The 57671-nt window shown below is 69.4% G+C and carries 52 protein-coding genes (2 of these 52 only partly in view); 12 read left to right on the forward strand and 40 right to left on the reverse strand.

Features of this window, described 5'->3' with window-relative positions:
• Positions 1-852, forward strand: partial view of a serine/threonine-protein kinase gene (locus GIY23_RS19770; RefSeq protein WP_154078026.1) — the 3' portion only. The gene continues 651 nt to the left of window position 1, outside the view; the window shows 852 of its 1503 coding nt (coding positions 652-1503); its start codon lies off the left edge, out of view; its stop codon occupies positions 850-852.
• 195 nt (positions 853-1047) lie between these two features.
• Here GIY23_RS19770 and GIY23_RS19775 read toward each other — a convergent pair whose 3' ends face one another.
• Positions 1048-1953 carry a LysR family transcriptional regulator gene (locus tag GIY23_RS19775; protein ID WP_154078027.1) on the reverse strand — a complete coding sequence of 302 codons (906 nt, stop codon included), beginning with the start codon at positions 1951-1953 and terminating at the stop codon, positions 1048-1050.
• Positions 1954-2074: 121 nt separating this feature from the next.
• Here GIY23_RS19775 and GIY23_RS19780 point away from each other — a divergent pair, with 121 nt between their 5' ends.
• Positions 2075-3160 carry a DMT family transporter gene (locus tag GIY23_RS19780; protein ID WP_154078028.1) on the forward strand — a complete coding sequence of 362 codons (1086 nt, stop codon included), beginning with the start codon at positions 2075-2077 and terminating at the stop codon, positions 3158-3160.
• Here the strand turns inward: GIY23_RS19780 and GIY23_RS19785 are convergent.
• The 4 genes from GIY23_RS19785 to GIY23_RS19800 form a co-directional block, all read right to left on the reverse strand.
• Positions 3090-3752 (reverse strand): hypothetical protein, encoded by a 663-nt coding sequence (locus GIY23_RS19785; protein ID WP_154078029.1) that lies wholly within the window; start codon positions 3750-3752, stop codon positions 3090-3092. The genes GIY23_RS19780 and GIY23_RS19785 overlap by 71 nt on opposite strands.
• A gap of 146 nt (positions 3753-3898) precedes the next feature.
• Complete coding sequence (cutA, locus tag GIY23_RS19790; protein ID WP_154078030.1) at positions 3899-4216, reverse strand: divalent-cation tolerance protein CutA; 318 nt, start codon at positions 4214-4216, stop codon at positions 3899-3901.
• A gap of 165 nt (positions 4217-4381) precedes the next feature.
• The gene (locus GIY23_RS19795; RefSeq protein WP_154078998.1) at positions 4382-5026 is read right to left on the reverse strand and encodes a response regulator; all 645 of its coding nucleotides are present in this window, start codon (positions 5024-5026) and stop codon (positions 4382-4384) included.
• 71 nt (positions 5027-5097) lie between these two features.
• Positions 5098-6333: an ATP-binding protein gene (locus GIY23_RS19800; protein WP_154078031.1), complete on the reverse strand. Its 1236-nt coding sequence runs from the start codon at positions 6331-6333 to the stop codon at positions 5098-5100.
• Between the two features lie 233 nt (positions 6334-6566).
• On the opposite strand from GIY23_RS19800, the gene GIY23_RS19805 reads away from it, so the two are divergent.
• Both GIY23_RS19805 and GIY23_RS19810 read left to right on the forward strand, forming a co-directional pair.
• A complete protein-coding gene (locus GIY23_RS19805) occupies positions 6567-7787 on the forward strand; it encodes a PspC domain-containing protein (protein ID WP_154078032.1) in 1221 nt (406 codons plus the stop codon).
• On the forward strand, positions 7780-7998 hold the full coding sequence (locus GIY23_RS19810; protein WP_228717408.1) for a hypothetical protein: 219 nt from the start codon (positions 7780-7782) through the stop codon (positions 7996-7998). Before GIY23_RS19805 ends, GIY23_RS19810 begins: the two co-directional genes overlap by 8 nt.
• 70 nt (positions 7999-8068) lie before the next feature.
• On the opposite strand, the gene guaA is transcribed toward GIY23_RS19810, so the two are convergent.
• The 4 genes from guaA to guaB all read right to left on the reverse strand — a co-directional run bounded on the left by guaA (position 8069) and on the right by guaB (position 14567).
• Positions 8069-9664, reverse strand: coding sequence for a glutamine-hydrolyzing GMP synthase (gene guaA, locus GIY23_RS19815; protein WP_154078033.1), 1596 nt, complete (start codon positions 9662-9664; stop codon positions 8069-8071).
• Positions 9665-9751: 87 nt separating this feature from the next.
• Entirely contained in the window at positions 9752-11443 is a 1692-nt protein-coding gene (locus GIY23_RS19820) for an FAD-dependent oxidoreductase (RefSeq protein ID WP_154078034.1), read from the reverse strand.
• Between the two features lie 304 nt (positions 11444-11747).
• Positions 11748-12878: a GuaB3 family IMP dehydrogenase-related protein gene (locus GIY23_RS19825; protein WP_154078035.1), complete on the reverse strand. Its 1131-nt coding sequence runs from the start codon at positions 12876-12878 to the stop codon at positions 11748-11750.
• 177 nt (positions 12879-13055) lie between these two features.
• Complete coding sequence (gene guaB / locus GIY23_RS19830; RefSeq protein WP_154078036.1) at positions 13056-14567, reverse strand: IMP dehydrogenase; 1512 nt, start codon at positions 14565-14567, stop codon at positions 13056-13058.
• A gap of 508 nt (positions 14568-15075) precedes the next feature.
• Between guaB and GIY23_RS19835 the strand changes: the two genes are divergently transcribed.
• The gene (locus GIY23_RS19835) at positions 15076-15468 is read left to right on the forward strand and encodes a DUF5319 domain-containing protein (protein WP_154078037.1); all 393 of its coding nucleotides are present in this window, start codon (positions 15076-15078) and stop codon (positions 15466-15468) included.
• A gap of 514 nt (positions 15469-15982) precedes the next feature.
• Here GIY23_RS19835 and GIY23_RS19840 read toward each other — a convergent pair.
• From GIY23_RS19840 to GIY23_RS19855, 4 genes are all read right to left on the reverse strand, one after another.
• Entirely contained in the window at positions 15983-17206 is a 1224-nt protein-coding gene (locus GIY23_RS19840) for an anti-sigma-D factor RsdA (protein ID WP_154078038.1), read from the reverse strand.
• Positions 17207-17779, reverse strand: coding sequence for a sigma-70 family RNA polymerase sigma factor (locus GIY23_RS19845; protein WP_154078039.1), 573 nt, complete (start codon positions 17777-17779; stop codon positions 17207-17209). It lies immediately after the preceding gene.
• An 826-nt stretch (positions 17780-18605) separates the two neighbouring features.
• A complete protein-coding gene (locus GIY23_RS19850; RefSeq protein WP_154078040.1) occupies positions 18606-19202 on the reverse strand; it encodes a response regulator transcription factor in 597 nt (198 codons plus the stop codon).
• 295 nt (positions 19203-19497) lie between these two features.
• Positions 19498-20478, reverse strand: a complete 981-nt coding sequence (locus tag GIY23_RS19855) for a MerR family transcriptional regulator (protein WP_407646880.1) — start codon at positions 20476-20478, stop codon at positions 19498-19500.
• Positions 20479-20800: 322 nt separating this feature from the next.
• Here GIY23_RS19855 and GIY23_RS19860 point away from each other — a divergent pair, with 322 nt between their 5' ends.
• Positions 20801-21103 (forward strand): WhiB family transcriptional regulator, encoded by a 303-nt coding sequence (locus GIY23_RS19860; RefSeq protein ID WP_154078041.1) that lies wholly within the window; start codon positions 20801-20803, stop codon positions 21101-21103.
• Positions 21104-21347: 244 nt separating this feature from the next.
• Here the strand turns inward: GIY23_RS19860 and groL are convergent, their stop codons facing one another.
• Both groL and groES read right to left on the reverse strand, forming a co-directional pair.
• Complete coding sequence (gene groL, locus GIY23_RS19865; protein ID WP_154078042.1) at positions 21348-22964, reverse strand: chaperonin GroEL; 1617 nt, start codon at positions 22962-22964, stop codon at positions 21348-21350.
• Between the two features lie 178 nt (positions 22965-23142).
• Complete coding sequence (gene groES, locus GIY23_RS19870) at positions 23143-23433, reverse strand: co-chaperone GroES (protein WP_125092980.1); 291 nt, start codon at positions 23431-23433, stop codon at positions 23143-23145.
• A gap of 304 nt (positions 23434-23737) precedes the next feature.
• On the opposite strand from groES, the gene GIY23_RS19875 reads away from it, so the two are divergent.
• The 4 genes from GIY23_RS19875 to GIY23_RS19890 all read left to right on the forward strand — a co-directional run bounded on the left by GIY23_RS19875 (position 23738) and on the right by GIY23_RS19890 (position 30683).
• Entirely contained in the window at positions 23738-25297 is a 1560-nt protein-coding gene (locus tag GIY23_RS19875) for an alkaline phosphatase D family protein (protein ID WP_154078043.1), read from the forward strand.
• Positions 25298-25472: 175 nt separating this feature from the next.
• Entirely contained in the window at positions 25473-27044 is a 1572-nt protein-coding gene (locus GIY23_RS19880) for an alkaline phosphatase D family protein (RefSeq protein ID WP_154078044.1), read from the forward strand.
• Between the two features lie 52 nt (positions 27045-27096).
• Positions 27097-27678, forward strand: a complete 582-nt coding sequence (locus tag GIY23_RS19885; protein ID WP_228717410.1) for a SanA/YdcF family protein — start codon at positions 27097-27099, stop codon at positions 27676-27678.
• A gap of 197 nt (positions 27679-27875) precedes the next feature.
• Complete coding sequence (locus GIY23_RS19890; RefSeq protein WP_154078045.1) at positions 27876-30683, forward strand: PQQ-dependent sugar dehydrogenase; 2808 nt, start codon at positions 27876-27878, stop codon at positions 30681-30683.
• 488 nt (positions 30684-31171) lie between these two features.
• Here GIY23_RS19890 and tsaD read toward each other — a convergent pair whose 3' ends face one another.
• The 10 genes from tsaD to aceB form a co-directional block, all read right to left on the reverse strand.
• Positions 31172-32224, reverse strand: coding sequence for a tRNA (adenosine(37)-N6)-threonylcarbamoyltransferase complex transferase subunit TsaD (gene tsaD / locus GIY23_RS19895; RefSeq protein WP_154078046.1), 1053 nt, complete (start codon positions 32222-32224; stop codon positions 31172-31174).
• A complete protein-coding gene (rimI, locus tag GIY23_RS19900; RefSeq protein WP_154079002.1) occupies positions 32217-32699 on the reverse strand; it encodes a ribosomal protein S18-alanine N-acetyltransferase in 483 nt (160 codons plus the stop codon). Before rimI ends, tsaD begins: the two co-directional genes overlap by 8 nt.
• A gap of 35 nt (positions 32700-32734) precedes the next feature.
• On the reverse strand, positions 32735-33427 hold the full coding sequence (tsaB, locus tag GIY23_RS19905; RefSeq protein WP_154078047.1) for a tRNA (adenosine(37)-N6)-threonylcarbamoyltransferase complex dimerization subunit type 1 TsaB: 693 nt from the start codon (positions 33425-33427) through the stop codon (positions 32735-32737).
• Positions 33428-33879: 452 nt separating this feature from the next.
• On the reverse strand, positions 33880-35001 hold the full coding sequence (locus tag GIY23_RS19910; RefSeq protein ID WP_228717411.1) for a glycerate kinase: 1122 nt from the start codon (positions 34999-35001) through the stop codon (positions 33880-33882).
• 94 nt (positions 35002-35095) lie between these two features.
• Positions 35096-36295 carry an L-2-hydroxyglutarate oxidase gene (gene lhgO, locus GIY23_RS19915; RefSeq protein WP_154078049.1) on the reverse strand — a complete coding sequence of 400 codons (1200 nt, stop codon included), beginning with the start codon at positions 36293-36295 and terminating at the stop codon, positions 35096-35098.
• Positions 36296-36465: 170 nt separating this feature from the next.
• A complete protein-coding gene (locus GIY23_RS19920; RefSeq protein ID WP_154078050.1) occupies positions 36466-37065 on the reverse strand; it encodes a hypothetical protein in 600 nt (199 codons plus the stop codon).
• A gap of 35 nt (positions 37066-37100) precedes the next feature.
• Positions 37101-38252 (reverse strand): hypothetical protein, encoded by a 1152-nt coding sequence (locus tag GIY23_RS19925; RefSeq protein ID WP_154078051.1) that lies wholly within the window; start codon positions 38250-38252, stop codon positions 37101-37103.
• A gap of 1 nt (position 38253) precedes the next feature.
• Entirely contained in the window at positions 38254-38544 is a 291-nt protein-coding gene (locus GIY23_RS19930) for a hypothetical protein (RefSeq protein ID WP_154078052.1), read from the reverse strand.
• Positions 38541-38888: an SAV_915 family protein gene (locus GIY23_RS19935; protein ID WP_154078053.1), complete on the reverse strand. Its 348-nt coding sequence runs from the start codon at positions 38886-38888 to the stop codon at positions 38541-38543. The genes GIY23_RS19930 and GIY23_RS19935 overlap by 4 nt, the downstream gene beginning before the upstream one ends.
• Before the next feature lie 363 nt (positions 38889-39251).
• Entirely contained in the window at positions 39252-40844 is a 1593-nt protein-coding gene (gene aceB, locus GIY23_RS19940; RefSeq protein ID WP_187351946.1) for a malate synthase A, read from the reverse strand.
• Between the two features lie 290 nt (positions 40845-41134).
• Here aceB and GIY23_RS19945 point away from each other — a divergent pair, with 290 nt between their 5' ends.
• Positions 41135-41899, forward strand: coding sequence for an IclR family transcriptional regulator (locus GIY23_RS19945; RefSeq protein ID WP_154078054.1), 765 nt, complete (start codon positions 41135-41137; stop codon positions 41897-41899).
• 130 nt (positions 41900-42029) lie between these two features.
• Here GIY23_RS19945 and tsaE read toward each other — a convergent pair whose 3' ends face one another.
• From tsaE to GIY23_RS19965, 4 genes are all read right to left on the reverse strand, one after another.
• Positions 42030-42512: a tRNA (adenosine(37)-N6)-threonylcarbamoyltransferase complex ATPase subunit type 1 TsaE gene (gene tsaE / locus GIY23_RS19950; RefSeq protein ID WP_154079004.1), complete on the reverse strand. Its 483-nt coding sequence runs from the start codon at positions 42510-42512 to the stop codon at positions 42030-42032.
• Entirely contained in the window at positions 42509-43630 is a 1122-nt protein-coding gene (locus GIY23_RS19955) for an alpha/beta fold hydrolase (protein ID WP_154078055.1), read from the reverse strand. Before GIY23_RS19955 ends, tsaE begins: the two co-directional genes overlap by 4 nt.
• Complete coding sequence (gene alr, locus GIY23_RS19960; protein ID WP_154078056.1) at positions 43627-44775, reverse strand: alanine racemase; 1149 nt, start codon at positions 44773-44775, stop codon at positions 43627-43629. Before alr ends, GIY23_RS19955 begins: the two co-directional genes overlap by 4 nt.
• A 95-nt stretch (positions 44776-44870) precedes the next feature.
• Positions 44871-46400, reverse strand: coding sequence for an NAD(P)H-hydrate dehydratase (locus GIY23_RS19965; RefSeq protein ID WP_154078057.1), 1530 nt, complete (start codon positions 46398-46400; stop codon positions 44871-44873).
• 249 nt (positions 46401-46649) lie between these two features.
• Here GIY23_RS19965 and GIY23_RS19970 point away from each other — a divergent pair, with 249 nt between their 5' ends.
• Complete coding sequence (locus GIY23_RS19970; RefSeq protein ID WP_154078058.1) at positions 46650-47465, forward strand: dienelactone hydrolase family protein; 816 nt, start codon at positions 46650-46652, stop codon at positions 47463-47465.
• Positions 47466-47645: 180 nt separating this feature from the next.
• Here the strand turns inward: GIY23_RS19970 and GIY23_RS19975 are convergent, their stop codons facing one another.
• From GIY23_RS19975 to GIY23_RS20020, 11 genes are all read right to left on the reverse strand, one after another.
• On the reverse strand, positions 47646-48059 hold the full coding sequence (locus tag GIY23_RS19975) for a hypothetical protein (RefSeq protein WP_154078059.1): 414 nt from the start codon (positions 48057-48059) through the stop codon (positions 47646-47648).
• Positions 48056-51076: a WXG100 family type VII secretion target gene (locus tag GIY23_RS19980; protein WP_154078060.1), complete on the reverse strand. Its 3021-nt coding sequence runs from the start codon at positions 51074-51076 to the stop codon at positions 48056-48058. Before GIY23_RS19980 ends, GIY23_RS19975 begins: the two co-directional genes overlap by 4 nt.
• Positions 51076-51378, reverse strand: coding sequence for a type VII secretion target (locus tag GIY23_RS19985; RefSeq protein WP_154078061.1), 303 nt, complete (start codon positions 51376-51378; stop codon positions 51076-51078). The genes GIY23_RS19980 and GIY23_RS19985 overlap by 1 nt, the downstream gene beginning before the upstream one ends.
• A gap of 169 nt (positions 51379-51547) precedes the next feature.
• Positions 51548-51766, reverse strand: coding sequence for a hypothetical protein (locus GIY23_RS19990; RefSeq protein ID WP_154078062.1), 219 nt, complete (start codon positions 51764-51766; stop codon positions 51548-51550).
• 198 nt (positions 51767-51964) lie between these two features.
• The gene (locus GIY23_RS22715) at positions 51965-52126 is read right to left on the reverse strand and encodes a hypothetical protein (protein ID WP_187351947.1); all 162 of its coding nucleotides are present in this window, start codon (positions 52124-52126) and stop codon (positions 51965-51967) included.
• 136 nt (positions 52127-52262) lie between these two features.
• Positions 52263-53594: a phosphoglucosamine mutase gene (gene glmM / locus GIY23_RS19995; protein WP_154078063.1), complete on the reverse strand. Its 1332-nt coding sequence runs from the start codon at positions 53592-53594 to the stop codon at positions 52263-52265.
• A 136-nt stretch (positions 53595-53730) separates the two neighbouring features.
• Positions 53731-54285, reverse strand: a complete 555-nt coding sequence (gene rpsI, locus GIY23_RS20000; protein WP_228717412.1) for a 30S ribosomal protein S9 — start codon at positions 54283-54285, stop codon at positions 53731-53733.
• Between the two features lie 14 nt (positions 54286-54299).
• Positions 54300-54743: a 50S ribosomal protein L13 gene (rplM, locus tag GIY23_RS20005; protein WP_154078064.1), complete on the reverse strand. Its 444-nt coding sequence runs from the start codon at positions 54741-54743 to the stop codon at positions 54300-54302.
• 375 nt (positions 54744-55118) lie between these two features.
• Positions 55119-55406, reverse strand: a complete 288-nt coding sequence (locus GIY23_RS20010; RefSeq protein WP_154078065.1) for a WXG100 family type VII secretion target — start codon at positions 55404-55406, stop codon at positions 55119-55121.
• A 60-nt stretch (positions 55407-55466) separates the two neighbouring features.
• Positions 55467-55775 (reverse strand): WXG100 family type VII secretion target, encoded by a 309-nt coding sequence (locus GIY23_RS20015; protein ID WP_154078066.1) that lies wholly within the window; start codon positions 55773-55775, stop codon positions 55467-55469.
• Between the two features lie 545 nt (positions 55776-56320).
• Positions 56321-57671 carry the 3' portion of a type VII secretion-associated protein gene (locus tag GIY23_RS20020; protein ID WP_154078067.1) on the reverse strand. 494 nt of this gene lie beyond the right edge of the window, so the window shows 1351 of its 1845 coding nt (coding positions 495-1845); its start codon lies off the right edge, out of view — the gene reads right to left on this strand; the stop codon is at positions 56321-56323.

The raw sequence follows: 57671 nt of genomic DNA on the forward strand, positions 1-57671 counted from the left end.
GACGAGAACGCGATCAGCCTGCTGCACCGGGTCGCGCGTGGCGACGTGGATCCGCCGCGCCAGGCGGGCCCGATGACGGCCGCGCTGATGCAGCTGCTGCGCGCCGATCCGGTGGACCGCCCGACGATGTCGCACGCGAAGACGCTGCTGCAGTCCGTGGCGGACGGCCGTCCGGTTCCGGCTGCGGCTCCAGCGCCGGGGTGGCGTCCTCCCCCACCCGCACGTCCGGCGCCCGAAGCGGGAGGCACGCGGGTCGACATGCCCGCGAGTCGGGCCGAGTCGAGCCCGACGGACTCGCGCCGGTCGTCCCGCAAGGGGTTGCTGTTGTGGGCCGCGGCGCTGGTGGTCGCCGTGCTGATCGGGATTCTCGGTGCGAACGCCATGCGCCCGAGCGGCGCCGAGGAACAGAACGCCGCGCCGCCTCCCACGTCCGAGCCGGCGCCGCCACCTCCACCACCACCGGCACCGCCGCCGACCACCACGACCACCACGTCGCCGCCCACGACCACCACGACGACCACGGCACCGTCGTCCAGGTCGACGAGCAACAAGCTCAGCGACAAGGACCGGGAGAAGGCCGTCAAGAAGTACTTCAGCGCGGTTCCCGACGACCTCGACGCATCGTGGTCGATGCTCGGGCCCGGCCTCAAACAACAGGGCAAGAAGCGCTACGAGTCGTTCTGGGACTCCATCGACGACGTGGAGATCACCAGCGGGCCCAAGGCGAACGGCTCGAAGGTCACCGTGGGGCTGCGGTACGAGAAGGACGGCAAGAAGATTAACGAGAAGCACGTCATCGGCATGATCGAGAAGGACGGCAAGGCGCTGCTCAATTCGGACTCGCAGGCCTGAGGGGGCGCCGGGGAACTGGGGTCGGTCCTCCGGTACCTCGTGCCCGGTTGCGGGATCGCCGACATCGAGTAGCCATCTGCACCACGTCGACGCTGCCCTCACCAGCCACGGGGTGAGAACCTGCCGACGGGCCCGCGCAGTCGGCGGAAAGACCCTCGGTGCACCTGCTCCCAAACGCGCGCTGAGCCGCGGTGTTCAGCTCCGATCCTGCGTCGGCGCTGCTTCGAACAGCAGCGTGATCAAGTTCTGCACGGCGGGCTGCTCGGCGACCGTGTCGCGGACGGCGACGTAGAGCCGTCGCACCGGCTCCGGCCTGCGCACCGGGCGGACCACGACTCCGGGGTGCACCACGTCGAGTCCCAGCTCCGGCAGCAGTGACACCCCGAATCCGGCGGCGACGAAGCCCTGCGCGGCGTAGGGACTGTGCGCCTCCAGCGCGACCCGGGGACTGATTCCCGCGCAGGCGAAGGCGTCGGCGAGCGACTCGGCGCACGGCCCGTTCGTGAGGCCGCCGTGCACCCACGGCTCGTCGGCCAGCCGGGCGAGATCCACGCACGTCTCGTCCGCGCACGGGTGTCCGAGCGGCAGCACGACCCGGTAGGGCTCGTCGACGAGAGGCAGGACGCGCACACCGGGGGCGGCGGGCACGTCCCTGCCGACCACGAAGATCGCGACGTCGACTGCCGCGCTGGCCAGGTGACCGAGCACGTCGTCCTCGACGACGCTGAGGTCGAGCTGCACCTCCGGTCGGGCGGCGCGGAACTTCGCCACCGCAGGCGGCACCAGCGCCACGCTCGCGGTCTGGAAGAAGCAGACCCGCAGGGTGCCGGTGCGCCCGGCGCGGAGATCGGCGAGCTCGGTCTCTGTGGTGGTGAGCAGATCCGCGAGGTCGCTCGCCCGCTCGGCGAGCAACGTACCGGCAGCGGTGGGCCGGACTCCGCGTCCGGCCTTCTCCAGCAGCGGGATGCGCGCTTCCTTCTCGAGCGTGGCGAGCTGCTGGCTGACGGCCGACGGGGTGTAGCCGAGGTTCGTGGCGGCCGCGCTGAGCGAACCGCTGCTCACCACCGCGCGGAGAACCTGGAGACGCCGGACGTCCAACATGCGCGACACCTTACAGAGTTACTGAAACGTACGTCCACATATCATCACTTGTCCTAATCTTCGGCGGGAGGCACCGTGAGTCAGGACGCGCCACCACACCCCGCCCGAGCCTCGGAGAGCCATGAACAACCCCGCGAACTACCTCCGGTTGAGCACCCTCGCCGTGTTGTGGGGCGGCAGTTTCCTGTTCATCAAGCTCGCGCTGGAGGCGCTGTCCCCGGTGCAGATCGCCTTCACCCGCATCGCGCTCGGAGCGCTCGTACTCGTCGGGTTCTGTCTCGTCGCCCGGGTGAAGCTCGGGGGGCTGCGCACGCCCGGCGAACGCAAGGTGTGGGGCTACATCGTGCTCGCGGGACTGTTCGGCAACAGCCTCCCGTGGTTTCTGTTCGCGGAGGGCGAGCAGACCATCAGTTCCGGACTCACCGGCGTCATCAACGCCACAACTCCACTGTGGACGATTCTTTTCGGGGTGCTGGCCGGAACCGAGCGGGGACTGACCCCGGCACGCGTCACCGGGCTGTTCGTGGGATTCCTCGGCGTCCTCGTGATTCTCGCGCCGTGGCAGAGCGGCGGAGCGCTGGGCTGGGGCGCGTTGGCCTGCCTGGGCGGCGCCGCGTGTTACGGCATCTCGTTCGTCTACATCGGACGCGCGATGCGCACCGCACGGGACAACGGCACCACCCACCCGCCGATGGCGTTCGCCACCATGCAGATGCTCGCGGCGACCATGCTGTCGACGTTGACGCTGCCGGTCGGCGGACTCACCCCGGTCGGGCTCGACCCGGTCGCGCTGATCTCGGTGGCGGTGCTCGGCATCCTCGGCACCGGCTTCGCCTTCTCCGTGCAGTACCGCATCATCAGCGACGAAGGCGCGACGACGGCGTCCACGGTCACCTACCTCATTCCGATCGTGTCCGTGCTGCTCGGCTGGACGGTGCTCGGCGAACAGGTCGGCCTCCGGGTCATCGCCGGGATGGGCATCATCCTGCTCGGGGTGGCACTCGGCCGGAGCCGCCCCCCGAAGCGAGACAAGCGCAGCCGGCCCGACCCGGAGTCGGGCGCGGAGCGGACGGACACGGGGCCGTCCGACCGCGCCCGACCGGAGACCGACGGGGACACCGGCAGATGCGTCACGGTCAGCTCACCGACACACCACAGCTCTCGGGATTCGTCTCCATCACCGGGTCCTCACGAGGAACGTCGTTGAACTCCGCGCGGTGCGTCTCGGTCGCCACACCGTTGTCGACGAGGTAGGACACGCGTTCGCCACTGAACAGCGGCGTGTCGTCCGGGGTCGAGGTGACGTGCGCGGTCACGCTGACCAGCTCGCGGGTGCCGGTGTGGTCGTCCAGGCAGCTGTAGCCGGAGTTCCCGGAGACGCCCCCGCCCTCGAAGAGCTTCAGCGGCGCACCATCCTCAGTGGACACTGATCGGATCCCGGACGCCGGGTCGTAGTCCCGGACGTTGAACGTGAGTGTGTTGGCGCCGACGTACTCGGTGACGATCACCTCGTGACTGCCGTCGAGGTTCACGTCCGTGGGACGCGGCTTCTGCAACGGGAACGAAGCGTTGCCCGGGTACGTCGTGTCGATCTGCTCGCCGGCCAGGCCGAAGATCAACGCGTGGGTGTCCTCGCTGACTTCACGCAGCGTCACCCCGTCCGCCCTGCCGTCCCCGTCGACATCGGCCTTGACGGTGTGTTCTTCGAACTCGTCGCCCTGCGCGGCGGCGATCCCCGGCGTGATCAGCAACGTCCCGGCGAACCCGACGGCTACGAGCTTTCCAGCCTTCCCCAGCATCGGCACCCCCCTGGTGTTCGTCGGGCGGGAGGGCTTTCCTCCTGCCCGGAGCCCTCTCGGACTCACAGGGAAGACGCCTCCGGGAGAAGCGGGGTTGCCACTCGGCCGTGGGTAGCCGTTCGACGAGCGGCCACCGCGCGTGGCGTTCAGGCCCGAGTCTCCTCGGCCACCCACGACAGGTAGGCGGGATTACCGCCCTCGACGGGCAGGACGATGATCTCCGGCACGTCGTACTCGTGCTGCTCGTTGAGGTGTGCGACGAGTTCGTCCACCCGTGCGGCCGAGGTCTTGATCTGCAACTGCCACTCCGGGTCGTCCTGTACCGCGCCGTCCCACCGGTAGAAGCTCCGGATCGGCACGACCTGCACGCACGCTCCGCCGCGCACCTCCACGATGCTGCGGGCCAGCGCAGCGGCGGACTCCTCGGAATCGGTGGTCGTGACCACCTGCACGAATTCACCCATACCACCGACCATATCCACAGGCGCCGCAGGCGCTGTCACCCACGCACGTGGTCGGCAGCGTGAGCCTTTTTGGTGGCTCTGGGCACCAAAAAGGCTCACGCCACGCACGCGCCCAGCCACCCCGAGCCGAGCAGTCGCACCCGAGCCGAGCAGTCGCGCCGGGGGTCAGACGAGGCGGCGGTCGGAGGCCCAGCGGGAGAGTTCGTAGCGGTTCGACAGCTGCGTCTTGCGCAGCACGCTCGACACGTGCGTCTCGACGGTCTTCACCGAGATGAACAGCTCGGAGGCGATCTCCTTGTAGGCGTAGCCGCGCGCGAGCAGTCGCAACACGTCGCGTTCGCGCGGCGTGAGCAGGTCGAGTTCGGGGTCGCCGACCGGTGCCGCGTCGGGCCCTTCGGAGAACGCGTCGAGAACGAATCCAGCCAGCCGCGGCGAGAACACCGGGTCACCAGCGGAGACGCGGACGATAGCGTCGGCGAGTTCACGTCCGGAGATCGTCTTGGTGACGTAGCCCCTGGCGCCGCCGCGGATGACCGCGATGACGTCCTCGGCCGCGTCGGAGACCGACAGGGCGAGGAACACGACGTCGGGTTGCTCGGGCCGCACCCGGCGGAGCACTTCGGCTCCACCGCCGTCGGGCATGTGCACGTCCAGGAGCACGACGGTCGGCCGGTAGTGGTGGATGCCGGCGACCGCTTCGCCGACGGAGCCGGCCTCGCCGACGATCTCGACGTCGTCGGAGGCACCGGCCAGTTCGGCGCGCACGCCGGTCCGGAACAGCGCGTGGTCGTCGACGAGGAACACCCGCACCGGGTGTTCGGCCGCGTCCCCGTCGGTCTCCTCGCCGCTCGTGGTGTTCTGGTCGTTCGAGTCGTCGCTGGTCACCGAACGCCTCCCTCACGCTTGCCCGCGTCGCGGGGCATCTCCAACTGCACTTCGGTTCCGGCTCCGGGCGACGTCCGCACCCGAACCTGCCCCCCGTTGCGTTCCATCCTGCCTCGGATCGAGTCCGCGAGCCCGTGCCGGTCGTCGGGCACCTCGTCCTGGTCGAAACCGGCGCCCCGGTCGCGGACGAAGACGCACACCCGCTCGGCCTCGACTTCGGCGTAGACGCTGACGTCGCCGACCCCGGCGTGTTTGGCCGCGTTGACGAGGGCTTCCCTGGTCGCGGCGAGTTGGGCCGCGAGGCGCTCGTCGAGCTCGCAGTCGCCGACGACGACCTGCTGCACCTTGATCGCGAAGCTGTCCTCGACCTCGCCGCACAGGCTGCCCAGCCGGGCGGCGAGTGTCTCGGACAGAGCCTCGCGGGACGCGGCGTCGAGGGAACCGCTGCGCCCGTAGCCGTCGGGCCCGTACAGCCACGTCCGTAACTCCCGTTCCTGGCCACGGGCGAGCCTGCCGACCTCACGCGGTGAGTCGGACTGCTTCTGGATGAGTGCGAGCGTCTGCAGCACCGAGTCGTGCAGGTGTGCGGCGATCTCCGCACGTTCCTGCGTCCGGATGCGGGCGGAGCGTTCCACGTTGAGGTCGCGGACGAGCCGCATCCACCACGGCACGGTGAGCACCATCAGGCCGACGAGGCTCGCCAGCAGCGCCACGACGGTGAACTGCAGGTCACCGAGGGTGGCGTTGCCCACAAGGAACGCCACGATGCCCGCGATCACCAGCGCCGCACCGGCCAGCACCCGCACGAGCGGTCCGCGTCCGGCGCCGCCGAAGAGCGCGTCGGCCATGCCGGTGCGGGCGCCGCGCCGCCACCGCACCCGCTGTGACTCGTCGGCCTCGCGCCACACCACGGCGCCGCCGACGAGCACGACCGCGACGGGTGCGGTCAGCCATGCCGGAAGGGCACTGATCGTGAACACCGCGACCGCGAGCCCGATGCCGAGCACGAGCAGCCCGAACCCCTGCTGCCGTTCCTTCTCGCTGGCGGGTGTGCGCGGCTCGGCGGCCTGCGGGACGAACATCCACAGCAGCGCGTAGGCGATGACACCGACGCCCCCGAAGGACGCCAGGACCGCGAACATCGCACGCACCCACAACACCGGCACCGACAGGTGGTCGGCGATGCCGACGGAGACCCCCGCGACGACATGGCCGGACCGCTGCCGGTACATCTTCGGCTCGTCCGGCCGCGCCGTCGCGGGGTGCGACGGCCGTGGCGGAGCCGCGGAAGCAGGTGCCGACCGAGGCGACGTGCGCCTGCTCTCGCGTTTCACCCGTGCACTCACAGCATCGATACTCACACTCTGCCACGGATCACGACATCGGGGACCGACCCCGGCGTTTCCGGGCGGACTCAGGGACGACCCTGATGTTCCGGCTGCCGCGCACTCGGATAGTAGGAGTCATGAACGAGAGCTCCAAGTCCTCCGCCCTGGGCGGCATCGAGGACACGGCACGAGACTTCTGGGCGACGCGCCCGGTCCGGCCCCGCGAGGGCGGCAAGATCGGTGGCGTCTGTGTCGCCCTCGGGCGCCGGTACGGCGTGGACCCGGTCCTGTTGCGGGTCGCGTTCGCCGTCGGCGCATTCTATGGCGGCGCGGGTCTGCTGCTGTACCTGCTGGGATGGCTGGTGCTGCCGAAGGAGGCCGAGGCGTCCGACGGCAGGGCGCACCGCCCGACGTCCACGCCGGTCGTGGTGTTCATCCTGTGCATGCTGCTTCCGCTGTCGTTCATCGTGTGGGACTTCGCGGGCCTTCTCGGCCTGCTCGCCGGCGTCACGGGCCTCTACCTGCTGCACCGGCACCGGAGCGAGAAGCAGGCGGCGGTCGACACGTCGAGCCCACAGGCGACGACGACCGACGCCCCCACCGGACACACCTGGGTCTATCCGGGAACCCGGACGGCGGAACCGGAGCCGGAGGAACAGTTCGAGCGCCGTGATCCGCCGGCGTGGGACCCGCTCGGTGCCGCACCGTTCGCCTGGGACCTGCCGGAACCCGGCGCACCGGAACCGGAGCCCGAACCCGAGCCGCCGGTACGGCGTTCGGTGACGCTGGTGACGGTCGGTCTCGCGATGCTCGCAGGCGGCGTGGGTTTCGCCGTCGGCATGGCGCCCGCCGCCGCACTCGCCACCGCGCTCGGCGTCCTGGGGCTCGGCATGGTCGCCGGGGCGTTCCTGCGCGGAGGACGCGGGCTCATCGGATTCGCGGTTCCGGTCGCCGTACTGGCCGTGGCGTTCAGCCTGCTGCCGACCGGCCCGTGGCGCGGCGTCAGCGACACCGTGGTGGAACCGACGACCGTGCAGGAGGTGCGGCCGAGCTACGAGGCCTCCGTCGGCAACATCGAGCTGCACCTCGACGGACTGCCACTCTCGCCGGACGGGGCCCCATTGCGCACGAGCGCGAACGTGGGCCTGGGCAACATCAGCGTCTACGTGCCCGAGAACGTCGACTTGCAGGTCACCTGCTCCGCCGACCGTGGCCACGTGGACTGCCTCGGCAGCGAACGCGGCGGCCGGGACCTCCGGGAGTCCGCCGAGGACCTCGGCGCGGACGGCCCGGGTGGCGGGCGCATGAACCTCGAGCTGGAAGTCGGCACCGGCAACGTGGAGGTGCATCGTGTCTGACGAGACCACCGTGTCCGACGGGGCGAGGACGAGCCGGTCGGCCCCGAAACGCAGGACCGACATACCGCTGCTGGTGGCCGGGCTGTGCACGCTGACGGTCTCGGCCTACGTCTTCGTCGACGGCAGCTGGGACGTGCAGTGGTTGCTGGCGCTGGCAGCGGTCGTGCTCGGCGTCGGCATGCTCGTCGCGTCGCTACGGCCCCGCCGGTAAGAGGGCATTCGAGAACCGGGGCGGCGGTACTGGACGACCTACCCCAGTTCCACCATGCGTTCCGACCGCCTCACTCCCACTCGATGGTGCCCGGCGGCTTCGACGTCACGTCGAGCGTGACCCGGTTGATCTCCGAGACCTCGTTGGTGATGCGGGTGGAGATGCGCTCCAGCACGTCGTAGGGCAACCGGGTCCAGTCGGCGGTCATCGCGTCCTCGCTCGACACCGGCCGCAGCACCACCGGGTGGCCGTAGGTACGCCCGTCACCCTGCACCCCCACCGAACGGACGTCGGCGAGCAGCACCACGGGGCACTGCCAGATGTCGCGATCGAGGCCGGCGGCGGTGAGCTCCTCCCGCGCGATGGCGTCGGCCGCGCGCAGGGTGTCCAGCCGCTGCTGGGTGACCTCGCCGATGACGCGGATGCCGAGACCGGGGCCGGGGAACGGCTGGCGGTGCACGATCGTCTCCGGCAGCCCGAGTTCCAGCCCGACCCGGCGCACCTCGTCCTTGAACAGTGCGCGGAGCGGTTCGACCAGCTGGAACTGCAGGTCTTCCGGCAAGCCGCCGACGTTGTGGTGGCTCTTGATGTTCGCCGTCCCGGTGCCGCCGCCGGACTCCACGACGTCGGGATACAGCGTGCCCTGCACCAGGAAGTCGATGTGTTCGCCGGCGGCGCCCGCCTCCTCCTGGAGGTCGCGCGCGGCCTGCTCGAACACGCGGATGAACTCGCGTCCGATGATTTTGCGCTTCTCCTCGGGGTCGGTGACCCCGCTGAGCGCGTCGACGAACCGGTCGACGGCGTCCACCGTCACCAGCCGGACCCCGGTGGCGGCGACGAAATCACGCTCGACCTGGGCGCGTTCGCCCGCACGCAGCAGGCCGTGATCGACGAACACGCAGGTGAGCTGCGTACCGACGGCCTTGTTCACCAGTGCCGCCGCGACCGCCGAGTCGACCCCTCCGGACAGACCGCAGATCGCTCGGCCCGAACCGATCTGCTCGCGCAGCGCCGCGACGGTGTCGTCCACGATCGACGCGGTGGTCCACTGCGGACGGATACCGGCGATGTCGTGCAGGAACCGCCGCAGCACCTCTTGGCCGTGCGGGGAGTGCGCCACCTCGGGGTGGTACTGCACCCCTGCGAGCCTGCGGTCGACGTCCTCGATCGCCGCGACCGGAGTGTCCGTGCTGCCCGCCGTCACGGCGAAACCCTCGGGAGCCTTGCTGACCGAGTCTCCGTGGCTCATCCACACCGGGTGGTGGCCGGGCATGTCCTCGTGCAGCACCCCGCCGTCACCGGCGATCCCGAGTTCGGTGCGCCCGTACTCGCGGGTGCCGGTGTTCTCGACCGTGCCACCGAGCGAGCGCACCATCGCCTGGAAGCCGTAGCAGATGCCGAACGTCGGCACGCCCGTCTCGAACAGCGCCGGGTCCGTCTGCGGCGCACCGTCGGCGTACACGCTCGACGGGCCGCCGGAGAGGATCAGCGCCGCCGGATCCCGCTCCAGCAGCTGCTCGACCGGCGTGTCGTGCGGCACCACCTCGGAGTACACCTGCGTCTCCCGCACCCGGCGGGCGATGAGCTGCGCGTACTGGGCGCCGTAGTCGAGCACCAGGACGGGCCCCTGGCCGGGCCGGGTCGTGCGGTCAGCGGTACCGGACACGGTGACGAAACCTCCAGGCTCGAACGGTCACCGCATTGTCCCAGGTAACCGAGCCCACACCGGCGCTACCCCTCGGCGCGGGCGTCGTCAGCCCAATGCGGCCGGCGCGTCGGACGGAACCGCGGGGGCGCTCGGGCGGACCGGTTCGACGCGCCGGTAGTCCTGCGATTGCGCGGCGCGCGGGTCCGGCTCGCCCTTGTTCGGCCACAGCGCGAAGGCGCGTTCCGCCTGCGCGGTGATCGTCAGCGACGGGTTCACGCCGAGGTTCGCCGTGATCGCCGAACCATCCACAATGGACAGATTCGGGTGCCCCCACGCCCGGTGGTACGGGTCGATGACTCCGGCATCCGAGGTGCTGCTGATGGGACAGCCGCCGATGAAATGGGCCGTCATCGGCATGTCGAACAGTTCGCTCCAGCTCCCGCCCGCGGTACCGTCGATCTTGTCCGCGACCCGGCGAGCGGCTTCCTCCCCCGGCGGGATCCACGTCGGGTTCGGCGACCCGTGGCCCTGCTCGGAGGTCAGGCGCTTGCCGAACGGACCCTTGCGCAGCTTCGTGTTCAGGGAGTTGTCGAGGCTCTGCATCACCAGCAGGATCACGGTGCGCTCGCTCCACTTCCGCACCGAGAGCATCTTCAGGAACGTCACCGGCTGCTGCCGGAACAGCGTGAGCAGCTGTTTCCAGCGCGGCGTGTCCGTTCCGCCCTGCGTCTGCAAGGTCTGCAACAGCCCCATCGCGTTCGAGCCCCTGCCGTAGCGGACCGGTTCGATGTGGGTGTCCTCGTCCGGGTGGAACGAGGACGTGATCGCGACACCCTCGCTGAAGTTGCGGTCCGGGTCGACCTTCATGGCCTGCGCGCCGATGATCGCCTCGGAGTTCGTGCGCGTCAGCTGACCGAGTTTCGGCGACAACCGCGGCAGGTCACCGTTGTCCCGGGCACGGTGCAGCAGGTTCTGCGTTCCCCACGTACCCGCCGCGACGACCACGTGGTCGGCGGTGAACGTGCGCGCGCCCTTCCGGAACTTCGCCCCGGTGCGCTTCGTGCGCACCCGCCAACGCGCGCCGGAGTCCTCGGACATGCCGGTCACCGTCGTCATCGGAAAGACTTCCGCGCCCTGCTGCTCGGCGAGATACAAATAGTTCTTGACCAGCGTGTTCTTCGCGCCGACCCGGCAGCCCGTCATGCACGCGCCGCACTCGGTGCAGCCGGTACGCGACGGCCCGGCACCACCGAAGTACGGGTCTGCGACGTCCTCACCCGGCTTGCCGAAGTACACCCCGACCGGCGTCGGGTGGTAGCTCTCGCCGACACCCATGTCCTCGGCGACGCTCTTCATCGCGACGTCGGAGGGGGTGACCAGCGGGTTCGTCACCACCCCGAGCATCCGGCTCGCCTGGTCGTAGTGCGGACCGAGTTCGTCCTCCCAGTCGGTGATGTGCGCCCACTGCCGATCGGTGTAGAACGGCTTGAGCGGCCGGTACAGCGTGTTCGCGTACACCAGCGACCCGCCGCCGACACCCGACCCGGCCAGGATCAGGCAGTCGCGGAGCAGGTGGATCCGCTGGATCCCGTAGCAACCGGCGTGCGGTGCCCACAGGAACCGGCGCAGATCCCACGAGGTCTTCGCGAACTCGTCGTCCTCGAACCGCCTGCCCGCTTCGAGCACGGCCACGCGGTACCCCTTCTCCGTGAGCCGGAGCGCGGCGACGCTGCCTCCGAAACCGGATCCGATCACCACGACGTCGTAGTCCGCGACCTTGCCCTGCCCAAGCGCCATGCGCGCCACGGTAGCCGCAACTACTCGCCAGTAGCTAGTCCCTGTATCCGAGCGATCCTGCCTCCGCGCGGCACGCGTTCATTCTCGGGCGGCGAGGGCTGTGGTCGGGAACACGGAGCCGACACTTGTCGCCGCCACGTACGCAGCCTGACCACCCGCGGGTTCTCAGCGCCCTCCTCGCGAGGACAGCGAGTTCGCCGCGTAGGTCGCTACTCAAGAAATCGATCCCGCAGCGAGGAGGGCGCTGAGGTTCCGTCACCCGACCACCCACGCAAAGCACCCCGCACACCCTCCTATCCACGGGTCAGCTGCGGAGCATGAGACCGACCTTCTGGAACTCCTTGAGCTCCGAATACCCGGTCTTCGCCATCGCCCGGCGCAGCGCGCCGAACAGGTTCAACGTGCCGTACGGGTCGCTGGACGGCCCGAACAGCAACTGCCGCAGGTCCGCACCGGAACTCGCGAAGCCGACGATCTCGCTGCGCGGGAGGTTCGGGTGCGCCGCCGCGGAAGTCCAGTAGTAACCCTGCGCCGGCGCTTCCGAGGTTTCCGTCAAAGCCTCGCCGAGCATCACCGCGTCCGCCCCACAGGCGATCGCCTTCGCGATGTCACCCGAGTACGACAGGCCACCGTCGGCGAGGACGTGCACGTACCGGCCGCCGGTCTCGTCGAGGTAGTCGCGGCGCGCGGCAGCGGCGTCGGCGATCGCGGTCGCCATCGGCACGCCGATGCCGAGGACCTGCGTCGTCGTCGCGGAGCGGGACTGGCCGAACCCGACGATCACCCCGGCCGCGCCGGTGCGCATGAGGTGCATCGCGGTGCGGTAGTCCCCGACACCGCCCGCGATGACGGGCGTGTCGAGCTCGTTGATGAAGTTCTTCAGGTTCAGCGGCTCACCGTCGCGCGCCACGTGCTCGGCGGAGATGATGGTGCCCTGCACGACGAGAACCTCGACGCCCGCGGCCAGTAGGTCCGGGGTGAGCTCCTCGGCGTGCTGCGGGCTGACCCGTGCGGCGACCGTGACTCCGGAATCCTTGATCTGCCCGACGGCTTTCGCCATCAGGTCCTTGCGCAGCGGAGCCGCGTGCAGCTCCTGCAGCAGTTTCAGCGCTGCCTCGCCGTCGGGCTCGTCCTCGGCGGTGCGCACGACGCGCAGCAGCTGCTCCTCGACGTTCTCGTGGCGGGCCCACAGCCCCTCGGCGTTGAGCACGCCCAGACCCCCGAGCTGGCCGACCCGCACCGCCGTACTCGGCGAGACCACGGCGTCGGTCGGGTGCGTCACGAGCGGAATGTCGAAGCGGTAGGCGTCGATCTGCCACGACAACGACACGTCCTGCGACGACCGGGTGCGCCGGGACGGCACGATCTCGACGTCGTCCAGGTCGTAGCCCCGCATCGCGGTCCGACCCATGCCGATCTCCACCAGGTCGCGCACGTCCGCAGTCCTCTCTCGCACCGTTCACAGCTCGGTCGGCCGCACCGCGGTCGCCCGACACGACATTGTCGCCACCCTCGCTCGCCCGCGGACACTCGGGGTCGACGAGGCGAGCGGCACGTTCACCTCGTCTCGTGAGGCGAGAGTGCCGTTCGCCTCATTCGTCGTGGGGCGGTGTCACCGGGACGTGTAGTTCGGGGCCTCGACGGTCATCGTGATGTCGTGCGGGTGCGACTCCTTGAGGCCCGCCGCCGTGACCCGCACCAGGTGCGCGTTCTGCAGTTCGGCGATGGTGCGCGAGCCGGTGTAGCCCATGCCGGAGCGCAGCCCGCCGACGAGCTGATCGACGACCTGTGACAGCGGCCCTCGATACGGGACCCGTCCCTCGATGCCCTCGGGAACCAGCTTGTCCTCGGAGAGGACGTCGTCCTGGAAGTAGCGGTCCTTGGAGTACGAATGCCCCTGGCCGCGCGTCTGCATCGCGCCGAGGGAACCCATTCCGCGGTAGACCTTGAACTGCTTGCCGTTGACGAAGACGAGGTCTCCGGGGGACTCGGCGGTACCCGCGAGCAGGCTGCCGAGCATCACGGTGCTGGCGCCCGCGGCGATGGCCTTGCCGATGTCGCCGGAGTACTGGATGCCGCCGTCACCGATGATCGGCACCCCGGCGGGCCTGCAGGCCTGATCCGCCTCGTAGATCGCGCTGATCTGCGGCACACCGACGCCCGCGACGACACGAGTGGTGCAGATGGAACCGGGACCGACTCCGACCTTCACCGCGTCGGCGCCCGCGTCGACGAGAGCCTGCGCGCCCGCATTGGTGGCGACGTTGCCTCCGACCACGTCGACCGAGTGGCCGAGTTCCTTCTTCAGGGTGGCGACCGTGTCGGCGACGCCCTGCGAGTGTCCGTGCGCGGTGTCGACGACGAGCACGTCCACCCCGGCGTCGACGAGCGCCATGGCTCGCTCGTGCGAGTCGGCTCCGACACCGACCGCGGCGCCGCAGAGCAGCCTGCCGTCGGGGTCCTTGCTGGCGTTGGGGTACTGCTCGGTCTTGACGAAGTCCTTGACCGTGATGAGCCCGCGCAGTTTGCCCGCGCCGTCCACGATCGGCAGCTTCTCGATCTTGTGCCTGCGCAGCAGCCCCAGCGCCGCGTCGGCGGTCACTCCGACCTGGGCCGTCACCAACGGAGTGGGCGTCATGACCTCCCGCACCCGCTTGGTGTGGTCGACCTCGAACCGCATGTCGCGGTTGGTGATGATGCCGGCCAAGCTGCCGTCCGGAGCGGTCACCGGGACACCGGAGATCCGGAACCGGGCACACAAGGCGTCGGCTTCGGCGAGAGTGTCCTCCGGCGCACACGTCACCGGATCGGTGACCATGCCCGCCTCGGACCGTTTGACGACCTCGACCTGCGAGGCCTGTTCCTCCACCGGGAGGTTGCGTTGCAGGATCCCGACCCCACCCATGCGGGCCATGGCGATGGCCATGCGCGCCTCGGTGACGGTGTCCATGGCCGCCGAGAGCAAGGGCGAACCGACTCGGACATTCCGCGAGAGCATCGTGGACGTGTCGACGCCACTGGGAATGACGTCGGAGGCGTCCGGCAGCAGCAGGACGTCGTCGAAGGTGAGTCCGAGGGTCGCGAACTTGGCTGGGAGGTTGGGTGCGGTGAGTTCGCTGGTCATGAGGAGCGAAAGTGCCTTTCCTTCACGCTTCGGGAACCGAAGGGCGGAATCGGCCGGACCGGCCGTCGACGAGGCACTCCACGTCCGGGCGCGACCGCTGGGGTGGGGGTTGCCCACATGATACGGGCTCGACGGCCGCCCCCTCCGGCTCCCTGAACAACGGGTCTGCGCGGGTTGAACTGCGTGGGTAGCCCGGTAGCGGAACAACACACCGGCCTGATGCGTCAGAGAGTGCGGATTGAGGCGGTGGCCAGCCAGAATGCACCGACGTTCTTCTCCCCACGTACGCAGCTCGACCACCCGCGGGTTCTCACGCCCTCCTCGCTGCGGGAGTCGATCGTTTTCCGTCGCGTACGTAGACCGGCCGACAGCGGGTTCTCAGCCGCGAGCTGAGGTTCCGCCACGCAACCACCCACGCAGACCAACCCGCGTACCCACCAAGTCGGTTCGGACACACCGAGACGCCCCGCACCATGACTGCGCCACGTCACACCGGTACCGTGCTGGCGTGCCGCACGATCGACTGCCCCCGGACCCGTTCGCGGGCGACCCGGACGACCCGAGCATGGCGCTCGGCGACACCGAGCCCGAGCACGACGCTCCGCTCGGCGACGACGAACGCGCCGAACTGCTCGCGGACCTCACTGATCTGGCCGTCTACCAGGCGTTGCTGGAACCGCGTGGGGTGCGCGGCATCGTCGTCGACTGCGGCGACTGCCAGGAACCGCACTACCACGACTGGGAGCTGTTGCGGTCCAGCCTGGAACAGCTGCTCCAGAACGGCAGCATGCGACCGCACGAACCCGCGTTCGCCCCGGAACCCGGCGACTACGTCACGTGGGAGTACTGCCGCGGGTTCGCGGACGCCGTCACCGAGTTCGAAAACCACAGCAGCCGCTAAACGCCCGCGGCGCAGTCTGCTCCGATCGGCGCATCACCTCGGACAAGAGTTCGCCCCGGCCGCTGACGGCCGGGGCGAACTTTCTCTGTCACGGTCACCGGTGCTGTCAGCGTGCGTGCTTCGCTGTTCACACGGAGGATGCGCCGAGCGGTTTCTCAGCGCCTCCGCAGACCAGCCCCACGGGCGGGTTCTCACCCTGCGACCGGCGAGGACAGCGTCGACGTGGTGGAGGTGGCTCCATGACGTCGACGATCCCGCAGCCGGCCGCCGGATGAGGTTCCGCGCGCGCCCTCTGCGAGGGCATTGTGGAACTGAGGTCGGTGGTCCGGTACCGGCGCCCCAGTTCCCGCCTCGCGGCGTTGGGGTCCTCGTGAGTACCAGGCCGTACGCGGCGAGAACCCCTGCCTTGCGAGGCACGAACTCCGAACGACGGAGCCCCTCACTTTTCTGCGGCTGGGCACGTATGAGGCGTGCCCTATGGGCACCAAGAACAGTTCCCCAATGCCCTCTGATGTCAGCGGGACGACGTCTCGTTCTGCGGGAACAGACCCGATCCCGGATCACTCCAGGTCGTGCCTTCCTCGGTCGACTCGTCCGGACTCGGCGAGGGCTCGTCGCTCGGCGACGTCGTCGTCTCCGTCGGCGGGTTCGTCGTACCGGGCGAGGTCGTCGGCGCGTCCGACGGCGGCTCCGGCGGCATCGACGGCGACGGTTGCGAGCTCGGCGGCAGATTCGGCCGCTCCTGCTCGGTCGTCGACGAGGTCGTGGAGCTGTCGACACCGCTTCCGGGGTGCCGGTCGAACTTCGCGGACAGCGACTCGTGCGCGGCCCGCAGATCCGAGAATCCGTGGTCGGGGTCGACGTTCTGGATCCGGTCGTTGGCGCGGCTGAGCGCGGCCGCGGCTTCCTGCCGCTGGCCGTTGTCCCAGGCCGCGCTCGCCTCGTCCAGCTGCATCTGGGCCAGGTTCGCGGCCTGCGCGGCGCGGGCGTGATCGGTGTAGAGGACCTTCGCCACCCCCCACAGCATGTCGCCGGGCAGTGCGTCCTTGGCGGCCAGGCCGACGCCGGTGAAGGCGATCATGAGCACGGCGGCGGCACTGGCGACCGGCACGAGGTGCCAGTGCCTGCGGCGACGCCGGGCCGGGCGCTTGGCCTGCTCGATGGTCGAGGCCGCGGTGTCGACGTCCACGAGTTCGCCGATCGGCGTGGCATCGACATCGCGCCGCCAGGACACCAGCAACGCTTCCAGGGTCGGACCCGACCGTTGCGCCGACTCGGAGGCGTCGACATCCGGGTCGGTGCCACCGAGTGCGGTGAGCAACGCGTCATCGGACTGCAACGCGGCGAGGTCCACGTGCTCGGCGTCCTCGTCGGAGTCGTCGAGGTCCAAGTCGTCGAGGTCGGAGTCGTCGTCGACGTCGGTGTTCCGCGCAGCCCGATCCGGAAACGGGACGACGTCGGCGTGCGTCGCGTCGGCCGCGTCCGCCGTTTCACCGTGCTGTGCGGCGTCGGTTCCGGCAGAATCGGAACCCGGTTCGGTTTCCACGTCGGCGGGTCCCTCGTCGGCACCCGTTCCGGCGTGATCGTTGTCAGCCCGGTCGTTGTCGCTCAGCTCGGATCCCTCGCCTGCCGTGGCGGGGTCGACCCGCTCTCCGTCACCGCGCGAAGGGTCGCCCGCACGGTCGGACCCGACGGGGTCGCGTTCGGACCCCTCGCCGGGGCCGCGTTGCTCGACCATTCAGACCACCTCCTCCGCGGACAGCGTCTTGCGCAGCCGGGCAAGCGCGCGGTGTTGTGCCACGCGCACCGCCCCCGGGGTCGACCCGACCGCTTCGGCCGTTTCTTCCGCGGACAGCCCGACGACCACCCGGAGCAGCAGGATTTCCCGCTGCTTGGCCGGGAGAACGCGCAACAGCTGCGCCATCCTGCCCGATAGCTCACCCTGCAACGCCCGCTGCTCAGGACCGGCGTCGGATTCCGGAGTGTCCGGAAGGTCCGCCGTCGGCTCGGAGCGGTTACGGGCGGATGCACGATGCGCATCAGCCACCTTGTGTGCCGCGATGCCGTACACGAACGCCAAGAAGGGGCGACCCTGATCCCGGTAGTTGGGCAACGCCGTGAGTACAGCGAGGCACACTTCCTGGGCCACGTCGTCCGCCGAAGCGAACGAACGCTCGTGTCGTCCCACCCTGGCGCGGCAGTACCGCACCACCAAAGGACGGATTTCCGCCAGCAAGCGCTCGATCGACTGGCGGTCGCCGTCGACGGCGGCGCTCACTAAAGCGTCCAGCCCGTCCCCCGCATCGGTCATCGCAGACAACAGCCCTGGTGTTACGCGTTCACGCGACTCGGACAAGCCCGGCACGCGCCGCGTGCATGACCGCACGCCGGACCGCGCCCACAGTACCGGGGCGAGACGGGTCATCGAACGGGGACTGGAGTCGGTGGCCGGGGATCCTCACCCATCCACACTTACCAGACACCGGCCGCGGCTCCCTTTTTCGAGGCCAGGGCACGAAAACGAGCGCGACTCCTGACACGAAGACGATCATGCGCGGGTGCGTGCGAGACCAGGACGAAGGCCGCGGATGCTCGTCGGCCGGAGCCGGAAACGTGGTCGCGAGAGCGGAGGAACCGGACGAAAACTGGGTGACGTGTCGCTCGTCACGCCCCTTGATCGCGGACGCGACCGTCGCGGAAATCACCTCAGCGCGGATGGTGGAACTTGGGTAAGTGGTCCATGACCGGCGTCCCCGTTCGCGTCTCGCTGCGTTGGACCCCTCTTGAGTGCCAGGAGTACGCGGCGAGAACCCCTGCCTTGCGAGGTACGAGCTCCGAACGCCGGAGCCCCTCACCCTGCGCACGCTGAGCACGGGAGAGGCGCGCCCTACGGGCACACATGACAGTTCCGAAACGCTCTGTCACGGTGCGCGTCGGACGCTCGCGCGGGAAACGCCACTCGTGCGGCGCTCGACGAGTTCCTCGCACCGGCCGCATCCACGAACAGCCGACGCGCACCCACGGTGGAAGTGACCGGGCTCGCGTTGACCGCATCCGCATGGGACCGGGCAACGCGAGACAGAGCCCCCACGCCGGGGGCTCGATCGTCACCGCACCGGAAGGTTCATCGTGCGCCCTCAGGCGACCAGGCCGCGCCGGAACCCGTGCGCCACCGCCTGCGCCCGGTCCCGGACGCCGAGCTTGCGGAACAGCCGCCGCGCGTGGGTCTTCACGGTGTCCTCGGGGAGATAGAGCTCGCGGCCGATCTGACCGTTGCTCTTGCCCTGGGCCATGCCGCGCAGCACCTGCAGCTCGCGCTCGGTGAGCTGGACACCCGGGTCGGACGGTTGCCGCGGGGCAGGGACCGAGGTGCTCGCCAGCGTGTGTGCCAGTGCGGCGACCAGTTCCGGCCGCGAGGCGTCCCACCGCAAGTAGCCGCGAGCGCCGCCCGCGATGGCAGCCGCGATACTGCCCGCGTCGTCGGGCGCGCCGAAGACGATCACGTTCGCCTGGGGATGCGCCGAGACGAGACGCCGCGTCGCCTCGACACCGTTGGGCACCGCTCGCTGGGTGCCGACCAGCACGACATCGACCGCCTGCCGTGAGTAACGGGCGAGCAACTCATCACCGTGGGCGACACAGTCGATCCGGCTCACTCCGGGGACCGCTGACATCACACGGGTGAGACCTTCCCGGACGCTGCGTCGGTCGTCGCAGATCAAGACCGTCGTCACGGGAACTCCTTTCCTACAGGTGAGTGACGTTCCACTTCCCCTATCGGACGCCGCGCGCAGAACCTTGACACGATCCGGTGGCAAATCCCTGCTGAACACTCGACTCGCCCGAGTAGTTCCAGATTCACCGGAACGGAGCAAGCTGCCGAATCCGATGTCACCTACTGGGTGGTAGCTCTCCGTTGAAGCTGTTACCAGCGAACTTCACCCGTTCGCGCCAGTTTCAACAACGAACCGTGGGACGGAACGAGGAGCCGAAGTGATCGAGAAAACCCGTAGTGTGATGTCGGTCACATCAGCTGGGCCGTTGCTCCCCGAGCGCGACCGTCGAGAGGCGTTCCACCGCACGATCGAGTGGGCCGAGCAGCTCCACCTGAGCGGGCAACGACTCGGCAGCCCAGCCGCCGCCCGCGGCGAACGCCCGGACCCGGCGACGCGTGCTGTGTACGCCGGCGACCAACTGCGGCGAGGCGTAGCTGGCCTGCTCCGACCACACCACCACGGCGACCGGCACGCAGCGGCGGACAGCCGCGTCCAGACCTTCGGGCTGCAGCGCCGGCCCGAACAGTCGGTGCCCGACCCCCTGCGTCGCCAACGCCGCCGCGAGTGCGATCAACTCGAGCTCCTGCACTTCACCGGGAACGGAGGCGAGCAGCACCGGACGTGAGTTGCTCGGCGCGGGCGCCGACGCGAGCACCGCGCGCAACGCCGTCGAGACGCTGTCCACGAGTAGCTGGACCACTTCGGCCCCGGAACCCGTGCGCTGCCGGCGCTCGACGACGGCCCGCAGCACCGGCTGCACCACCTCGAGCCACGTGGTCGCGACTCCCTCCGCCTCGATCGACTCGATCATGAGGTGCTGCGCCGACCACGAATCCAGCCCGAGCACCGCACTGCCGAGTCCTCGCGCACGGGGACCGGCGCCTGCGAGGCGGAGACCGCGACCGCCGCGGGACCCGGCGACCTCGATCGGCCGGTCGGAGCCCGACAGCACACCGGACTGCAGCACCGGTTCGGCATCCCCGCCTGCCGGGACGGCGGGTTCCGGCGCGCTCGACGCGGGCGGAGCAGTCGTACTCCGCGCGTAGCGAGCCGCTTCGGCAGGCGAGGCACCGCGCAACAGCGCCCGCTGCATGTGTTCCAGCCTCGCGATGTCCTCGGACCCGTACCGGCGGTGACGCCCCGTGGTGTGGTCGCTGGGCCCGAGGCCGTAGCGGCGGTCCCAGGTGCGCAGCGTCGCCGGGGCGACGCCGAGGCGGCGAGCGACCGCAGCCACGGTGAGTTTCGGCTCATCCGCCTGGGGGTAGTCGACCGCCTCGGAACCCTGCTCGTCGGCCTTCCCCAGTGGTGCGCCGGTGGCTGCGGAGTCGTCCTGGCTCTGCACAGGTTCCGGCCGTGTCGTCACGCAACCATGTTCCGGCTCTGATCGTGAACCGGCAACCCGATCGGCGAGTGACGACACGGATCACCCCATGGTGGACAACGAGTGACGCGAAAGGGGTTGAACAAGGTCTGACTCGGTTCTACCGTGGATCATGCGAGGCCACGACGATCGTCGTGGCAGGAGGGGATCCACCGCGTGGGAGGTGGTTGTCGCAATGGCTGACACTCGACGTCTACCGGGACCGAACGCCGATATCTGGGATTGGCAGATACGGGGCTCCTGTCGGGGAATGGACAGCACCTACTTCTTCCATCCGGACGGCGAACGGGGACCTGCCCGCGCCCGGCGGGAGATGAAGGCGAAAGAGGTGTGTCAGCGCTGCCCGGTGCTCGACCAATGCCGACGGCACGCCCTGGCTGTTCAGGAGCCGTACGGAATTTGGGGCGGACTCTCCGAGTCCGAACGGGAAATGCTGATCAAGTCTCGTAAGCGCAGGGTGGCGACGGTCGCTGTCTGAGGAGCCACCGGCTCTCGCAGGGATCACGAGCAACAGGCGCCGCCGGTCCGGCGAGCGGGTGGAATGACTACGAGGGGCGTCATTCGACCGGCACGGATCACCGGCGGAGAGAAGAATTCGGGGCGGCACCGTCGACGGTGCCGCCCCGAATTCGTGTCCTGCTCACTGACCGCGCGGATGAGGGTCTGGTCGGGCACGGCGTGCCGACGGGCTGCAGTCCACGCGCCCTGCTTCGGGCCGAAGGTCAGTGCCCGTGGCCGTGGCCTTGCCCGGACTCGTCGTCCTCTTCCTCCGGCTTCTCGACCACGGCGCTCTCGGTGGTGAGCACCATGCGCGCGATCGAGGCCGCGTTGGCGACCGCGGACCGGGTCACCTTCAGCGGGTCGACCACACCGGGCCGCTGCAAGTCGCCGAACTCGAGAGTCGAGGCGTTGAAGCCCGACCCCCACTCAAGGTCACGAACCTTCGAGACCACGACCGCACCTTCCTGGCCCGCGTTGGACGCGATCCAGAACAGCGGAGCCTCCAGTGCCTTGCGGACCAGCCGCACGCCGGTCGCCTCGTCGCCGGTGCTGCCGAGGTCGCCGTCGAGCACCTTCGCCGCGTGGATCAAGCTCGAGCCACCGCCGGGCACACTGCCCTCCTCGGCCGCGGCCTTCGACGCGGCGACCGCGTCCTCGATCCGGGACTTGCGCTCCTTGAGCTCGGTCTCGGTGGCGGCACCGACCTTGATCACCGCAACGCCGCCGGCGAGCTTGGCGAGCCGCTCGTTGAGCTTCTCGCGGTCCCAGTCGGAGTCGCTGGCCTCGGCCTCCTTGCGGATCTGCTCCGCACGGGCGCGCACCTCGGACTGGTCACCCTTACCGTCCACGAGGGTGGTGTCGTCCTTGGTGACCGTGACGCGGCGGACGCCGCCGAGCACCTCGGGCCCGACCTCGGAGAGCTTGAGGCCGACCTCCTCGGCGATGACCTGACCGCCGGTGACGACCGCGAGGTCGTCCATGAAGGCCTTGCGGCGGTCGCCGAAGAACGGCGCCTTGACGACGACGACCCGCAGCGTCTTGCGGATGGCGTTGACGACCAGCGTCGACAGCGCCTCCCCTTCGACGTCCTCGGCGACGATCAGCAGCGGCTTGCCGTTGTTGGCGATCTTCTCCAACAGCGGCAGCAGTTCCTGCACAGCGGAGATCTTCTCGCGGTGCAGCAGGACCTGCGCGTCCTCCAGGACGGCTTCCTGGCGCTCGGCGTCGGTGACGAAGTACGGCGAGACGAAGCCCTTGTCGAACTGGACACCCTCGGTGACCTCGAGTTCGGTAGCCAGCGTCGAGGACTCCTCGATGGAGACGACGCCGTCGTCGCCAACCCGCTCCATCGCCTCACCGACGAGGGCGCCGATCGAGTCGTCCCGGGAGGAGACGGTCGCGATCTGCGCGATGCCGTCCTTGCCCTTGACCGGGGTGGACTTCGACTTCAGCTCCTCGACGACCGCGTCGGTGGCCTTCTGGATGCCCGCGCCCAGCGAAGCCGGGTTCGCACCGGCGGCGAGGTTGCGCAAGCCCTCCTTGACCAAGGATTGCGCGAGCACGGTGGCCGTGGTGGTGCCGTCGCCCGCGACGTCGTTGGTCTTGGTCGCGACGTTCTTCGCGAGCTGGGCGCCCAGGTTCTCGTACGGGTCGTCCAGCTCGATGTCGCGCGCGATGGTCACACCGTCGTTGGTGATGTTCGGGCCGCCGAACTGCTTGTCCAGTACGACGTGCCGCCCCCGCGGCCCGAGGGTGACCTTCACCGCGTCGGCGAGTTGGTTGACGCCGCGCTCGAGTGCGCGACGAGCCTCCTCGTCGAAAGTGATCTGCTTAGCCATGTTTCAACAGCCCTTCAGCATGGATGCGAGGAACCGGGTGTGCTCACCGGTTCCACAGCGAAACGCCCCGGGGTCCCGGTGTGGGACCGCCGGGGCGGTTGAGCTCACGGCCCGCCGGAAAACGGGCCGGTCACACACGAGCCCGTCCCCGACGGGCCGGTGAAGCGGGTGCTCGTCCTCAGTTGACGACGGCGAGCACGTCGCGGGCGGAGAGGATCAGGTACTCCTCGCCGTTGTACTTGACCTCGGTGCCGCCGTACTTGGAGTAGATGACCACGTCACCCTCCTTGACATCCACCGGGATGCGGTTGCCCTTCTCGTCGACACGGCCGGGGCCGACCGCCAGGACCTTGCCCTCCTGGGGCTTTTCCTTGGCGGTGTCCGGGATCACGATGCCCGACGCAGTCGTCGTCTCGGCCTCGCTCGCCTGGACGACGATCTTGTCCTCAAGCGGCTTGATGCTCGCCACGGTCTGACCTCCACCTTCTGGGGCCTTCGAAGCGTTGGCTGGTTGATGAAGACTCCGCGTGGGTGCCTCCCGTCGTCGCGGGTGCCGGGCGGCTGCGGGGCCGTTCGTTTGGCACTCTACCGAGGCGAGTGCCAACGCTCAACCGGGCCCCACCCATCGGCGCGTCACCCGAATGTCTGCTGTTCAGGACGGCCATGTGGTGTTCACTGGACGATCACCAGGCACGCGAGTGCGTTTCACATTATTCGGCCACCGTGTGCCGGAACGCAGGCGACCGGCGCCACCGTGAACGAAGGAGCGCACCGTGCCCGAAGGCCTCACTCGACACATCACCGGGCGACGCACCGTGCTGGCGGCAGGATTCGGCGCCGCGCTCGGGTTCGGACTCCACGCACCGGCTCGCGCCTCCGGCGGACCCGACCCGTTCACGCTCGGCGTGGCCTCCGGGGACCCGACGGCCGACGGCGTCGTTCTCTGGACCCGCCTCGCCGTGGACCCGCTCGCCGACGACGGCCACGGCGGGATGCCGAACCGCGCGATCGACGTCGAGTGGGAGGTCGCCGACGACGAACGGTTCGCCCGCGTGGTGCAGCGCGGCCTCGGCACCGCGGTCGGCGAGCTCGGACACTCCGTCCACGCCGAGGTCCACGGCCTGGAGCCCGGCCGCGAGTACTTCTACCGGTTCCGCACCGGCCGGCACATCAGCGTCGCCGGACGGACCAGGACCGCGCCCGCCCCCGGCACGGTCACCTCGGCACTCACGTTCTGCATGAGCTCCTGCGCACAGTGGGAACACGGGCACTTCACTACCTACCGCCGCCTCGCCGAGGACGACCCGGACCTCGTGCTGCACCTCGGCGACTACATCTACGAGCACGGTCCCGGCGGCTACCCGGTCGAGTCCGGCATCGCGCGACCCATGCACGGCGGCGAGACACGCGACCTCGCCGACTACCGCGTCCGGCACGCCCTCTACAAGAGCGACCCGGACCTTCAGTTCGCGCACGCCGCCGCGCCCTGGCTGATCGTGTGGGACGACCACGAGGTCGACAACAACTGGGCGGGCTATCACCACGAGGTCTTCGGCGACACACCGAAGTTCCGTGAACGCCGCCGCGCCGCGTTCCGCGCCTACTACGAGAACATGCCGCTGCGCAGGACCTCGTTGCCGCGCGGCGACGACCTGCGGTTGCACCGCAGGGTCGAGTGGGGCGGGCTCGCGAACTTCCATCTTCTCGACACCCGCCAGTACCGCGACGACCAAGCGTGCGGCGGGCTCATCGGGCCGTGCGGGCAGGAGTCCCGGCCGGAACGGACGATCACCGGCGACGAACAGGAAGCCTGGCTGCTCGACGGCTTCCGCCAGTCCCGCGCGCGCTGGGACTTCCTCGGCCAGCAGGTGATGATGGCCCAGCTGGACAGTGCGAAGGGGCCGCTGAAGGTCACGAGTATGGACACCTGGGACGGCTACACCGCCTCCCGGGACCGCGTGGCACGCGGCTGGCTGGACGCCGGAGTGCGCAACCCCGTGGTGCTCACCGGCGACATCCACGAGCACTACGCCAACGACCTCTCACTGAACTACGACGACCCGGACTCGCCGGTGATCGGCTCGGAGCTGGTCACGAGCTCGGTGACCTCCGGCGGCGACGCCGAGGGCGGGGAGTTCACCGGGGATCCGGAGAACCCACACATCCGCTTCCACGACGACATGCGCGGCTACGTACGGGCGCGGGTGACGGAATCGCAGCTCACCGCCGACTTCCGGGTGCTGCCGTACGTGCGGCAACCCGGCGCACCCGCAGGCACGAAGACCTCACTCCACCTCGCCGACGGCATCCCCGGGTGGGAAAAGAGCGCGTGAGCCTTTTTGGTGGCTATAGCAACCAAAAAGGCTCACGCGTGCGTGGGCGGGGTGGCGGTTAGCCGAGAATTCACTCGATGCCAACCGCACATCGGTACTGATCAACACTCTTACGGGTGAAGGTATCGGCGGACGACGTTCCCGAGCCGCGATCGATGTCTGGAGGACACCCACCATGTCCGAGTCCACACCGTCCCGTCCCGCGTCCCCGGTGTCCCGCCGCTCCGTCCTGCTCGGCGGAGCCGCAGCGCTGGGCGCCACCGCGCTCGGCGGCTCGACACTCGCGCACGCCCTCCCCGGAGCGGGTGCCGGTCGGCTCGCCGAGCCGTTCACCCTCGGCGTCGCCTCCGGCGATCCGCTGCCGGACGGCGTCGTGCTCTGGACCCGGCTCGCGCCGACGCCGACCGCCGACGACGGCAAGGGCGGTATGCCGGACAAGGTCGTACCGGTGCAGTGGGAGATCGCCGAGGACGAGCGGTTCAGCAAGATCGTCCAGAAGGGCACCGCCGACGCCGCACCCGAGATGGGCCACAGCGTGCACGTCGAACCGGAAGGGCTCCGGGCCGGGGCGGAGTACTTCTACCGCTTCAAGGCCGGGAATGCCGTCTCCCCCGTCGGCCGCACCCGGACCGCACCCGCGCCGGACGCGATGGACGAGCTGACGATGTGCTTCACCTCGTGCTCGCACTTCGGCCAGGGCTACTTCACCGCCTACCGGCGGATGGCCGAGGACCAGCCGGGGCTGATCCTGCACCTCGGCGATTACCAGTACGAGTACGCCGCGCAGGACGACGACGTCCGCAAGGTCCTCGGCCCGGAAACGAGGACGCTGGCCAACTACCGGCAACGCCACGCGCAGTACAAGACGGACGAGGATCTCCAGCTCGCGCACGCGACCGCGCCCTGGCTCGTGGTCTGGGACGACCACGAACTCGAGAACAATTGGGCGGACGAGACTCCGGAAGACCCGGACGAAGGATTCCGCAAGCGCCGCGAAGCCGCGTTCCAGGCCTACTACGAGAACATGCCGCTGCGGGTCGGCTCGAAGCCCGCTGGGATCGACCTGCAGCTCTACCGCCGCATCCGGTGGGGCGCGCTGGCGAACTTCCACATGCTCGATACCCGCCAGTACCGCGACGATCAGGCCTGCGGTGACGGCGTGCAGGACGGCTGCGACGCGCGTCTCGACGAGGGCCGGTCGATCACCGGGCCCGAGCAGGAGAAGTGGATCACCGACGGGTTCGGCTCGTCGGAGGCCAAGTGGGACGTCCTCGGCCAGCAGGTGATCTTCTCGAAGATCGACCTCACTCCCGGCAAGGAGGAGGGCTACAACATGGACGCCTGGGACGGCTATGTCGCCAACCGCGACCGGATCGCCTCGGCGATGGCCGACAGCAACGTGCAGAACGGCGTGGTTCTCACCGGTGACGTGCACCGGCACTGGGCGGCGGAGATCCTGCGCACCCACGACGACGCCGAGTCCACTCCGGCCGGTGTCGAGTTCGTCTCGACCTCCGTCAGCAGCGGCGGCGACGGGGACGACGACGGCAAGGAAGACGTGCTCAAGGAGAACCCGCACGTCAAGTTCCACCGCAACCGTCGCGGCTACATCCGGACGAAGTTCACCGCGTCGGAACTGCGCGCCGACTACCGGGTGCTGCCCTCGGTGACGAAGAAGGACGCGAAGGCGTCGACGGCGGCGTCGTTCGTCGTCGAGGACGGCACGCCCCGGCTGAACGAGGCGTGACTCCGGTGTGCCTGGTGCGTCCTCCTCGGCCGCACCAGGCACACTGGCGCCCGTGATCGTCCTCGCACTCGCCGTCGTGCTCGCCATCGGCACCGTCGCTCTCGGGCTCCCCGCACTGTGGGTCCGCCGAGCCGAGGCGTCGCGGCTCCGGACCGTCGGCGACGTGCCCGCGGCGGACGTCGCGCTGGTCCTCGGTGCCGGAGTGCGGTTCAACGGCTTCCCGACTCCGATCCTGCAGGGTCGCCTGGATGTCGCACGCCGGTTGTACTCGGCGGGCAAGGTGCAGCGCATTCTCGTCAGCGGCAGCCCGGAATCACGCGGGCACAGCGAGCCGGTCTCGATGAGGAACTATCTGCTCTCCCACGCGGTACCGGACGAATGCATCATTGTGGACGAAACGGGCCGGGACACGTGGCTGTCCTGCCGGGCGGCCGTGGACATGGGGCTCAGGGAAGTCACCGTCGTCACCAGCGATTTCCACCTTCCGCGCGCCGTGCTGCTGTGCCTGCGAGCCGGCCTGGACGCCTACGGCGTGGGCCACGACTCGCGAGCGGCCGGGCTGCCACGAGCGACCGCTCGCGGCAGCCGCCGCGAAGTTCTCGCCACCGCCAAGGCCTTCTGGTGGCGCCGCTGACCACTGTCAGCGTGGTGCGAACGGCACTCTCGCCTCACCAGACGAGGCGAAGGTGCCGTTCGCCTCGGACAGGGTCGGTTCGTCGCGACTCGGCGGAGATTCGGGAGCGGGTATCAAACTGAACACGACTCGTATTCAGGGCAACGTTCTCTGCATTTCGAGCGATAACCTCACATCTCCCTTGGGATGTGATGACGATGACCACATCGACACGACGGCGCGCCTACGCCGTACTCTTCTCGTTCGCGCTCGCGATTGGTCTCGCGACCGCACCCTCGCCCGCTGCCGACGCGGCCCCGGCGCTGCCCCCGGGCTTCATACTCCGCGACCAGCCGAGCGGCCAAGCCGCCTACGACCTCACCGACTTCACGTTCCTGCCCGACGACAGCGTGCTCAGCACCGGCAAACAGGGAAACGTCGCCTGGGTCTCCCCCGACGGGCAGAGTCGCTCTCTGGCACGGCTCCCGGTCGAGGCGGTGCAGGACCTCGGCCTCGTCGGGGTCGCCGCCGCACCGGACTACGAGACCTCGCGGCACATCTACCTCGCGCGGTCAGTGCCGGACGGCGCACCCGGCTATCGGCTCCGCCTCGCCCGGTGGACCGTGACCGGCTCTCCCGAACCGACCGGGATCACCAGCGAACGGGTGCTCTTCGACGTCATCAGCCCCAGCATCGTGCACGGCATCACCAGCATCGTTCCGGATCAGGACGGGAGTCTCTGGGTCTCGATCGGTGACCTCGCCGACTACACGCGCACCGACCGGACCGCGTTGCGCGCCTACGACCTCGACTCGCCCGCGGGCAAGATCGTGCACATCACCCCGGACGGACAAGGCGTGGCGAGCAACCCGTACTTCGATCCGTCGGACCCGTCGTCCTGGCGCAGCCGCGTCTATGCCTCCGGGTTCCGCAGCCCGTTCCGCCTGTCATTGGACCCCACCACCGGCACGCCGATCGTCGGCGACGTCGGCTACTTCACGTGGGAGGAGATCGACGTGATCCGGCCGGGACAGAACTACAAATGGCCGTGTTGGGAAGGCAACCACCCGACTCCGGGCTACGCGGACCTGCCGGAGTGCGCCGGGGTCATCAATACGCCACCGGTGTGGGAGTACCGGCACGGTTCCGGCGTCGACCAAGGAAACAGCGTCACCGGCGGCATCGTCTACCAGGGCACGAGCTACCCGGAGCCGTACCAGGGCGCGTACTTCTTCGGCGACTACAGCACGAAGAAGCTGTGGTCGATGCGGATCGACGGACAGGGCCAAGTGGTCGCTCCGCCGCAGAGCCCGCCGCTGGGAGCCGACATCGGAGGGCCGGTGAAGTTCGAGGCGGCGCCGAACGGGGACATCGTCTACGCCGACATCTACTCCGGCATGCTGCGACGCCTCAGTTACGTGGAGGGAAACAGCCCGCCGATCGCGAAGGCGTCCACCACCACCGACCCGGCCACGCGCACCGTCACTTTCGACGGCAGCGGCTCCACCGATTTCGATGGTGACACGCTTCGCTACGAATGGGACTTCGGCGACGGCACCACCGGTACGGGCGTCGAGACGAGCCATACCTACGCCCCGGGCACCGACGAGTTCACCGCCACGCTAACCGTGCGAGACCCGCTCGACGCCACCGGCACCGTGGAGGTCACGGTGGCACCGTCGAACCACACCCCGGAACTGACGCTGACCCCGCCCGCAGGTCCCGACTTCGCCGTCGGCGATCCGATCTCACTGTCGGCCACCGCGACGGACACCGAGGACGGACCGTTGCCAGTGACGTGGACGAGCAGTGTCGTGCACTGTCCGGAGGAAGCGACCTGCCACAACCACCCGGGGCCGAGCGGTGGGGATTCGACGTACGAGACCACGTTCACCGATCACCCCGACTCGCGGATGGAGTTCACCGCGGTCGCCACGGACTCTCGGGGCGTTCGCGCCACCCAGACCTACGTTGCGCAGCCCCGGGAACACCTGCTGACGCTCGAGAGCAACCTGCCCGCCGTCCTGCAGATTCCGGCCGAAGGGGGCAAGAGCAGTACATACGTCACCGAGAACGCCACCACCGACGTCGTCGCCGCCGCGACCGCCGCAGACGGCTCGTCCGAGTTCCTGCGTTGGAAAGACAGCACGACTTCCCGGTCGCGACTGATCACGATGCCCGCCACTGACCTGACGCTGCGCGCCGAGTACGCCTCGGCGATCGGGGCACGCTACGCCGCCGAGCCGGAGCTGCGCACACTACTCGGACCGCCGACCGGCCCCGAGGTCGTGGACGGACCGGTCCACCATCGCTCCTACACCAACGGCCGGTTGTACTGGTCGGTCGCGACCGGTGTGCACGAGATCCACGGCTCGAACCTCGCGAAGTACCTGGAACTCGGCGGGCACGGGAGGTTCGGACCGCCGACGACCGACGAGAGTCGGACTCCGGACGGAGCCGGGCGTTTCAACCACTTCGAACTCGATGCCTCGGTCTACTGGACCTCGCGAACCGGGGCACACGGGGTGTGGGGCGGCATCCGTGCCAAGTGGGCGGCGCTCGGCTGGGAGACCGGACCGATGGGGTACCCGACGACCGACGAAACCGTGACACCCGACCGAATCGGCCGCTACAACCACTTCACCAAAGCCTCCTCGATCTACTGGACTCCGGGGACCGGCGCACACGGGATCTGGGGCGGCATCCGAGCCACGTGGTCCCGCCTCGGTTGGGAGGCCGGGCCGATGGGGTACCCGACGACCGACGAAACCGTGACACCGGACCGAATCGGCCGCTACAACCACTTCACCAAAGCCGCCTCGATCTACTGGTCGCCGCGGACCGGCGCACACGAGATCTACGGGCGCATCCGGGAGCGCTGGTCGGCGCGCGGCTGGGAGAACTCGTACCTCGGATACCCCACGACCGGCGAGTTCGGAGTGTCCGGCGGACGGCAGAACAATTTCCAGTACGGCTACATCCGCTGGTACGCCTGGAACAACTCCGTGATCGACCGCCGGTACTGAGCAAGCGAACGGCACTCTCGCCGCACCAGACGAGGCGAAAGTGCCGTTCGTTCGCCCACGGGTTAGTGCTCGACGCATTGAGGGCAGCGGTCAGGCACCCTGCGCGAACCGTTTGCCGCACGCTGGCAAACCGACCACCAGCGGGTTCTCACCTCGCGGCCGGCGAGGACAGCGTCGACGTGATGTAGATCCCTACCTGATGTCGACGATCCCGCAGCCGGCCGCGAGGTGAGGTTCCGCCACGGAACCACCCAGGCAGATCAATCCACTCACTCTCCTAGCTTGTCTGTGATGTTGTTCTGATGCCCGTCAGGGCATGGTCTCGCGTGCTCAGCCCGAGCACGGTGAGAAGCTCCGGTGTTCCAGGTTGTCGCTCGCAAGGCCGGGGCCGCCGCTGCGTACGTGCTGGTACTCGAGGCGACCCCAACGCCGCGAGCGGCAAGCTGGGACGCCGGTAGGTGACCACCACCGCAGACCACAGACAGCTCCTAAGAGACGAGGACGGTGGAGACGGGCAGGCCGGGGTCGGCGCCGAGTGTGAGGGGCGAGGGCTTGCCTTCGGCGGCGACGACGTGCGCGCCGAGTGCTGCGATCATCGCGCCGTTGTCCGTGCACAGTCGCGGCCTCGGCACGCGCAACGTGATCCCCGCTGCCTCGCATCGTTCGGCGGCGAGCGCGGACAGCCGCGAGTTCGCCGCCACACCACCCGAAATCACGAGCGTGTCGATCTCGTGATCCTGTGCCGCGCGGACGGCCTTCGCCGTCAGCACGTCGGCGACGGCTTCCTGGAACGAGGCGCACACGTCGTTGACCGGCACCGCACGATCCTCCCGTCGGGCCTGCTCGACCCAGCGCGCGACCGCGGTTTTCACGCCGGAGAACGAGAAGTCGTGCCGGGAGTCGCGGGGGCCGGTCAGCCCTCGGGGGAAGTCGATGGCGGACGGGTCGCCCCGCTCGGCGTGCTTGTCGATGGGCGGACCGCCCGGATACGGCAGCTCGAGCAGCCGCGCGACCTTGTCGTAGGCCTCGCCCGCGGCGTCGTCGATCGTCGAACCGATCTGGGTGAGGCTCTTCGCGACACCCTCGACAAGTAGCAACTGGCTGTGTCCTCCGGAGACGAGCAGCGCCAGGCACCGTTCGGGGAGCGGACCGTGTTCGAGGGTGTCGACCGCGACGTGCCCGGCGAGGTGGTTCACCCCGTACAGCGGCACGTCGAGCGCGGCGGCATAGGACTTCGCCGCGGCGACGCCGACCATGAGTGCACCGGCGAGGCCCGGTCCCGCCGTGACGGCAACCCCGTCCACATCGGACAGTCGCAGGCCGGAATCGTCCAGTGCGCGGCGCATCGTCGGCACCATCGCCTCGAGATGCGCGCGGCTGGCGATCTCCGGGACCACGCCGCCGAACCGCGCGTGTTGGTCCACACTGGACGCCACGGCGTCGGCCAGCAACTCGACCCGACCGGACGCATCGAGGCGGACGAGTCCGACGCCCGTCTCGTCGCAGGACGACTCGATCCCGAGCACGATCCGCTCAGCCATCCCCGTCACCGTCTTCCTCTCCAGCGGACGTTCTCGGTCTGCGCATGGTGTAGGCGTCCGCGCCGGACGGCTGGTAGTAGCGCTTGCGCACCCCGACGTGTTCGAAACCGTGCGCCTCGTACAGCGTGATCGCGGCCTCGTTGTCGGTGCGGACTTCCAGGAACGTCTCGGCGGCGAACCGATCGGCGCGAGCCAGCAGCGCGCGGACCAAGGCCCGGCCGAGGCCGCGGCCTTGATGCCGCGGGTCGACGCCGACAGTGTGCACCTCGGCCTCGACGTTCGGCTCCCTGCCGACGACGCTCAGTCCCGCGTACCCGAGCAAGGACTCACCCTCGAAGACGCCGACGTAGTAGTGCCCGGTGGCGATCTCGGAGGCGAAGACGTCCTTCGTCCACGGACTGTCCCCGGGGAAGAGCACGTTCTCCAGTTCCTCGCAGCGGGCGATGTCCCGGCGACGCAGCCGGTCGAGCCGCACGCCCTCGGGCAACGTCACCGAATCGGAGCGGGCCGTCACCGGCGCTCCCTCCCCACCGTGACCGGTTTCGGCGCCGTCGGCTCCTGCGCGTCAGGACGGCGCAGGTACAGCGGCACCAGCGGCTCCGGCTCGTCGTCGGCGAGTACGGCCGGAGCGGTCGCGCGGACCAGCCCTTCCGCGGACGGGGAGACCGTCGCCGACGACGGGACGTCGAACAACGACGCCTTCTCGCCCGCCGCGGAGCGCACTCCGAACTCGGCGAGCCGCTCGGCGACGTCCTCTGGGCGTGCGACGGCGGGGCCCGTGAGCCGCTCGCCGGCGTCGTGAATGCTCCAGTAGACCTCGTTGCGGCGCGCGTCCGTGGCGACCAGCAGCGGCCCGTCGACGGCGCAGCTCGCCGCGATGCCGTCGAGACTGCACACCGGGTACACCGGCTTGTCCAGGGCGTGCCCGAGTCCGGCGGCGGTGACCATGCCCGCCCTGAGTCCGGTGAACGGTCCGGGTCCCGCGCCGACGACGATCGCGTCGGCATCACCGAGCCCGTGGCCGGCCTCGGTGAGGACGTCGAGCAGGTGCGGGGTCAGCAACTCCCCGTGGGCACGCGGATTCACCGTGACCCGTTCGGACAGCGCTTGCACGGAGGCCGCGGCCGAGTCGGTCGCGGCGCCGAGAGCGACGAGTCCTGCGGTCACGGCGGGCGTCGAGGTGTCCAACGCGATGACGAGCACGATGTCCCAGGGTACGCCAGGTCCGCGAGGCGACGCCCTGGCCCCGGCGCCTCCAGCTCCCGGCAGAACTGGAGACGCCGGGTTCGGTCGCCGTGTCCGACGACCTCACCTGCTCCGTGCTGGGACGCAACATCACGGAGCAGGAGTGCTGAACGTCCCGTCCTGCCGCTCTGCGGCCGCCTGCGCCGTTCCTTGGTCGATCCCGTCGAACATTGCGCGGCTGAGCCCGCGGGTCAATCTCCTGGCGCGAATACGCCGGACGCGAGCGGTTGCTCTCACCACGTACGCAACCCGCAGGTTCTCAGCGCCTTCCCGCGAGGACAGCGGTTCCGCGGCGTTGAGGTCCTCTTGAGTACCCCGCGGACCTGGAACGCCGGACCTTCTCACCCTGCCGCGGCTGGTCACTTGCGACCGTGCGCTACGGACACCAAGGCCAGTTCCACAACGCCCTCTTACAGGTGGGCGAGCGCGATCTGCTCGCCGAGGCCGACGAGCAGCGGCACGACGTTCGCCATGCTGCGCTCCACATCGGGTTCCAGGTCGGCCAGCGCGTACGCACCCGAGATCCCCGCGTCGCGCATCTGCTCGGGAGTGATGCCGCAACTGCCCGCCACGGCGATGACCGGGGTCCCCGCCGCACTCGCTCGCGCGGCGACCCCGGCGGGAGCCTTGCCTCGCAGCGTCTGTTCGTCGAGCGCGCCCTCCCCGGTGAGGACGAGCCCGGCCCCCGCGAGGTGGCCGTCGAACCCGACGAACTCGAGCACCACGTCCACTCCCGGCCGACGCTGAGCGGACAGTGCCGCCAGCGCGGCGAATCCCACCCCGCCCGCGGCGCCCGCGCCGGGCTCGGCAGTGAAGTCCTTGCCTACCTCGTCGGAGACCCGTCGGCCCCATGATTTCAAAGCGGTGTCGAGCAGCTTGACCTGAGCAGTGTCGGCGCCTTTCTGCGGGCCGTACACCCGGGCGGCACCGAACTCACCGGTCAGCGGATTGTCCACATCGGCCGCGAGAATGACCTGTGTTTCGGCCAGGCGGGAATCGAGCCCGGAAAAGTCCACTTCGGACACTTCCAGCAGGCCCGCGCCGCACGTCATCACCGGCGCTCCGCCGTCGCCCTTGATGCGGGCACCGAGCGCGGCGAGCATGCCGGCACCGCCGTCGTTGGAGGCACTGCCACCGACGCCGAGCACGATCGTGCGCGCACCCTCGTCGAGCGCGGCGCGGATCAGCTCACCGGTGCCGAAGCTGGACGCCGTCATCGGCGCGACCTCGCCGGGCGCCAACAGACTGAGACCGGACGCCGCCGCCAGCTCCACGACCGCGGTCTCGTCGTGGACGGCGATGGCCGAGTCCACGATGACGCCCGTCGGCCCGGTCGCCCGGACCGGCACCTGCTTGTAGCCGCTCGCGACGGCCGCGGCCACCGTCCCGTCGCCGCCGTCGGCGACCGGAACCAGCCGCAGGTCCAGGTCGGGACGGGCGCGCCGCAGGCCGGTCGCCAGCGCCTCGGTCACTTCCGGGGCGGTCAGCGAGCCCTTGAACTTGTCCGGTGCGATCACGACGTGACCGGTCACAACGCGCTCCTCGAGTCCTTCGGTGCCGGGGCGGGAACAGCCCGCCCGAGGGCACGGTACTGGAGCGGATGGCCGCGTGGTTCGATCGACCCGCTCAGCCGGGCTCGTCTCCCACCGTTCGCCGAGCGATCCGCTCTCCGATCGGCAGCGCCGAGGTGGCCGCCGGGGACGGCGCATTGCACACGTGCACGCTGCGTTCCGTCTCCTGGAACAGGAAGTCGTGGACGAGCGTGCCGTCGCGCAGCACTGCCTGGGCACGGATTCCCGCCTCGTGCGGCAGCAGGTCGGAGAGTTCGAGTTCCGGGCAGTAGCGGCGACAGGCTTGGAGATAGCCGCGCGCGAACAGCGAGTTCCGCAACTCGACGGCCCCGGTGCGCACGTTGTCGCGTGCGACGCGCCAGAAACCCCGGTAGCCGAGGATCTCCTTGGCGTCGCGCGGGCTGAGCGAGAACTTCCGGTACTTCTCCCGCGCCAGACCGAGCACCGCGTTCGGGCCGACGGTGACGCTGCCGTCGATCATCGGCGTCAGGTGCACACCGAGGAACGGCAAGGCCGGATCCGGGATCGGATAGATCAGGTGGTCGACGACGTCGCTGCGGGAGTCGGGCAGCCGGTAGTACTCGCCACGGAACGGCACGATGCGGAACTCCGGGTCCATGCCCGCCATCCTCGCGAGGCGATCGGCCTGGACGCCGCCGCACACGACGAGTTCGCGGGCGCGCCACGGCTCGCCGCCCGCCTCGACGGTGACCTCCGATGTGGACTCTCGGATCGCGGTCACCTCGGCGCCGAGCCGCACCCGGCCGCCCGCGTCGCGCACTTCCCCGGCCAGCGCCTCGCACACGGCGGCGAAGTCGACGATTCCGGTGGTGTGTACCTTCAGCGCACCCACACCCCGGATTCTCGGTTCCAGTTCGCGCAGTTCGGCCGCCGAGACGCGGTCCACCGCGATGCGGTTCTCCTTGGAGCGTTCGAACAGCGCGTCCATCCGTCGAGCTTCGGTCTCGTCGGTGGCCACGAGGAGCTTGCCGGGCTCACGGAACGGGATGCCGTGCTCGGTACAGAACTCCTTGGTCGCCGCGGCGCCCTCGCGGCACAGCTCGGCCTTCAGCGAGCCGGGGGCGTAATAGATGCCCGCGTGGATGACCCCGCTGTTGTGCCCGGTCTGGTGCCGGGCGAGCCGGTTCTCCTTCTCCAGCACGACGACACTCGCGCCGGGCCGGAGCCGGATCAGCGCCCGAGCGGTGGCGAGTCCGACGATGCCGCCGCCCACCACGCAATAGTCGTAGATCATCGTCCGTTGATACTACTGATCCTCGTTCGCGTGCAGTGCTCTGGAACGAACGGCACTTTGCTCCGATCTGCGAAGGGCGTGGCCGTGACCAGTACGGACGAGGGTCGGGACACAGTGTTTTCCGGCGGCTGCGGGTATTCGATCGGTATCCCGTCGTGCGGTGCGCAACGTCAGCGCAGTTTCAGCTTGTCCAACGCCAGGTTGTTCGCCGTGGCTCGTCCGTGGAGGACCGAATACGCGATCCCGTTGTAGACCAGATCCCACAGAGCACGCTTGCGCTGGAGCTGACGGAGGCTCGCTCCGGCGAAGCCACCGTGGATGTCGGTCAGCTCCAACGAAATCGACTGGCCGCCTGCTGTGTAGTCGACCTTGACCGATTGCAATTCATACAGCCGCACATAGCCCTTGCGGCGAGTGGCAAACCATTCCGCTCCCGCCGAGTAGCCGCCACTGCGGCCAAGGAAGTAGAACACGACCGGCGGCCACGCGATGCTGAGCCACAGCCACCCGTTGCTCATCCACGAAAAACCGGTGTCGAGGATGCAAAGGAAGATCACACCTGCCACGCTGAGTGCGAACCCGCCTTTGACCATCTCGTTCTCTTTGCCCTGGTACCACTCCAGCACCGGACCTTCCCTCTCTGGGGCTGGCGGAAACTTCGCGTTGTCCCGGTTGGTGCGGCCTTCGTTCTCCCAGGTTGTGATCACGGGTGCTTGCGGCGGCCTCGGCTCCCCTGTGTTCACATCTGGTTTCGGGGCTACCTGCGGCACGACCCGTGACTCCTTTCATCCTCCGTGGACTTGGCTCAGTCGAACAGTTCCCAGCCAGAGTCGACGGCAATACCAATACCGATCCCGACCAGCGCACCCCCGACAACACCGACCGGGCCACCGAAGGCTGCACCGATGGACGCACCGGCCACCGCACCGCCGACGAACGACGCACCGCCGGAGACGACAGCCTGTGTCGGATCTTTGCCCTGCTGAATGTCGTAGGTCACTCCGGCGCCGGTAAACAACAACCCGACGTAGGGAAGTTTCTTGCCTACGTTCACCGCTCCCCGCAGGATCGGCGTCGTGGGGCTCGGAGCTGAGTGCGGAATGATCTTGGCGTCGAGTGTCGCCTTGGCCCAGGGCGGCGATTTATCCAGCCATGCGGCGACCTTGTTCGGATAGGCGTTGGCGTAGGCTACGGCCTTACCGGTGGATCGTTCGGCCGCGATCTCGGCCATTCGAAACCGGGTGGCGGCACTCATAGTGGTGTTCTGCGCCATCTTGGCGGGCAGGTCCGGCGACGCGATTCTGTCTGCGACTGCTTTCCATTTGGTTGCGTTCGTCGTAACCACACCGGCCAGACCGGTGGCTATGTCCCCACCGGTTAGCATCAGCTTCGGCGGGTCCATCACCCCCGAGACGGTCTTGACCAACCACGCCTGAGAATCGGCTTCCTTCTTCTGTGCCTCGCTGACCAAACCTGCCGCGTCGTTGTAGGCGTTGAGCTTCCGCTCGTAGTCGGCCTGTGCTGCCACCCCGGCCGCGTGCGCTTCGGTCTGCTGGGGACTGGCGGGCCTGCCGCTCGGCAACGGTGCCGGAGCCTCGGGAGCCGAACCGGGTGGCTGGATCTTGAAGCCGGTGATGGTGAGGCCACCCTCGACGGCCCGGTCGCGTGCTCGCTGCATGTCCGCTTCGACCGTACGCAGATCGTCGGCGTGAATCTCCAACGACGAGCAAACCTCGGAGAGCATCTGCACGGTGTCGCCAGCCATCCGCGCACTGGAGAACACGATATCGCGGAAGCCCTCCCCGGCCGCACCACCCCAGCCGCCTTCGGCCTCGCCACGAGTCGAGACGTACTTCTGTTCCGTGCGTTCCACGTTCGCCGAGGTCTCGCGCAGGAACTGACACGTCGCGGTGAACGAGTCCGGGTCACCCTCGACCTCCGTGTCTAGCTCTTGCACGTCAGTTCCCCCTGTTCAGCTCGGCGCGCTTGAGGTTCAGCGCTTCCTCGTAATCCCGCGTCTCGTACTCGGTCTTGCCCGCAGCCACCGCCTCACCGAGACCGGTCGCGCTGGCCGCCACGTTGCCCACGCCTTCGCACAACATTTGCAGCGTGGCCGAGACGAACTCGCTGACCTCCCCGGCCTGGGGGACCGGTGGTGGTGCCGCGCTGGCGTCCAGGTCGTCACCAGCCCCGCGCAGCCCAGCCGCGATCGTGTGCAACACCTGCGGGTCCGCTTCGATACCGCTCATTCTTCGACCCCCTCGACGCGACGCTGTTCAAGCGGCACGGCGGCATCCCAGAGAACCACGTCGGCGCCCGCCCGCTGCTGAAGATCGTCCACGGAGTTGCCCCGTACGGCGATCCACGGCTGCCCATTGCCGCATCCCGCCACCAGCGACTCCAGCGAGGTGTAAGCGAGCATCGCCGTCGTGCCGTCCGCGAGGTGGCGCAGCTCCAATGTGACTTCCTGATCACGGTCGGTGACACGCTCGCTCGGGAGGAACACCTGTCCCGGTAGCTCCCCCTCGTCATCGAGCGGTTCGGCGTGCGCAGCGCCGAACACCGGCGGCGCCACGCGGTCGCGGTTGTTCATAAGGTCCCCCTCGGTCACGGTCGATCGCGAGCACACCGTATCGAACCCACCCGGACCGCAAGAGCGGGTTACTACTCATCCCCCGAACAGACCAGAACGATCATTCACCATCTTCCCCAGACGTCTGGACGTGTCGCCTCGTGGGGCAGCCGTGCTCGTCCCGCGTGGGGCGACCGTGGGCCGATAAGCGTCACTCTGCGACTAAAGTGCAGCTCAGCAACGTCTACACCGGGCTGGACTGGCTGATGGTCAGACAGCACGTGACCAGCAGAAACCCCAGTTCAGCGCAACCCGTGGAGCGAACGGCACTTTCGCCTCGTCCTATGGGGCGAAAGTGCCGTTCGTTCCGACTCGCTCGGGTGATCAGCTGATGTGCTCGTAGGCGGGCAGGGTGAGGAAGTCGACGAACTCGTCGGCGACCGCGACCTTCTCGAACAGCTCCACGGCCAGGCCGAGGTTCTCCGTCGGGAAGCCCTCTTCGGCACGCAGCTGCTTCTCGGTGTCGGCGAGGACCTGGCGAACCAGGTCGACGGTCACCCGCTCACCGCCGGCGAGCACGACGTCGTTGTGCAGCCACTGCCAGATCTGCGAACGCGAGATCTCGGCGGTCGCGGCGTCCTCCATCAGGTTGTGGATCGCCGCCGCGCCGTTGCGTCCGAGCCACGAGACGATGTAGCGCACGCCGACGTCGACCGCGGCACGCAGGCCGTCGATCGTCTTGTCACCCGGGGTGGACTTGACGTCGAGGAGGTCCTCGGCGGTCACCGACACGTCGTCGCGGGTGCGGTCGATCTGGTTCGGCTTCTCGCCGAGCACCGCGTCGAACTCCTCGAAGCAGATCGGCACCAGGCCGGGGTGGGCGACCCACGAACCGTCGAAGCCGTCGCCCGCCTCGCGCTTCTTGTCGTCGTGGACCTTCTGCATGGCCTTTTCGTTGGCCTCCGGGTCCTTCTTGTTCGGGATGAACGCCGCCATGCCGCCGATCGCGAACGCGCCACGCTTGTGGCAGGTCCGCACCAACAGCTCGGTGTAGGCGCGCATGAACGGCACCGTCATGCCGACGACGTTGCGGTCCGGCAGCAGGAAGTCCGTGCCGTTCTCGCGGAACGTCTTGATCATGCTGAACAGGTAGTCCCAGCGGCCCGCGTTGAGACCGGCGCTGTGGTCGCGCAGCTCGTAGAGGATCTCCTCCATCTCGAAGGCCGCGGGGACGGTCTCGATGAGCACGGTGGCGCGCACGGTGCCGTGCGGGACGCCGAGCTCGGCCTGAGCATGGGTGAACACCTCGTTCCACAGCCGCGCCTCGAGGTGGCTCTCCATCTTCGGCAGGTAGAAGAACGGCCCGGTGCCGCGCCGCGCGGCCTCCTTGGCGTTGTGGAAGAAGTACAGGCCGAAGTCGACGAGCGCGCCCACGACCGGCTTACCGTCGACGAGGACGTTCTTGTCGTCGAAGTGCCAGCCGCGCGGGCGCACCAGCGGCACGGCGTGCTCGACGTCGTCGCGCAGCTTGTACTCCTTGCCCTCGGGCGTGGTCAGCTGCACCTGCTTGCGGATCACGTCGTAGAGGTTGACCTGACCGGAGACGACGTTGACCCAGTGCGGAGTGTTGGCGTCCTCGAGGTCGGCCAGCCAGATCTTGGCACCGGAGTTCAGCGCGTTCACCGACATCTTGCGGTCGGTCGGGCCGGTCATCTCGACGCGGCGGTCGCGGATCGCGGCCGGCGGCTCGGCGACCTGCCAGTCGGACTCGCGGATCTCGCGGGTCTCCTCCAGGAAGTCGAGCTTGCCGTTGCGCGCGGCCTCGTCCCGGCGCTGTTTGCGGCGCGCGAGCAGCTCGTCGCGGCGCGCGCCGAACTTGCGCTGCAGACCGGCGACGAATTCGAGAGCCTCGGTGGTGAGGATCTCGTCACCGCGTTCGACCGGTCCGCCGAGCACCTGCACGGTCGGTTCAGACATGGAAGGTCCACCTCTTCCTGGTGCTGTCCTGTGTTTTCTCGCTGGGCACGCCGGACGCCACGGGAGTCCCGACCGGAGAGTCGCCCGCCCAGCCTGCCGCGCGCCGACCACCCCCGCAGTCCGTGCGGGCGGGTCCGCTGTGGCGCGCGAGCACAACGGGTATGATTTTCTGCATCGTGGATATTAGTTTTCGCCATACGTGACGAGCAACATGAGCTGGGGCACGTCCGCGGCCACTAGACTGCACTCGTCCGCACACGTCCCGCGCCCGATCGGAAGGACCGCAGCCGATGTCGACCGCCGCAGGCCGCAGCGGAGGTGTGCAGTCGATCGAGCGCACCTTCGACCTGCTCGAAGAGCTCGCCGACGCGGGCGGCGAGATGACCCTCTCCGAGCTCGCCGACGCCTCCGGACTGCCGCTGCCGACCATTCACCGGATCATGAAAACGCTGGTGGGCTCGGGATACGTGCGCCAGCAGCCCTCGCGGCGCTACGCACTGGGGCCGCGGCTCATCCGCCTCGGCGAAACCGCAAGCCGGGCGCTCGGCTCGTTCGCGCGCCCCTATCTCGCGCAGCTCACCGAGGCGACCGGTGAAACCTCGAACATGGCGGTCCTCGACTCCGACCAGATCGTCTACGTCGCGCAGAACCCCTCGATGCACTCGATGCGGATGTTCACCGAAGTCGGACGGCGAGTGAACGCCCACGCGACCGCAGTGGGCAAGGCGATGATGGCCGAGTTGTCCGACGACGTCGTCACGCAGCTACTCACCCGCGCCGGAATGCCGCCCGCGACGGAACGCACCCTCACCACCGTCGACGGGATGCACAAGGAACTCGACGCGATCCGCGAGCGTGGCTACTCGGTGGACGACGGCGAACAGGAAGTCGGGGTGCGATGCTTCGCCGTCGCCGTGCCCGGGGCACCGGCCGGCGCTGCGATCTCCATCAGCGGGCCGGAAGGGCGCATGACGCGCATCGCCACCGACGAGATCATCCCCACGATGCAGCGGCTCGCCCAGGAGCTCTCCAAGGAGTTCGACACCACCGTGTGAGTGCCCGGGTGACCGAGAGGCCATTGTGGAGCTTGGGTAAGTGGTCGAGACCGACGCTTCTCACCCCGGGGCAGGCCGAGCCCGCGAGACCGTGCACTACGGGCACAGCTGCCAGGTACCAAACGCCCTGTCAGGAACGCGGCGCCCGGGCGTCGGCCAACAGCGACGCCGCCCGTTCAGTCCACTGAGGACTGTTGGCTTCGAGTCGGAGTTCCCGGACGTCGTCAGGGCGACGATGCAGACGCACCAGCAGATGCTCGTCCGCCAGCTGTTCGGCCACCCCCGATCCCCATTCGACGACGACCGCCGCCTCCGTGAGATCGGTTTCGAGGTCGAGGTCCTCCACCTCGTCCAATCCGGACAGTCGATACGCGTCGACGTGCACGAGCACCGGGCCGTCGCCCTCCGGACGGTGCACCCGCGCGATGACGAATGTCGGCGACGTCACCGGACCGCTCACGCCCATGCCCGTCGCGATTCCTCGCGCCAACACGGTCTTGCCCGCACCCAGCGGGCCGTCGAGCAGCACCAGGTCGCCCGCGCGCAGCACTGCGCCGAGGCGGCGGCCGAACTCCAGCGCGTCCGACTCCTCGGGCAGCTCCAGCACCGTCACGTCCGCGACCTCGACCGCCCGCGCAGCCACTTCGCCACGCCCCGCTTCCCCGTCGCACGCCGCGCCAACTCCGCCAGGTGCGACGTGACGAGCTCGTGCTGCTCCAGCATCACCATGTGCCCCGCCTCGGAGGCGCGCACCAGCTTCGCGTCGGGCAGCTCCTCCGCGATCACTTCGGCGTGCGAGAAGGGCGTCAACTTGTCGCTGTCCCCACTGAGCACCAGCACGTCGCAATGACGCAACCCGGCCAGCGCCGCCTTGCGGTCGTGGGAGCCGATCGTGTCGAGGAAATCCGTCACCGCCGACACCGACGTGCCGTCGATCATGTCCCCCATCAGGTCCACGAGCGACGGGCTCACGTGCCGGTCACCGAACGCCAGCGCGCGGACGAGGCTCCACGTCAGGTGCCTGCCGCTCTTGCGGGCCAGCTCGATCAGCGCCGGCTGCAGACCGGCCGCGACGCCGAGTCCCCGCGTGACCGGGTTGTACTTGGACAGCCATGGCTTCGGCAACCCGGAAGCACCGATCGCGCCCGCCGAGGTGCCGATCAACGCGATCGAACGCACCCGATCCTGGAACACCTCGGGTTTCTGCTCGGCCAGCGCCATGATCGTCATACCGCCCATGGAATGGCCCACCAGCATCAACGGTCCGCGCCCGGCGGTCGACCGGATCACCGCGTCGAGATCCTTGCCGAGCTGCTCGATCGTGCTGCGCTTGCGCGCGGACCGACCGGATTTTCCGTGGCTGCGCTGGTCGTAGAGCACCACCCGCACTCGCGGGTCGGCCAGCTCGGGCAGATCGCGGCGCTGGAAATGCCAGCACCGCATGTCGAGCGAGAACCCGTGCACCAGCACGACGGTCAGTTCGGCCTCGCCGCCATCGGCGGGCTTGACCTCCTGCACCGCCAGCGGAACCCCGTCGTCGGCGGCCACAGTGGACTGCCGGTCCGGCGGGAGCTCGCCGAGCGATTCGCCCGCGTACGGGTCGTCTTCGGCGCCCTCGCGGCGCTGCGCGGCGACGCGGGAACTCCGCGCGGCGACTCCGACGACCGCACCGGTCACGGCGGCGCCGACCACGCCGCCGCCCCACGCTGCCGCCTGCCACAGGGGTTTCACGTCGTGACCTCCGGTTCCACGACCGTCCGACTCACCCTCGGACGGAACATTCCCGTGACGACCTCGTAGTGGATCGTGCCCAGCTCGCGAGCCCAGTCGGCAGCGGTGGGCTCACCGTGATCGCCAGGCCCGAACAGCAGAACCTCGTCGCCCACCGCGACGGGGTCGTCACCGCAATCGACCACGATCTGGTCCATGCACACCCGGCCCACCTGCGGTCGCAGAGCATCCGCGAGCCACACGGCCAGCCGACCGGACAGCACACGGGGAACGCCGTCGCCGTACCCGACGGGGACCAGCGCCAGCGTCGTCTCGCGTTCCGCGGTCCACGTGTGCCCGTAGGACACGCGCTCTCCGGCGGCGACACGCTTGGTCAGCACGACCGACGACCGGAACGTCATGGCGGGAACGAGCCCGTGGTCACCGTGCTCCGGCACGGGATCCAGCCCGTAGGCGGCGATCCCCACCCGCACCATCTCGAAGTGCAGTTCGGGTCGGGTCAACGTCGCCGCCGAGTTCGCCAGGTGCCGCTCCGGCGACAATCCCGCCCGGCGAGCCTGGACGTAGGCCGCGTGAAACCGTTCGGCCTGCTCGTCGATCGACGGGTGGTCGAGCTCGTCGGCGCACGCCAGGTGCGACCACACGGCGAGCACCCGGACCGACCCCGTGTCCTCGGCACGGGCGGCGGCGGTCACCAGCTCGTGCCACAGGTGCGCCGGACAGCCGTTGCGGTTCAGCCCGGTGTCGATCTTCAGGTGCACCCGGGCAGTTCGGCCGACCTGGTCGGCTGCCTTCGCGATCTCGTGGAGAGTCTCCAGCGACGAAGCCGACAGCGCCACGTCCTCCCGCACGGCGGGGCGGAAGTCCTCGCCGGGCCCGTGCAGCCACGCCATCAGCGGCGCGGTGATGTCGTGCGCACGCAGGTCGAGCGCTTCGGTCACGGAGGCGACGCCGAGTTCGTCGGCTCCGGCGGCGAGAGCCGCGCGTGCCACCGTGACGGCGCCGTGGCCGTAGCCGTCGGACTTGACGACGACCATGGTCCGGGCGCCGGAGGCGGCGGCACGGGACGCGAGGACCGCGACGTTGCGACGGAGCGCGCCGACGTCAATGCGCAGGTCGGCGCGGCGCGCGGTCTCCTCCTTCATGGCACGACCATCGTCGCATACGGCCGGAACGCCCGAGTGCCGGTATCGCCCGCGTCACAGGCCCGCCGCAGCGCAGGCGCGCGACGCTCGGCGGTTCAGGTTCCGACGGTGGAGCGGACCGTGCTGATGGCGTCCGGCAGCGCCGCAAGCAGCGGTGAGGCCCCCGCGGGCGAACCGGCAGACCCGTCCCGCGCGGGTGCGCCGGGCACGGTGTGGCCGCCGGTGGCGGCGATCTCGGCGGCGACCGAGTGCACGTAGGCCGCGCTCGCGCACGCGATCAACGGGTCGAGGTCGGAGGCGAGCAATGCCCCGATGAGCCCGGTGAGCACGTCACCCGACCCCGCCGTCGCAGGCCAGGCGTGCGCGAACGCGTTCACCAGCACCCGCCCGTCCGGCGCCGCGACCACCGTCGAATGCCCCTTGAGCAGCACGGTCGCGTCGAACCGCTCCGCCGCGCTCCGCGCCGCCGCGACCCGGTCCGTCCCCGGGTCGCCTGCGAGCCTGCTGAACTCACCGGCGTGCGGGGTCAGCACCAGCGGCGTGTCCGGGTCCCGTGCGTCCCACACGGACGAGTCCTCGGCCAACAGCGTGATCGCGTCGGCGTCGGCGATCACCGGCACCCCGGACTCCAGGACCCGCACGAGCACCTCCCGGCCGCTGCCACCGGTGCCGATGCCGGGCCCGACGGACCATGCCTGCACCCGGCCCGCGTCGCCGACCGAACCGGTGGCGACGACCTCGGGACGTGCGGACCGGACGACGTCGGCCGCCGGGCCCGCGTACCGCACCATGCCGGAGGTCGCGGCCACTGCCGCTCCGCTGGTCAGCACGGCCGCCCCCGGGTACGTCGCGGAACCGGCCGCGACCCCGACGACGCCCTGGCTGTACTTGTCGTCGTCGGGTGCGGGCACCGGCCACACCGCCCCGACGTCCTCGGCGTCCAGCATCAGCAGGTCCGGCCGACCCCAGTGGTCGTCGAGTCCGATGTCGGCGACCACGATCTCCCCGGCGCGGGTCGCACCCGCGCCGAGCACATGACAGGCGCGGAGTCCGCCGAAGGTGACCGTCACGTCGGCGTCGACGACGACGCCGTCCTCGGTGCCCGTCGTCGGATCCACACCACTGGGGAGGTCCACGGCGAGGACGGGAACCTCGACGCGGCGCACGAGTTCGGCCGCGGTCGGTCGTAGTCCACTGTGCGCGGAGAGCCCGACGATGCCGTCGACGACGAGGTCCGCCCGGTCCAGCGCCTCCACCGCCTCGGCCCCGATCCCGGAGGTGTCGGCACCGGCGCCCTCCGCCTCGACGACTCCGCCGCCGGCGCGGCGCAGCGCGGCAAGCCCCTCCGCGTGGGCGCGTTCGGGCACGAGCAGGACGGCGGTGACCCCGACCCCGCGACGTCGCAGGAACGCACCGGCCCACAACGCGTCGCCACCGTTGTTGCCCGCACCGACGAGCAGCGTGACGTGCCGGCCGGGAACGCCGCCGGTGGCGTCCCGCAGGAGCCGTGCGCAGTGCACCGCGACCGCCCACGCCGCGCGGCGCATCACCGTCGGTTCCGCGACCTGCTCGAAAAGCCGCTGCTCTGCCGCACGCACGCTCTCCGGCGTCCACACTCCCTGCACGAGCACTCCCTCGGTCGGCGACGCCACCAGGTTCCGCGATCACCCGGACGCGCGCCACCCCGTGACAAGCTGCCCCTGATCTGCGGTGGTGGTCGTGTACCCGGCGTCCCAGCCTGCCGACCACGCGAGCCCATGCCGCCGTCGGGCATCGCCGGTCATGGACCACCTACCCATGCTCCACATGCACTCTGAGCGCCCACGCCGTGCCGGAGCCCGTGCGGAAGGCCGACATCAGCTACCGTTCCCGTCATGGCGCGGACGAAGAAGGTGCTGGAGGAACTCTCGCAGCGAGGGCCGCACGAGGTCCTGCACGGTGACCTCGCACTGGTCGGGCTGCCGGGGATCGTGTGCACCCCGAAAAGCGGTCTCGGTCTGCCCGCCGTGGCGGTCGGTCACGGATGGCTGCAACCCGCGCGCCGCTACCTGGGGCTGCTGCGACACCTCGCCTCGTGGGGAATCGTCGCGGCGGCTCCCGGCACGCACCAGAGCCCCTTCGCCTCGCACCGGCTGATGTCGTCGGACCTGGCGACCACATTGGACATATGTACGCAGGTCCGGCTCGGCGACGGGCAGATCAGCGTCGACCCGAAGCGTCTCGGCGTCGCCGGACACGCGATGGGCGGCGGCTGCGCGATCCTCACCGCAGCGACCGACGACCGGGTCAAGGCGGTGGCCACGATGGCCGTCACCGAAACTCGGCCGTCCGCGATCGCCGCCGCTGAGAAAATCACCGTGCCCGGTCTGCATCTCGCCGGCGAGAAGGACCTCCTCGCTCCGGCCGTCTCCCATGCCGAACCGATCAGCACGGGGTGGGCCGGGCCGGTGCAACTGCGCACCGTGAAGAAGGCCGACCATCTCGCGTTCACCGAGGGCAGGCACTGGACCGAGATCGTCCTGCACGGCAAACCGCAGTACCGCACCCAGCGGCTGTCCCGGGCACTGATCACCGCGTTCCTGCTGCGTCACCTCGCAGGGGACAAGCGCGGCGCGCCGGTACTCGACGCCGACGTCCCCGGCTGCGCCATCGATTCGGAGCACTCGCGAGAAGCGGCCGCAGCAGCCTGACGCCGGTCGCTGACCGGCCCGGCTTGCCGCTCGCGGCGTCGGGGTCGCCTCGAGTACCCGCACGTACGCAGCGGCGACCCCTGCCTTGCGAGCGACAACCTGCAACGCGCGGGCTGAGCACGCAAGACCATGCCCTGACGGACATCACGACAAGACCACAGACAGGCGCTCAGCCCCCGACTACCGCAACCAGCTTTGGTTCTCGAAGTCGTCGTCATCGTCGTCGAACACCGGACGCCGCGCAGGCGCCTTCGGTTGCGCGGGAGCAACCGGTTGAGCCGGAACGGGCTGCCGGGACACCGGCTGCTCCTCGACCTCGTCGTCGTCCGTGGCGAGGTCGATCTCGTAGCTGTCGCGTTCCCGCGCCGCCCAGGTCGGCTTCTCGGGTTCACTCGGCGTCGTCATCGACTCCGCGAGCTCGGTGATCTCCGCGCGCTTCTCGGCGGACCGGCGAGCCAGCTCGTCGTTACGTTCCTTCGACGCGTCCTCTGCGGCCTTGATCGCGTCCTTGCGCCCCTCGGCGGCATGCCGGTGCCGAGCGACCAGCGTGACGATCTCGTCGGCGACCTTCTGGTTGACCGGGACCATGCTCACCTCTGCTTGTCCTCACCGAGCACCGACTGGAACCGGACCCGCGACTGCTCCGTGCCGTCGTCGAAAAGCTGCCCCTCGGTGCGCCACGGACTCGAGTTGCTCCGCTCCTGGTCGCCGCCCTGCTGTGCGGCGCCTCCCATGGCACCCATGCCCATCATGCCGCCGCCCGCACCGCCACTCTGGCCCTGGCCGCCTGCGCCACTCGACGAGCCGCCGCCTGCCGCACCGCCATCGCCTCCCATCGACGCGAGCCCGGTGCTGCCCTGGGAACTTCCCTGCGAAGGGGTGTCGTCGCCGAGACTCGGCAGTCCCGTGGACCCGGGGTTCGAGCCCCACAAGCCGTTGCCGCCGTGCTGCACTCCGCCGTCGGAACCGCCGAAGAGCTGGCCGGAGTGGCTGCCGAACGAACGTCCCCCGTCGTCGGGCACCGGGGTGAACCCGCCGGAGGACGACGTGAAACCCGCCGACTGTGCCGTGGTCGCCGCCGGCCCACCGGCGGCACCCGCCGTGTCGGCAGTCGTGCTCGGCTCGACGGGCGCAGCGGGCGTGCCGCCCAGCGCCGGGTCCGCGTCCGTTGCCGAAGCAGGCTCGAACGATGCCTGTGCGGCTGGAGCCGCCGCGGCGACATCGCCCTCGGCGGACATCGCACCACCCGGCTGGCCGAAGACCGCCCCCTCCGGAGTCGGTGCCGGTGCCGGAATCCCGTTGCCGACAGAGGTGTTCTGCTCGGGAATCCCGCCGCCGGGCTCGCCCGGCATCGCGCCGGGTTCCTCGCTGCCGAACCCGATCGTCTGGTTCACCGGGGGCGTGCCGTCGCCGTTGTCGATGTCGACGCGCACCTCACCCTCCGGGGTGCGCTCGATCGTGATCGTGCGGTCCCCGTCCTCGATGACGGCCTGACCGTCGGCGTCGGGTTGGAGCGGAATCGTCTCCCCCTCGGCACCGGCGCCCGGCATCTGCGCGCCCGGCATTCCCGGTGCGCCGGGCACGGGCTGGCCGGGCATGCCACCGGCACCAGGCTGCGGCTGAGGAGGAAGGCCTCCGGGAGCTCCTTCGCCACCCTGCGGGGGGAAGGCGATGTCGTAGGTCTTGGGCTGACCGTCCTCGCCGACGATCGTGACCTGGGTACGACCGTCGGGCGCGGGCTCCTGCACGGTCACCGCGTCGTCGCCCTCGCCGAGCGTGACCTCCTCCGGCGCCGAGTCCTCATGGCCGGAGGGCTCGGGCATCTCCGGCATGCCCACGTCCGGCGGCTTCGGCATCTCGGGCGCGGCGCCACCACCCGGCGGCATACCGCCCGTCCCCGCGCCGCCACCGGACGGCGTGCCGCCCGAGCCGCTGCCACTGGGCTGAGTGGCGGTCGGTTGGTTGCCGGTCTGCTGGCCGGTCTGCTGGTGACTGCTCGGCTCGTTGCCGACCTGCTGAGTCGTGCCCGGCTCGTCGCCCGAGGGTTCCGTGGTGTCCTTGCTGGACGGTGGAGGAGCGAACGGGTCACTCGTCTGCCCGGCTTGCAGCATCTGGTCGTAGGCCTGCTTGACGGTGTCCTGCGACGCGGTCGTCTGCTGATCGAACTCGTCGAGCTTGGTCTGCATCTCCGGCACGAACACGGTGTCGCACCACTGCTTGGCGTCGTCGATGATCTGCTGACGGATCTGCCCGGCGACCTCGGGGCCGTTCGTGATGGCGGCCAGTCCCGGCAGCACGCCACTCACGATCGCCCCGGCGGCAGCCTTCACCGGGTTCTCCATGATGTGCGAGCCGATACCCCCGAAGATGTCGTCCAGGCCGACGTCGTCCAGGTCCGAGAGGTTCAGGTCGCCCTTGGCCTTGCGGATCTCGTCGTCGACCCGGTCGGGTTCCTTGTCGCCGACGACCAGCTGCTCGCCCAGGTCCACGACGAACGTCGCGTACTCGCGCACGGTCTGCTGGATGCCGTCGACCGCAGGCGGGATCGCGCCGCCGAACCTCTCGAGGTCCGCGGCGATCGTGCCACCGCCCTCGACGGTGGTGCCGACCTTGGCGCCCGCTGCAGTGGCCGCGTCGCCCTGCCAGGTCTGCGCGGCCGTGCGGTAACCACGGTCCATGCTGTCGTTCTGCTCGACCAGCGCCTGCTGAACCCGGCCCAGTCGCTCGGCGTCCTCCCGGAAAGCGGCGAAGTCGATCCCGCGCAGCTCGTCGTAGCGGCGGCAGATCTCGCCCTGGTGATCCGGTGCGGAGCCGGTCCAGTCCTGCAGTCGCGGGAGGAACACCTCGAAGAACTTCAGTCCCACCGCGCCGTGGTCGAGCAGCTCGTCGGACTTGCCGACCGGGCCCGTGTCCTCCAGCGCCTTCCGGGACTCCTCGGTCGTCTCGGTGTGCTCGTCCTTGAGCGCGTTGCCGACCGCCTTGAGACCACTACCGATTCCGTCGATCACGCCGCCGGCGAGATCTGTGACGCCCTCGAACGCGCCCTTCGCGACGTGACCGACACCTTCGGCGACACCACCGACGACCTCACCGGCACCGCTGGCCACACCGCCGAGCACGTCCCCGGCGCCCTCGGCCACCCCGCTCGCGACGTCCCCGGCCGCCCGCGCATGCCCCTTCAGTGCCTCGGCCGCTCCGCCGGCGACTCCCTCGACGTAGTCGCCCTCGGCGAACTCGCGGTTCATCGTCTCGGCGGCACGACGGCCACCGGTGGCGAGTTCGCCCGCGCCGTCCGCGACCCCCTCGCCAACGCTGTTCGCAGCGTCGACGCCACCGCCGACGACTTCGTCGATGCCGTCGGCGGCGCCGCGCAGCGCCGATTCGTGCCCGTTGACCACACCGCCGAGGACGTCACCGCCGCCGCTGACCACGCCTCCTGCGACGTCCCCGACCACTTCGTGGTGGCCGGCCGCGAGGTCACCGAACGCTTCCGCCGGACCACCGACTTCGGCACCTCCGGCTTCGAGAACCTCGGCGTTCTCGCGGCTGCGATCCGAGAGCCAGTCATCCGCCGCGTCCCCGGCGTCCCCGATCTTGTCTCCGACCGCCATCAGACCTGCACGCTCCTCACGTGCCCGATGCCGTCCTCATCGCTGGAGTCGTACTGCGTGGCCGAGGCGCTGAAGTCCTCGGACAGTTCCGAGGACTTGCCGGCGAAGCCGTCGATGGTGCCCCGGAACTGTTCGATCAGCTGCCGATACCGGTCGCCGACCTCCGGGAACTTGCGTCCGGTGACCGCACCGGTCACGCGGCTCTCGGACAGCGCATCGGCCTGCCCCCTGATGGCCTCGGCACTGTTCGAGAAACTGGCGGACGCCCTCGTCAGGTCGTTGCCCGACGTCTGCACTGTCATCGTTCCCGGTCCCCCTTCGCATCCGGTACGGCATGGTCTGTCCTCGGACGGGCTGCGTCGTCCGCCGGTTCCCACGAACCGACGCGCCCACCGAACGAAGATCTTCGCAGACCACCCGAACGCGGCGGCCCGATTCCACAGACTGTTTGCGGACGCAAGGCCCGTCCGGTCAGTGGTGTCCGTGGTCAGGCGGCTGGCCCGAACGCGACGCAGGACCGTAGCGGTCGCGATGCGCGGACGGCTGGGAGCGCTTGTGTGACCTGGCGAGGAAAAGGATCGCGGCGACGGAGCCGCCGACGACCAGCAGGATCAGCACGGCCTTCCCAAACAAGAACCCCAGTGCCAGTGCGAGTTCCCACGCGCCGACTCCGCCTACGCCCACGCCCACGAAGCCATCCCCCAAGACAAGCCCGCCTCGCATCCCACCTGGACATCAACAGTGGCGCAGTCTGGCACGCGGTGTGCAGCCCAGAAGGTCAGAACGGCCAGCCGACGAGGACGACCGAGCCGAGCAGGCCGAGCCCGATGACGGCGAGCGGCATCAGCACGACGGCGATGAAGCCCTCGAACCGGTCCATGGTCAACCTCAGTGGAGCGCCTTACGACGGCTCAGGTACCAGGACCCGCCGTCGTGCGCCGCGTTGATCGCCTTGAGCCCGGCGAGCGCGAACACGGACAGAACAACCATGCCCACGACCAGACCGACCGCGAGCACACCGACAGCGAGGGCGACAGCAATGGCGCTCATGTGTGCATGGTCTCACATGAGCCAGATCACCGGGAGACTCCGCTCACAACTGACTTTTCACACTTCCGTGCGTGTGATGTGAACTCACCCGTTCGGAGGCGTGAGTCTTTTTGGTGGCTATAGGCACCACAAAGGCTCACGCGCCGCCGACGACCTTCGCGAGGCGATCGGCGGTCTCCTGAGCGATCTCGCCGCTCGGCGCCTCGACCATCACCCGGACCAACTGCTCCGTGCCGGACTTGCGCAGCAGTACCCGGCCGGACTCGCCGAGTTCGGCCTCCGCGACCGCCACAGCCTCGGTGACCTGCGGCGCAGCGACCACCGCATGCTTGTCGTCCACGCGGACGTTGACCAGCACCTGGGGCAGCCGGGTCATCACAGCCGCAAGCTCGGCGAGACCACGGCCCGTTCCCGCCATCCGGCTCATGATCCGCAAGCCGGTGAGCAGCCCGTCCCCGGTGGTCGCGTAGCCGGGAAGCACCACGTGCCCGGACTGCTCGCCGCCCAGCGAGTACGCGCCCGCACGCAGCTCCTCCAGGACGTACCGGTCGCCGACCGCGGTCGTCCGCAACGTCACCCCGTGCTCGCGCATCGCCAGATGCAGACCGAGGTTGCTCATCACGGTGGCCACCAGCGTGTCGGCGGCGAGTTCGCCTGACTCGCACATGTCGACGGCGAGCATCGCCATGATCTGGTCACCGTCGACCACGGCCCCGGTGGCGTCCACCGCAAGGCACCGGTCCGCGTCCCCGTCGTGTGCCAGCCCCAGATCCGCCCCGTGCTCCAGCACAGCGGCGCGCACCGACTCCAGATGCGTCGAGCCGACGCCGTCGTTGATGTTGAGCCCGTCCGGATCAGCGTGCAGCGGAATCACCTCGGCGCCCGCCCGGCGATACGCCTCCGGCGCTGCGTAGGCGGCTGCGCCGTTCGCACAGTCCACGACGACCCGAACCCCGTCCAGTCGCTGCGGTGTCGCCACCAGCAGGTGATCGACGTACTGCTGCACAGCGTTCGGAGCATCGCGAACGCGGCCGACATGGACGCCCGTCGGTCGTTGCACGGTCTCGTCCAGCCGGGAGGCGATCTCGTCCTCGACCGCGTCCGGCAACTTGTTCCCACCCGCCGAGAACAACTTGATGCCGTTGTCCGGCATCGGATTGTGCGAAGCCGAGATCATCACACCGATGTCCGCTCCCAGCGCGGCGACCAGATGGGCCACCGCCGGTGTGGGCAGCACGCCGACCCGCAGCACGTCCGCACCGGCCGACGTCAGACCGGCCGTCACCGCGGCCTCCAGCATCTCGCCACTGGCCCGCGGGTCACGCCCCACCAACGCGACCCGGCGTCGCGAATCGTCCCGGTCGTAGAGAACCCGCGCCGCGGCCGACGACAACGACAACGCCAGCTCCGGAGTCAGCTCCGCGTTGGCCAGCCCCCGCACCCCATCGGTTCCGAACAAACGGGACATCTACGGCAGATCCTCCTGATAGTCGACGACAGGATAGGGCGACCGGGACCGAAACGGGCCCGGAAAACACTGCGGGAGCAGCCCCTCGCCCGGAAAGGACGAGCAACTGCTCCCGCAGGGTGCCTCGGCGGCAGGCTCAGCGCTTGCTGTACTGCGGAGCCTTGCGGGCCTTCTTGAGGCCGTACTTCTTCCGTTCCTTCGCCCGCGAGTCACGGGTGAGCATACCGGCCTTCTTCAGGGCCGGGCGGTCGTCGGCGTCGAGCTGGATGAGCGCGCGGGCGATCGCCATGCGCAGCGCACCGGCCTGCCCGGACGGGCCGCCACCATCGAGGTTCGCGTTCACGTCGAACGCCTCGTCGCGCTCCACCGTCTGGAACGGCTCGCGGATGATCTGCTGGTGCACCTTGTTCGGGAAGTAGTGCTCCAACGGCTTGCCGTTGAGCTTGAAGCCACCGTTACCGGGGACCAGACGGACCCGGGCCCGTGCCTTCTTACGACGGCCGACACTCTGAGCGGCGCGGCCACCGGGCACCGGGACGACCGGAGCCGGTTCGACGGGCGCGGCCGGCTCGGCGACAGCGGCGTCCTCGGCGGGAGCGGCGTCGTCCTCGGCGGGAGCGGCGTCCTCAACGGCGACGTCGTCGACGGCGACGTCCTGGTCGACGGCCTCGTTGTCCGGAGATTCAGTCACGTGCTGTTCCTCGGTCACTTCTTGACCTTCTTGACGTCGAAGGTCTGCGGGTTCTGTGCCTGGTGCGGGTGCTCCGGCCCGGCATAGACCTTGAGCTTCTTGCCCATCGCCCGGCCGAGCTTGTTCTTCGGCAGCATTCCCTTGATGGTCTTCTCCAGCAGCCGCTCGGGGTGCTTGTCCAGCACGTTCCCGAAGGACTCCTTGCGCAGACCGCCCGGGTAGCCGCTGTGGCGGTACTGGAACGCCTGATCGCGCTTGTTCCCGGTCAGCGCCACCTTCTCGGCGTTGACGACGACGACGAAGTCGCCGGTGTCGAGGTGCGGGGCGTAGGTCGGCTTGTGCTTGCCGCGCAGCAGCGTCGCGGCCTGGGTAGCCAGCCGACCGAGCACCACGTCCTCGGCATCGATCACATGCCAGGCGCGGGTCACCTCGCCGGCCTTCGGGCTGTACGTGCGCACGGGTCTACCTCGTCGTCGTTCGCGTCGGAATCTCGGTGCGGTCGGCGTCCCCGATGGACAACCATCGGCATCACGCGGGGTACCACCGGATCGACCCGGGGAACCGGCACGTTCCACGTGTTGCCGGAACCTGTGCCGTTCTGGCCGGCTCTCGGTCGAACACCGCGGTCGCGCACCGCACAACGAAGATTGAGGGTACTCGGTGGCTTTCGGCACGGTCAAAACGGGTCCCCCCGTCCCGGAACGGTCCGGGCCACCTGGACCAGCCTAGCCGGTGGGCGGGCAGCTCCCCGCACCGGCACCCGCCGTGGGGGCCGAAACGACCGCGACCCCGGGGACGCACCCCGGGGTCGCGGAAAGTTCGACAGGCGAAGATCAGCCACCGAAGCGAGCGGCGTTCTTCGACTCACCCGACTGGTAGGAGTCGTTCGCGGCGTTGACGGCCATGCCCATCTTGGCGCAGATCTCCTGCATGTTGGCCGCGGCCTGGTCCCACTCCGCCTGTGCGGCGCGGTAGGCCTCCTGCGCGGAGCCCTCCCAGGTCGCGACGAGCGGCTTGAGCATGCTCTCCAGCTCGTCGAGCTCCTGCTGGATCTTGGCCGAGGTCTGCTGCAGGTCGCTGGCACCCTGGCTGAGCTGGCCGAAGTTGACCTTGATTTCCATTGCCTATCCCCTCAAGAAAGATGTTCGAAGAATGCGTCGAGTCGTACCGGTTCGCGAGAGTCAGCCCAGCATGTTCTGGATCTTGCTCATCTCCTGCGACTGCTCCTCTTCCTGCTGCATGTACTGCGAACCGGAGGTCTTGATGTTCTCCGAGATCTGCCCCAGGTTGCGGTTGATGGTGTCCGCGTTCTGCTTGAACGAGTCCATCAGCTGACGGAACACCTGCGCGGCGCCACCCTGCCACTGCGCCAGCATCGGCTCGAGGTTGCCCTGCAGCTTGCTCACGGCCTGCTCGACGTTGCCGCGGACCTCTTCAACCTGGTTCGCAGCCTTGTCCATCAGCTCTGCGTCGGTACCGAAACCGCTCATCTCGGGTTGACCCCCTTCAATCTGTGGTCACGAAGTGTGGATGTTGGTGCGACGCAGACATTGCCATGTTCGGTTCCACCCTGTCCCGCTTTTCTCGTGATCCCGTTGCTGGTGTAAACACCGCCGACGGAACCCGCAGGTCACGGCCGCATTCGCGGATGCGAAAGGTTTCCTCCCGGAGACTCGAGCGCATTCGCAAACGTGATCGGCGAGGCGCCGCGACGGCGTCGGGGACTCTGATTCGCAGGTGCCAATGCGGCGTTCCGCCGCCACGCGGGAGGAAATCGGGAAACTCGCGGACAAAAATGTGTTCTCACCCACCTCGCTTACAGTGAGCTGTCGTCGTGTCTTGTCAGCGGCGGAGCGCTGAGCGGCAACGACGTACGCAGCCCGACCACCCGCGGGTTCTCAGCGCCATCCTCGCGAGGACAGCGAGTTCGCCGCGTAGGTGGCTACTCAAGAAGTCGATCCCGCAGCGAGGATGGCGCTGAGGTCCCGCCACCCGACCCACCAAGCAAAACCCCCTGTCAGGAGTTCGCACCCTCTCAGTCGCGAACGGTGAGGGAACGGACGACTTGCTCGCACGCACGGCGAACCTCGTCGCCGCTCTGCGGCGTGTACTGACACCCGACGCTGACGCGGGCGGTCCCCGCGTGGACCACGAACCAGTCCACGGTGGCCTGCGGAAGCTGTTCGCGGTAGTGGACGACGTCCTTGCCGCCGAAACTGGCGTCGGCGCGGAAACCCGAGAACGTCCCCGTCTCGGCGACTCCGGCGTCGTAGAGGCCGCGGACCTCGTTCACGGCTCGCTCGCGGTCCGCACCGGCGTCGTAGTCGAGTCGCCCCTCCTGCACGGCGATCCGTCCGCCCCCGGTCGCCGAGGACCTCGGCTCGATCAGCGTCTGCCACTGCTCGGGATCACCACCGGACTGCCGCCACGTCGCGGGGTACTCGAACTCGTAGTCGTACTGGGCCACCGTGCGCCCCGCCTGTTGTCGCGCGTCGCCGTCCTCGCCGATGACGAGGATCCCGACGACGAGAGCCGAGACGACCAGCACGGCGGCACCCGCACCGACCAGCCACGGCGTGCGGTTCGGCTTGGCCGGTGTCGAAGGCGCGTTCACCTGGCGCGTGCGCTCGTTGCCACCGATGACGATCGTGGAGGCTCGGCTCAACGAGTCGCTCGCAGGCACTGATCCCGCTTCGGGCGCCGTGACCTGCTGCGGTGCCGCGAACCCGGGCGACTGGGCGCCCGCGACGCCAGGAGCACGGGTCGGCGTCGCGGGGCCACGGACGGCTGCGGCGGGTAGTCCGCCGGTGCGATCCGGGTCGAGCCGTACCGCGCGCAGCGCTCCACGCGCCACGACCGTCTCCGGCTGGTCCAAAGTGGTCGGAACGACACCGGTGCGTTCGTGCACCAGCCGCGACACCATCGGGATCCGACTCGAACCACCGACGAGGAACACGCCCGCCAGCTGCTGCCTCGGCACGGAACCCTCGCGCAGCGTGCCGGGCACCAGGTCCACCGCCTGTGAGAGTCCCCCTGCGACGAGCCGTTCGAGGTCCGTGCGGGTGACGTGCGCGTCGGAGAACGGCGGCGGCATCGGAACGTCCGTGTAGGCGTGGCGGGACAACGTCTCCTTCGCACCGCGCACGTCCTGGCGCAGCACACGTCTGCGCCGTCGGTCGACCATTTCCCGGCCTTCGACGAGCTGGTGCCAAGCCCCGGGGTCGACGTGCGACACGGTGCGGCCGAGGTGCTCCAGCAGCGCCTGGTCGATGTCGGCGCCACCGAAGTCCGGCCTGCCCTTCGTGGCGAGGACCGGGAAGCGACTGCCTTGCTTGCGCACCACGCTCGCGTCCACCGTCCCGCCCCCCAGGTCGAGCACCGCGAGC

Source organism: Allosaccharopolyspora coralli, from assembly GCF_009664835.1.
In the GTDB taxonomy this organism is placed as follows: domain Bacteria; phylum Actinomycetota; class Actinomycetes; order Mycobacteriales; family Pseudonocardiaceae; genus Allosaccharopolyspora; species Allosaccharopolyspora coralli.

Excerpts from the sequence above, each read along its gene's own strand:
- GIY23_RS19820 (WP_154078034.1), bottom strand. The coding sequence starts at position 11,443 with ATGGCGCTTGGGCAGGGCAAGGTCGCGGACTACGACGTCGTGGTGATC.
- GIY23_RS19890 (WP_154078045.1), top strand. The coding sequence starts at position 27,876 with ATGACCACATCGACACGACGGCGCGCCTACGCCGTACTCTTCTCGTTC.
- guaB (WP_154078036.1), bottom strand. The coding sequence starts at position 14,567 with ATGACCAGCGAACTCACCGCACCCAACCTCCCAGCCAAGTTCGCGACC.
- cutA (WP_154078030.1), bottom strand. The coding sequence starts at position 4,216 with ATGGGTGAATTCGTGCAGGTGGTCACGACCACCGATTCCGAGGAGTCC.
- glmM (WP_154078063.1), bottom strand. The coding sequence starts at position 53,594 with ATGTCCCGTTTGTTCGGAACCGATGGGGTGCGGGGGCTGGCCAACGCG.
- GIY23_RS20015 (WP_154078066.1), bottom strand. The coding sequence starts at position 55,775 with ATGAGCGGTTTCGGTACCGACGCAGAGCTGATGGACAAGGCTGCGAAC.
- GIY23_RS19800 (WP_154078031.1), bottom strand. The coding sequence starts at position 6,333 with ATGTACCGGCAGCGGTCCGGCCATGTCGTCGCGGGGGTCTCCGTCGGC.
- GIY23_RS19930 (WP_154078052.1), bottom strand. The coding sequence starts at position 38,544 with ATGAGCGGTATCGAAGCGGACCCGCAGGTGTTGCACACGATCGCGGCT.
- GIY23_RS20010 (WP_154078065.1), bottom strand. The coding sequence starts at position 55,406 with ATGGAAATCAAGGTCAACTTCGGCCAGCTCAGCCAGGGTGCCAGCGAC.
- GIY23_RS19985 (WP_154078061.1), bottom strand. The coding sequence starts at position 51,378 with ATGACAGTGCAGACGTCGGGCAACGACCTGACGAGGGCGTCCGCCAGT.
- GIY23_RS19880 (WP_154078044.1), top strand. The coding sequence starts at position 25,473 with ATGTCCGAGTCCACACCGTCCCGTCCCGCGTCCCCGGTGTCCCGCCGC.
- GIY23_RS19980 (WP_154078060.1), bottom strand. The coding sequence starts at position 51,076 with ATGGCGGTCGGAGACAAGATCGGGGACGCCGGGGACGCGGCGGATGAC.
- GIY23_RS22715 (WP_187351947.1), bottom strand. The coding sequence starts at position 52,126 with ATGAGCGCCATTGCTGTCGCCCTCGCTGTCGGTGTGCTCGCGGTCGGT.
- GIY23_RS19775 (WP_154078027.1), bottom strand. The coding sequence starts at position 1,953 with ATGTTGGACGTCCGGCGTCTCCAGGTTCTCCGCGCGGTGGTGAGCAGC.
- GIY23_RS19945 (WP_154078054.1), top strand. The coding sequence starts at position 41,135 with ATGTCGACCGCCGCAGGCCGCAGCGGAGGTGTGCAGTCGATCGAGCGC.
- GIY23_RS19970 (WP_154078058.1), top strand. The coding sequence starts at position 46,650 with ATGGCGCGGACGAAGAAGGTGCTGGAGGAACTCTCGCAGCGAGGGCCG.
- GIY23_RS19840 (WP_154078038.1), bottom strand. The coding sequence starts at position 17,206 with ATGGTCGAGCAACGCGGCCCCGGCGAGGGGTCCGAACGCGACCCCGTC.
- lhgO (WP_154078049.1), bottom strand. The coding sequence starts at position 36,295 with ATGATCTACGACTATTGCGTGGTGGGCGGCGGCATCGTCGGACTCGCC.
- GIY23_RS19780 (WP_154078028.1), top strand. The coding sequence starts at position 2,075 with ATGAACAACCCCGCGAACTACCTCCGGTTGAGCACCCTCGCCGTGTTG.
- tsaD (WP_154078046.1), bottom strand. The coding sequence starts at position 32,224 with ATGGCTGAGCGGATCGTGCTCGGGATCGAGTCGTCCTGCGACGAGACG.
- GIY23_RS19860 (WP_154078041.1), top strand. The coding sequence starts at position 20,801 with ATGGCTGACACTCGACGTCTACCGGGACCGAACGCCGATATCTGGGAT.
- alr (WP_154078056.1), bottom strand. The coding sequence starts at position 44,775 with ATGAAGGAGGAGACCGCGCGCCGCGCCGACCTGCGCATTGACGTCGGC.
- groL (WP_154078042.1), bottom strand. The coding sequence starts at position 22,964 with ATGGCTAAGCAGATCACTTTCGACGAGGAGGCTCGTCGCGCACTCGAG.
- GIY23_RS19845 (WP_154078039.1), bottom strand. The coding sequence starts at position 17,779 with ATGACCGATGCGGGGGACGGGCTGGACGCTTTAGTGAGCGCCGCCGTC.
- GIY23_RS19805 (WP_154078032.1), top strand. The coding sequence starts at position 6,567 with ATGAACGAGAGCTCCAAGTCCTCCGCCCTGGGCGGCATCGAGGACACG.
- GIY23_RS19935 (WP_154078053.1), bottom strand. The coding sequence starts at position 38,888 with ATGAACAACCGCGACCGCGTGGCGCCGCCGGTGTTCGGCGCTGCGCAC.
- aceB (WP_187351946.1), bottom strand. The coding sequence starts at position 40,844 with ATGTCTGAACCGACCGTGCAGGTGCTCGGCGGACCGGTCGAACGCGGT.
- GIY23_RS19785 (WP_154078029.1), bottom strand. The coding sequence starts at position 3,752 with ATGCTGGGGAAGGCTGGAAAGCTCGTAGCCGTCGGGTTCGCCGGGACG.